The sequence below is a fragment of the Sphingomonas sp. NFR04 genome, from assembly GCF_900114095.1.
Classification (GTDB): Bacteria; Pseudomonadota; Alphaproteobacteria; order Sphingomonadales; family Sphingomonadaceae; genus Sphingomonas.
In genome coordinates, this window is sequence record NZ_FORV01000008.1 from 57,672 (window position 1) to 113,199 (window position 55,528).

The window sequence follows — 55,528 nt, forward strand, 5'->3', positions numbered from 1 at the left end:
GCTGCCGTCCGGGTCGGCGAGCAGCGCGGTGATGTTGCGCGAGGCGAATCGGCCCGAGCGCGGCACCACCCGCTCGAAGGTGATGCCGTCGAACCGGTAGAGCCCGGCACCGGTGCCGAGATACAGGAAGCCGTCGCGCGCCTGGGCGAGTGCCCAGATGTCGGGCGGGGCGCCGTCGACCAGGTGCCAGGCGCGGAGGTTGTACTGGTCGATGCTGCGCTGGAGCGGCGCCTGCGCGATGGCGGGCGCGGCGGCGAGGATCGCCGGCACCAGCAGCATCGTCCGGGTTCGTCCGCGTCGCATCGTTCGCCTATCGCCTCCTCGCGCCCCGTGCCCTGCGAAGGTCCGCGCGGCAAGGGCCTGCGCCCAAGCGTGCGGCAGGTACGATCCGGACCGCATGATCCGCATTGCACGGGGCGTGGAGAGCATATAGCCTCACTCGACCAGCACACGGGAAGACTCGCCATGACGCTCGTGACGACCCCCTTGGATCGATTTTCGGTGATCAGCACCGGCACCGGCCCGGCCCGCGCGCTTTCCGCACTGTTCGGCGCGCCGCTGCGGGCCGACGCGCATCTCGATTATTCGGAAGCAACGCCGCGGCAGCGCAGCCTGTGGGCTGCCAAGCTCGACTCGGCGATCCTCCATGCCGAGCGGCCGGTGCTGCTGGTGGCGAACGGCGCGAGCTGCTTCGCGGCGACCTGGTGGGCGCGCCTCTCGCCGCGCGACTATATCACCCGGGTTGCCGGCGCGCTGCTGATCGACCCGATCGCGGGGGAGGGCGATGCGGCGCATTTCGCCTCGCCCAAGATCCGGCTGCCCTTTCCCTCGCTCTTGCTCAGCGGCGACACGCCCGACGCAGCGATTGCCGAGCGGGTGCAGGCGCTCGCCACCGGCTGGGGCAGCGCCGTGGGCGGTATCCCGCAGTTGCCGCATGCCCGCCGCAGCGGCAGCCATTGGCAGGGCGCCCGCGATCTCGTCCTGCGGATGACCGCGGGCATCGTCGAGCGCCGCGCCCAGGCCGCCGATGCACTGGCGGCAGTGCTGGCCCCCGAGCAGGACTGAACTTAACGGTCAGTCCTTCTTGGAGAGGGGACGGCGTTGGTCGAGGTCGAACTCGTCGCCATGGCTGAGGACGTGCAGTCGCACATCGTGCATCGATAGCGTGCGCTCGGGGCTCGCCTCTGCGATGTTCGACCGGGTGACGCCCGAGCCGTCGACGATATAGACTGCGCCAGCACCCGCGACGCGGAAGCAGCAGCCTTCCAGAACGATCGCGGTATCCTCGTCGATGCCGATGCCGAGCACGCGCGGGTTCTGCGCCACCGCGCCGAGCAGCCGGCCGATTCGGCCGCGCTCGGCGAAATGCTGATCGATGATCACGTCGCGGACCAGCCCCAGGCCCGGCGCCATGTGGAGGTCGCCGATCCGGTGCGATTCGGCGCTGGAGCCCTTCACCAGCATCGTCTCGCTCATGACCGACGCCCCCGCCGAGGTGCCCGCGATGACCCCGCCGCGGGCGTGGATGTCGCGCACCATCCGCTCGACCGGCGTGTCGCCGATCTGGCTGGAGATGCGCAGCTGGTCGCCGCCGGTGAAGAAGATGCCGGCGGCATCGTCGAACACCGACTGGGTTTCCTGCTCCAGCGTCTCGCCGCGCTCATGAACGTAGAGCTCGACCAGATTGTCGACGCCGAGTGCGCCAAATGCCTTCTGATAGGCGGTAAAATAGCCGTCAGGCTGGTGGCTGGCGACGGTGGCGATGACGAGCTTGCCGCCGTTCACCCGCCGCGCGACTTCCTTGAGGATGGTCTTGTCGCCTTCCTTGTCTTCGTGGCCGCCGATGATGATGAGCGGTCCGCCGGAATCAGCCATGCAACAAGTCCTTCAATTCGTCGCGGTGGACGCCCGCGCGCGGGGCATCGAGCCCATGGGAGTGGAGTGCCAGCGCGAAATGATCGCTGTTATGGGCGATGCCGAAGGCGCCCGAGCGTTCGATGACGATCGCCCCGGCTTCGCCGCCGACCCGTCCGAGCCGGGCGATGGCGTGCTCGGCCGCCTCGTTCGCCGAGCCGCCGCGTTCGAGCGCATGCATCACCTGCGCCGCCAGCATCGTCCGCAGGATCGCCTCGCCGTCGCCCGAAAAGGCGCAGCCGCCCAGCGTGTCGTCGGCATAGAGGCCCGCGCCGGGCACGGGGGAATCGCCGATCCGGCCGGGGTGCTTGCCCGGTAGGCCGCCGGTGGAGGTCGCCGCGGCGATCGCGCCGGTGGTGTCGATCGCGACGCAGCCGACGGTGTCGTGCGCCTTGCTGTTCTCCGAAGCGAGCGCCTCCGGAGAGAGCATGGTCTCGGGCTCTACCAGTTCGATGCCGTTGTCCGCCGCGAACCGCTCCGCGCCTGCGCCGGCGAGCAGCACCGGGCGAGCGGGCAGCATCGCGCGGGCGACGCTGATCGGGTTGCGGACGCGTCGCACCCCCGCGACGCCGCCAAGGTTTAGCTCGGTGCCTTCCATCAGCGCCGCGTCCATCTCGACCGTGCCGTCGCTGGTCAGCACCGATCCGAAGCCGGCGTTGAACACCGGATCGTCCTCCAGCACCCGCACCGCCGCCTCGGCCGCGAGCACCGCGCTGCCGCCCGCGCGCAGCACCGCCGCACCGGCTTCGGCGGCCGCAGCGGTCCCGGCGCGGTTGCGATCGTGGAGCGCCGGGTCGATCGTCTTGGCGCCGCCATGGACGATGATCGCCCAGCGTGTGGCTTCAGGCATGCTGCTTCTCCCGAACCGCGGCTTCGGGCTCGAAGGCGAGGATGCGATCCCACACCGCCTGGATCGCGCTGGGCATGATCACCAGCAGGTCGCCGGGGCGGCCGAGCTGCAGCACCATGTCCACCGCCTCCATCTCATCGACGACGCGGTGGACCTGCTCTGGCCGCACGCCCGCCGCCATCGCGCCTTCGGACATCAGCCCATTGGTTTCGCCGCGCGGGCGGCCGCGGCCGTCGGGCGCCTCGCGGAACACGATCTCGTCGAAGATGCTGCCGGCGAGCTGGCCCATCTCGACGATGTCGCAGTCGCGCCGGTCGCCGGGGATGCTGACCATGCCGATCACCCGGTTGTAGCGCCCGCGCATCCGCTCGATCACCTGGCCCAGCGCGCGCAGCCCGGCGGGGTTGTGCGCATAGTCGAGGATGTGCCGGCGGCCATGGGCATCATGGATGTTGAGCCGACCCGGCGAATCCTCGAACGAGATGCTGAAGGCGCTGAGCCCGTCGCGGATCGTCTCGATCGACAGCCGTTGCGCCGCGCACATCGCGACCGCGGCGAGCGCATTGGCGATGTTGAAATCGGCGATGCCGCCCAAGGTCGCGGGAATGTCGGCGGCGGCCATCACCTCGATGCGTTCGCTGCCGCGGTGGAGGACGATGCAGCCGCCATAGCTGTCCGGCTCGCGTACGACGGCCATCCCGCCCGCGGCTATGTGGCGGCGAAGCTGGTCCGACATGTCACGGCCACCGGCCAGCGAGAACCACACGATCGTGCCGCGCGCATGGCGGGCGATGCGGTGGCACATCGGATCATCGGCATTGAGCACCGAATGTCCCCGCCGCGCGACGCTCTCCACCACCACGCCCTTCACCTTGGCGAGGTCTTCGACCGTGTCGATGCCCTTGAGCCCGAGATGATCGGCGGTGACGTTGAGCACCGCGCCGACATCGGCGCCGTCGAAGCCGAGCCCCTCGCGCAGGATGCCGCCGCGCGCGGTCTCCAGCACCGCGACGTCGACCGCCGGGTTGCGCAGCACGGTGCGCGCGCTCTTCGGGCCGCTGGCATCGGCCTCGACCATCAGATGGCCATTGAAATAGATGCCGCTGGTCGAGGTCATGCCGACATTCCTGCCGGCCTGTTGCAGGATGCGGGACACCATCCGCGCCGTCGTCGACTTGCCGTTGGTGCCGGTGATCGCGAAGATCGGGATCCGGCTGCGGCTGCCGCGGGGGTAAAGCATGTCGATCACCGGCGTGGCGACGTCGCGCGGCGTACCGCTGGAGGGCTCCAGATGCATGCGGAAGCCGGGTGCGGCGTTGACCTCGACGATGCCGCCGCCGGTCTCGCGCACCGGGCGGCGAATGTCGGGCGAGAGGAAGTCGATCCCGCACACGTCGAGCCCCACTACCGCCGCCGCCTGCTCGGCGATCGCGCGGTTGGCGGGGTGGATCACGTCGGTGCGATCGACTGCGGTGCCGCCGGTGGAGAGGTTGGCGGTGTCGCGCAGGATCACCTGCTCGCCGGCCATCGGGATGGTCGCGGGGGTGCGGTCGCTCTTCTCCAGCAGCGCCAGCATCGCCTCGTCGATGACGATGCGGGTGAGGACATTCTCGTGGCCGACGCCGCGACGCGGATCTTGGTTGAGGTCGTCGATCAGCTGGGCGATCGAGTGGAAGCCGTCGCCGATCACCTGCGCGGGCACCCGCTCCGCTACCGCGACCACCTTGCCGTTGACGACGAGGATGCGGTGATCGTTGCCCGGCACCTGCTGCTCCACGATCACGCGGCGGCCATGCTGGAGCGCGAGATCGAAGGCGGTGCGCAGCGCCTCCTCGTCGGCGATCCCGGTCGTGACCCCGCGGCCGTGATTGCCGTCGAGCGGCTTCACCACCACCGGCCAGCGCAGCCTTTTGGCCTCGGCCAGCGCTTCCTCCACCCGGCGGACGACAACGCCGCGCGGCACCGGCAGCCCGGCCTCGGCCAGCAGCTGCTTGGTCATCGCCTTGTTGCCGGCGATGTCGACGGCGATCTGCGCGGTGTCGCCGGTGATGCTCGCGCGGATGCGCTTCTGGCGGCTGCCCTGGCCGAACTGGATCAGGCTCTGCTCGTTGGGCCGGGTGACGGGAATGCCGCGCCGCTCCGCCGCCTCGACCAGCGCGCGCGTGGTTGGGCCGAGCGCATTCGCCTTCAGGATCGCCTGCAGCGACGCGATGATTGCCCGCACGTCCTGCGGCGCATCGAGCGGGGGTACGCCGAGCAGTTGCAGCCCCTCCACCTTGCGCAGTGGCTCGGGCAGCAGGTCGGCGACCAGCCGGATCGCGGCGAGGCCGGCGGCGAGCGCCAGCGTCTCGTCGCGATAGGTATAGAGGATGTTGTACACGCCCGGCCGATCCTTGACCGAGCGGGTCTTGCCCCGGGTGACGCGCGATCCGGCGAGCGTCTGCAGCTCCAGCGCGACATGCTCGATGATGTGGCCCATCCAGGTGCCTTCGCGCAGCCGCTCGACGAAGCCGCCGGGGCGCTGATAGCTGCAGCCATGCACGCCGAGGCCGGGGAGGAGGGCGAGCAGCGCATCGGTGAAGCCGGGCAACCGATCGCTCGGCCATTGCTCCAGGTCGCGGAGATCGACCTGGATGCGGATCATCGGGCGCGTGCTGAACAGATGCGGGCCGCGATAGACGCTCCGCTCGAGCACCCGCATCCCGTTTGCCGAAGCCGGGCGCGCGAAATCGGCCGGCTGCACCAACGCTGTCATAGTGGACCTCTAGAAGGGGCGCCGAGAACCAGCGCCTGAGCCCCTCCAACGGCCCAGATTTCCCCGCGTTCCCCGACTGATGCGGATCAACGCTTTGAAATAAAACTGTCTTGTCAGGCCTTCAGGATCAGCCCCTTGCGATCCATCCACCAGCCCACCGCCCAGCACAGCATCGTGTAGGCGAAGGCGCAGAGCAGCGCGCCGAACGGGCCCGGCGCGATCGTCTGGAACACGCCCACACCCGCCGCCTCGTACACGCCGTCGTGCCCGCCCAGGGGGATCATGCCGAGCACCGTCACGAACAGTTCCGAGAAGAGGTAGATCGCCAGCGGGTTGCGCCCGAGGATGGTGAAGAAGCGGGTGCCGCGCTTGAACCCGGCGATCTCGATCAGCCAGATCGCCCCGCCGAGCAGCAGCAGGTCGAGCCCGACGGTGAGCAGCACATAGGAGCCGGTCCACAGCTTCTTGGCGATCGGGAACCAGGGCGACCAGGCCAGCCCGGCCAGTACCAGCGCGACGCCGATCAGCGCCATTCGGCCGACGGTCCGGCGCAGGTCGCCGCCCTGCACGATGGCGAGGCCCGCCAGATAGCCGGCGATCACGTTGACGGTGGCGGGCAGGGTGCCGAGCAGCCCTTCGGGATCGAAGCCGGCGTCCTTCTTGTAGAGATGGCCGGGGCCTAGCAGCCACAGGTCGATCCGGGTGCCGATATTGGCATATTTGTCATAGGCCATGCCCGGCGGGCTGAAGGCGAGCAGGATCGCCCAATAGCCGAGCAGCAGTGCGATGGCGGCGAGCCGCAGCTGGCGCGGCTTGAGCCAGCGGATCAGCAGCGCGGCCAGCACATAGCAGAGCGCGAGGCGCTGCAGCACGCCCGGCACGCGGGTCAGCGCGAAGGGCTTGAGCTCCCAGCCGTTCGCGCCGTGCTCGACGAACGGGAACCAGTACATCAGATAGCCGAGCACGAAGATGATCGCGCCGCGCCTGAACAGCCGGGCGAGGAATGGCCCCGTCGCCACCGGCTTGCGGAAGGCGAAGCTCATCGCATTGCCCATCGCGAACAGGAAGGTGGGGAACACCAGGTCCGCGAGGGTGAAGCCGAACCATTTGGCATGGACCAGCTGCGGATAGGGGGCGGCACCCGGACCCGAGGTGTTGACCAGGATCATCAGGAAGATGGTTGCACCGCGAAACACGTCGAGCGCGAGGAAGCGCGGCTTGCCGGCCAGCGCGGCGACGGTGTTGGCCTGGGTCTCGGTCATCGGGCGTCGCTTTCTGCGAGGAGCGTGCGGGCTAGGGCTAGCGGGGCCGCGGGGCGCTGGCGAGCCCACATCCGGCCGTCCTTGAGCCAGCCGGCCTGCCAGTCGCGGATCGCGGCGGCGGTGGCCTTGGCGTCGAAGGGCGTGTGCGCGGCAGCGGCGGCGCGCTGGGCGGCGAGGAAGCGCTGCCAGCGCGGCCAGTAATAGCCGGCATAGAGCCCCTGCCAGGCGCGCGATGCATAGTCGGAGAGATGGCCGGTGCCACCCCAGACGGTCACCACCGCCTTGGCCTGTTCGACGAACGCCGCCTTTTCGGCGGGCGTGTCGCCATAGGCGGCGGCGTCGGCGAGCCAGCTGCCCAGCGTTTCCTGCTGGTTGCCGGCAATGGCGTCGATATCCTTGGCCAGCTTCTCGGCGGCAGCGGTGGCGCCGTCGCCGGTGGCGAGGTCGCCGGCCTGGTAGGCGGCCACGGCGGTCTTGAGCTGCCCGTCCAGCTTCACGCTGGCATAGTGGCGGACAAGGTCGACCACGTCATAGGTGTAGAGCGGCTCGCCGGCATGCTGCGGCGCCTGAGCGAGCAGCGCTTCGATTCCGGCGCGGAGGGCCACGGGATCGCCGGGGGCGGCGGGGTATTCGGCGCCGTCGAGGCTGGGGAATTTGAACAGCAGATAGGCGCCGGCCTGTTCGTGCCACCAGCGCGGCGTCCAGTAGCGGGTGGTGTAGGCGCCCTCGATTGCCTTGTCCCAGGCGGCGACCAAAGCGGGCGAGGTCTTGCCGTAGCGGGCCTTGGTATAGTCGCCGATCCACGCATCAAGCGGGCGAGCCTGTCCCTTGGCGTCGATCTCGCCCCAGGCGAGGTCATAGGCATAGGCATAGGCGATGGAGTTGCTGTGCAGCCCCTCCGGGAACAGCCCGAAGCCGCGCATCCGGCCATGGCCGGGGTTCGACAGCGCGGCGGTCATGTCGCTGCGATAGAAGCCCAGATCGCCGTAAACGGGATTGCTGCCTCCGTAATTGTGGACATAGCCGTACGCCCAGCCCTTGCCGTAAAAGGCCTTGGTCGCGTTCCAGATGCCGGGATAGCGATCATTGCCGATGTCGAGCACCAGCATGCGCTCGTCGGGGACCTTGGAGAGGAAGGCGGCGATCGCGTCGGGCGTCCAGAAGGCCTTGTCGGCGCCGAACAGCCAGCCCTGCATCACCCAGGTCGCGTTCGGCGCGGCGGCGGTGATCGAGCGATAGAGCCGCTCGCCATAGGCTGCGAGCCGGGCGTCGCGCACGTCCTTGGGAAGTGCTGCGGCGCGGGTGGCGGCGGTGTTGGCGATGGCGTCGCCGTAGGTCGCGGCGCGGGCGTCGCTGCCGTCCTCGGCGATCGGCGGCACCATCTCGTTGAAGGCATCGGCGAGGTAATATTCGCCCGGGCCGTAGGTGGCCGTGTAGAGCTGGAGGAAGCGCGCGGCGAGCTTGGCGAAGAGCGGGTCGGACGGATCCAGCCAATAGGTGCCGGGGAAGCCCTCCCATTGCCGCATCTGGTAGATCTTGGCCTCCGGGTGCGCCTTGGCGAACGCCTCGGGCACATAGCCGGAGAAAGCCGGCAGGATCGGCTTCATGCCCAGCGCGTGCATCCGGGCAAGGATCTGGCGCTGGAGGACGCGCTTCTTCTCGATCCAGCTGGCCGAGAGCGGCGCGCGATACCCCGCGATATTGCCCATCCGCTGCCAGGGCAGGAAGGGCGCGGCGGAGAGGCCCTCGGCGATCTGGGCGTCGTTCATGCCCTGCTCGCGCCATAGCGCCCGCCAGACATGCTCCTGCCCCTCCATCGCCAGCGGCGTGTCGACGCCGTGCGCGGCCATCCAGTCGATCTCGCGCTCCCAGCGGCCCCAGTTCCACCAGGGGGTGGTGTAGCCATAGGTGCAGGTGTTCAGATAGGTCCGCAGCGAGAAGGGCGAGGCGACCATGCCGCTGTCATAGCCGTCGCGGAACGCCAGCGGGCGGTTGCGGACGCCCTCCCAGGAAACGAACAGGCTGCCCTGCTGTCCGAGCGTGCGGGCGGCGCCGCGCACGAGTGCGACGGGCGAGGTGCCTTCGATCCGCAGCCGACCGCCAGCGGCGCGGGCGCGGAACTGCGGGGTGGTGCCGGGGACCAGGGAAAGGTCGATCCTGGTGGTATCGACGCCGAGCCGCGCCAGCACGGCGCGAGCGGCCGCGGTCTGGGATTGCGGTGCGGCGACGGGTGCCGGGCGGCCGGGAAGCGCCGCGGCGGGTGTGGCGAGGGCAAGGCAGGCTGCGACGGAGCCGAGAAACGGAAGACGGCGGGCAGCGGGTCGGGCCAAGGCAAACTCTCCAGCGGTCGGGACCGGAGACGGCGCTGCCTCGCAGCCGCACTGCCCCCAGACCCGACATTGGCCGGTACCGGTCCTATTCTGTCAAGGCCAATTCAATACAAAAACAAGTTTTGGTATTACCTGTTGGCCTGACGGCCGTGCCAGGAGTGTCTCTCTACGCGTTGTTTCGCGGCGTTGAAGCGCCGGTCTCAGGCGATGCGCGGCGCGAGGATGCGCATCAGTGCCTCGCAGCCCGCCGCATCGCCGGCGTCGAAGCGGGCGGGCAGGGGGCTGTCGAGATCGAGCACGCCGAGCAGTTCGCCCTGGTGGACGATCGGCACCACCAGCTCCGAGCGGCTGGCCGCGTCGCAGGCGATATGGCCGGGAAAGGCATGGACGTCCTCGACGAGCTGGGTCTCGCGCGTCGCCGCAGCAGCACCGCACACGCCCTTGCCGAACGGGATGCGGATGCACGCGGCTTTGCCCTGGAAGGGGCCCAGCACCAGCTCGTCGTTGAGGTTGCGGTAAAAGCCGGACCAGTTGAGGTCGGGCAGATACTGGCCGATCAGCGCGGAGACGTTCGCCATGTTCGCGATCGGATCGGGCTCGTCGGCGGTCAGCGAATCGAGGGCGGCGGCAAGGTCGCGATAGAGCTCGGCCTTGGTGTCGGCGGTGATGTTGAAGTCGTACATGGCGGCGATGTAGGGGATTGCGGCGACGGGTGCGAGGGGGGCTTTGCTATCAGCGTCTCCAGCGTTTCCTCCCCCGCCAGGGGGAGGTGGCGCCGAAGGCGACGGAGGGGGAGGGTGCCAGAACCTCTCGATCGGCGTGCTTCCTCCCCCTCCGACCCGCTGTGCGGGCCACCTCCCCCTGGCGGGGGAGGATACGCTTGAGACGCGGGGTGGGAGTGCCGCTCAGTCGAAGCTCACTTTCCCTCTGCCCGCCTTCACCGCGGACCTGCCCTTCTTCGCATCCACCCGGCGCGCCTTGGCGGCCTTGCTCGGCTTGGTCTTGATCCGCTTGGCCTGGCGCTCGTGCGCCTTGTCGATCAGGTCGGAGAGGCGCTGGCGGGCGTCGGTGCGGTTGGCGTCCTGGGTGCGATATTGCCGCGCGGTGATCAGCAATTCGCCCGCCGAGGTCATCCGCGTGCCGGCCAGTTCCTTCAGCCGTTCATAGGCATAGGGCGACAGGCCAAGGCGGAACACGTCGACGCGCAGCTGCACTGCGGTCGCCACCTTGTTGACGTTCTGCCCGCCGGGTCCCGTTGCGGCGAGGAACTTCTCCTCGATAATCGCCGCGTCCGGAATCTCAGCCATGGGTCAGGCGGCCGAAGCCGATATGGTGGAAGCGCGCCGGCAGCGGGGCGTCGCCATGGACGTCGGGCTTGCCGGAACGCGGCACGGTGATCGACTGGGCATGGAGCATCAGCGCCGGGCCGCCGCTGCCATAGACGGGGTCGCCGACGATGGGGATGCCGATGCCTTCCAGCGCGTGGACGCGGATCTGGTGGGTGCGGCCGGTCTCGGGGTAGAAGGCGACCAGCGCGCGGCCGTCATGCACTTCCATCCGCTTCCAGCGGGTGCGCGCGGACTTGCCCTTCGGGTCGTGCGTCATCCGCCAGCCCTCTTCGATCGTCGAGACCTTGCCCAGCGGCAGGTCGATCTCGCCGCTTTCCTGCTCGGGCACGCCTTCGAGGATCGCGACATAGCGCTTGGTGACCTGACCGGCCTCGAAGGCCTGGCCGAAGCGCTTCATTGCCTTGGGATTGCGCGCGAGCAGCAGGCAGCCGCTGGTATCGCGGTCGAGCCGGTGGACGGGGACGGGCAGGCGCTCAAAGCCGAAGGTGAGCTGGTCGAGCAGATCCTCCAGGCTCTCGCTGCGGTCGCGCGGGCGATCGACGGGGAGGCCCGCCGGCTTGTCGATGATCAGCGCTTCGCCGTCGATGAAGAGTACCCGGTCCTTGAACATGGAGCGGGATATAGCGCGCCCTGCGAAATGCGCGAGCCCGGATGCAGAACCAAATCCTCCCCTGCAAGGGGAGGTGGCAGCCCGCAGGGCTGACGGAGGGGTGTCCCCGGTTGCGGCTTGATACGCGCACCCCAGCGGGGACACCCCTCCACCACCGCCTTCGGCGGCGGTCCCCCCCCTGCGGGGGAGGATCGTAGAGGCTTACGCCTTCAGCTTGGCAGCGGTCTCGGCGATGCGGCGGCCCTGGTAGCGGGCACCTTCCAGCTCGACCGCGCTCGGCAGGCGGCTGCCGTCACCGTCGGCGATCGTGGTCGCGCCATAGGGCGAGCCGCCCTTCACTTCGTCCACGCCGCCCTGGCCCTGATAGCCATAGTCGAGGCCGACGATGGTCATGCCGAAGTGCAGCAGGTTGGTGATGATCGAGAACAGCGTGGTTTCCTGGCCGCCATGCTGCGACGCAGTCGAGGTGAAGGCGCCGCCGACCTTGCCGTTCAGCTGGCCCTGGAACCACACGCCGCCGGCCTTGTCCCAGAACGCCGCCATCTGGCTGGCCATGCGGCCGAAGCGGGTGGGGGTGCCGACGATGATGCCGTCATACTGGGCGAGCTGGTTGACGTCGTCGAGCACCGGGTGGCTCTCGTCCACGCGGAAGCCGGCGGCCTGGGCGACTTCGAACGGCGCCGTCTCGGCTACGCGGCGGACGTCGACCGTGGCACCGGCGCTGCGGGCGCCCTCGGCAACGGCGTCGGCCATCTGCGCGATGTGGCCGTAGGACGAATAGTAGAGAACAAGGATCTTGGTCATGGCACTGTTCCTGTCTTGGAAGGGGCGGGAGGCCTGCCGCCCCCCGGGGAAAAGCTTATTCGGCGTCGACGAGGACGATTTCCGCGTCTTCGATCGCGGTGATCGTCACGGTCTGGCCGCCGGCAAGGGCTGCACCATCGCGCGCGTCGACGCGATCACCATCAAGGTTGATCGAACCAACCGCGGGTACAAGGTACGCATGGCGACCCTCGCCTACGGTATAGGGCACGCTCTCGCCCGCCTTGAGCGTGGCACCCAGCACGCGCGCGTCGGCGCGGATCGGCAGCGCGTCCTTGTCGTCGCTGAAGCCGGACGCGAGCGTGACGAAACGGCCCGAGCGATCGCCCTTGGGGAAGGGCTTTGCGCCCCAGCTCGGCTGGCCGCCGGCTTCGCGCGGCAGGATCCAGATCTGGAAGATCCGGGTCGTCTCCGGCTCGAGATTATATTCCGCGTGGCGTACGCCGGTGCCGGCGCTCATCACCTGCACGTCGCCCGCCTCGGTACGGCCCTTGTTGCCCATCGAGTCCTGGTGGGTGATCGCACCCTGGCGGACATAGGTGATGATTTCCATGTTCTGGTGCGGATGCGGCGGAAAGCCCGAGTTCGGGGCGATCTCGTCGTCGTTCCACACCCGGATGGCGCCCCAGCCCATGCGGGACGGATCGTAATAGTCGGCGAAACTGAAGTGGTGCTTGGCCTTGAGCCAGCCGTGATCGGCGCCGCCCAGGCTTTCGAAACTGCGTTTGTCGATCATCGCTGATCTCCCATGTGTTGCCGCCAAGATAGGGATTGGCATCAGCGCGTAAACGGAAACGTTGGAAACTGATCGTTTCGTGATATGGCTTGGCCGAGCAGGAGAGGCGGGGATGAAGCTACCGGATTTCGAGGCCTGGGCAGTGTTCGCCAGCGTAGTCGAGCATCGCTCGTTCAGCGGCGCGGCGCTGGCGCTGGGCGTCTCCAAGGCAACCGTGTCCAAGGCGATCACCCGCCTGGAGGAGCGGCTGGGCACCGCATTGTTCCACCGCACCTCGCGGCGGCTGACGCTTACCGACAGCGGCCAGCAGCTCGCCGAACATGCCCAGCGCATCCTGGACGATGGCCAGTCGGCCGAGGAAGCCGCGTTCGAAAGCGCCAGCGCCCCCTCGGGCGTGGTGCGGCTGGCGGCGCCGCTGACCTTCGGCGCGCGGCATCTCTCCGGCCTGATCGCCGAGTTCATGACCGCGCATCCCCAGATCAAGGTGGAGCTGACGCTGTCCGACGCGTTCGTCGACATTGTCGGCGAGGGGATCGACGTGGCGATCCGCATCGCCGAGCTGCCCGACAGTTCGCTGCGCGCGCGACGGCTGGGGCCGGTGAACATCCATGTGGTCGCAGCCCCCGGCTATTTCGAGCGAGCCGGCCGCCCGCAACATCCCGCAGACCTCGCCCGGCATGCGTGCTTTGTCTATACCAACACCGCGACGCCGGGCGTCTGGCGGTTCAAGAAGGCGGGCGGCGAGGAGGCTGCGGTGCGCGTCGACGGGCCGCTGCGTACCGACAATGGCGAGGCGATGCTGCCGGCATTGCGCGCCGGGCTGGGCGTCGCGCGGCTGCCGGGCTTTCTGGTCGATGCCGAGATCGCCGCGGGACGGTTGGAGGCAGTGCTCACCGATTGGGTGGCGGGCGCGGTGGGGCTCCACCTCGTCACCCCACCGGGATCGCGGCGGCCGGTGCGGGTGGAAGCATTGATCGAATTTCTCACGGAGCGGTTGCGCAGCATCTGCGTTCGGGCTGCGTGAAGCGCCTCGTTCCCGATGATGCCGATGCGCGGTTCATCCGTCGCGTCCTTATCCTGCTCACCGTCGCCGCGGTGGTGGTGGCGCTGGTGCGCGCCGCCGATCTGCTGATCCTCACCTTCGGCGCGGTGCTCGGCGCGGTGGTGATTCGCGCCATTGCCGATCGCTACGCCCAGCTTGGCGTGCCGAAGCGCTGGTCGGTGGTGAGCGCGATGCTGACGGTGCTGGCCGCGATCGCCTTTCTCGTCTGGCTGTTCGCGGTGCAGTTCGGGCCGCAGGTCGAGGCGCTGGTCCGCTCGATCCCGCAGCTGGTCACGCGGCTCAAGGCATGGGCGCAGGAGAGCCCGGTAGCGGCGAAGCTCTATGATGCGGCAGAGGCGGCGTTCGCGGGTTCCCGAGTCGCGCGCGACGCCAGCGGCTTTGCGCTCGGCTCGTTCGAGCTGTTCCTCAACGCCCTGCTGCTGCTGGTCGGCGCGCTGTTCATGGCCGCCGATCCAGGGGTCTATATCCGCGGACTGCTGCTGCTCGCGCCCAAGGGCAACACGCGCGACGCCTTTGCGGACGCGCTGGCGGATGTGGGCACCACGCTGCGGCTGTGGCTGCGCACCCAGCTGATCCTGATGACCAGCATGGGCCTGCTGGTCGGGCTGGGGCTGTGGATCGCGGGGGTGCCGTCGCCCGCCGCGCTGGGGCTGCTCGCGGGGTTGAGCGAGTTCATCCCCTATGTCGGCCCCACCGCGGCGATGCTGCCCGCGCTGGGGCTTGCCGCCACCGGCGGATCGGGGGCGCTGATCGGCTGCCTGCTGGTCTTCGCCGGCGTGCGAATCGTGCAGACCAACTTCCTCACTCCCTTCGTGCAGAGCCGCGTGATTTCGATCCCGCCGGCGGTCACGTTGTTCGCGATCATCGGCATCGGCTTCGTCTTCGGGCTGTTCGGCCTGTTCTTCTCGGCTGCGCTGCTGGTGGTGATCTTCACGCTGGTACGTAGCCTGTATCTGCGTGAGGTTCTGGGCGAGGAGATCGATGTAAGACCCCAGGATTCCACGGGTACGGCCGAACCCGATGCGTAAATTCCCCAGGGCTTGCGGAACCGTCCGACTTACGAGAAATTAACCTTTCGGCTTCATTGACGCTTAGGTTAATGAAGCGTCCAGCGCGTCGGGCATCGGGGCTACGTCGTGTGGTGTGGACAGGGGAACCGGCAATGCGCGTGCTGCTGATCGAAGACGAGCCTAGCACAGCCAAGGCGATCGAGCTGATCCTTTCGGGCGAAGGGTTCAACGTCTATACGACCGACCTCGGTGAGGAAGGTTTGGACCTCGCCAAGCTGTATGACTACGACATCATCCTGCTGGACCTGAACCTGCCGGACATGCACGGCTATGACGTGCTGAAGAAGGTCCGCACCGCGCGGGTGCAGACCCCGGTGCTGATCCTTTCCGGCATCAGCGAGATGGATTCGAAGGTGCGCTCGTTCGGCTTCGGTGCCGACGATTACGTCACCAAGCCGTTCCACCGCGAAGAGCTGGTCGCCCGCATCCACGCCGTGGTGCGCCGCTCGAAGGGCCATTCGCAGTCGGTGATCCGCACCGGCAAGCTGGCGGTGAACCTGGATGCCAAGACCGTCGAGGTCGACGGCGCCCGCGTCCACCTGACCGGCAAGGAATATGCGATGCTGGAGCTGCTCTCGCTCCGCAAGGGTACCACGCTGACCAAGGAGATGTTCCTCAACCATCTCTATGGCGGCATGGACGAGCCCGAACTCAAGATCATCGACGTCTTCATCTGCAAGCTGCGCAAGAAGCTCAGCATGGCCTGCGAAGGTGACAATTATATCGAGACCGTCTGGGGCCGCGGCTATGTGCTGCGCGAGCCGGACGAGGGCATGCAGGCGGACACCCAGGTCGCCTGATTTTTCCCGAGATCACGCAGGGGCAGGGCCGTCGTCACCTCCGGGTGGCGGCGGCCTTTTTCGTTTCGGGGCTGGTGGGCCGCCATCGGATCGACCACGTTCTTCGGATGCGGAAATCCAGTGACCAACATGCCGCGCCGAAAGGCTTCAGCATCTCCGCCCGCCTGAAAAGCTTTCGCTACGCAATCCGCGGGATGCGCGTGCTGGTGCGGGAGGAGCATAATGCGCGGGTGCACCTGGCTGCCTCGCTTTGCGCGGTGGCGACCGGCGCCGTCTTGCAGCTTTCGGTCGGCGAGTGGCGCTGGCTCGTCCTCGCCATCGCGCTGGTGTGGCTGGCCGAGGCGTTCAACACCGCGATCGAGGATCTCTGCGACCGGATCTGTCCGAACTTCGATCCCGCGGTCGGGCGGATCAAGGATCTGGCGGCGGGCGGGGTGCTGGTTGCATCGCTTGCGGCTGCGGCGATCGGGCTGTTGACGCTGGGACCGCCGTTGTGGGAGCGGGTATCGGCGCTGCTAGGCTAAGCCCCTCCCCTTCAGGGGAGGGGCTTTGCCTGCTTCACCCGCGTCGCGCTGCTGCATGGTTTTCCGCGCGGGCGAGCAGCGCCAGCAGGTCTTCGCGGCTGACGTCGAAGGCCTCGCCGGCCTCCTCCAGCGCCGCATCGACATCCTCCGGCAGCAGGCCCGGGGCGGGCGGGGCGGGCTGCGCTCGGTGCGGATAGCTGTGGCCGGTGAAGCGATGGACGAGCAGCCCGCACAGCGTCAGCAGGACCGCGTTGATCCCGATCGGCAGCAGCACGAACCCCAGCCCCTGCGCCATCACGGCAGGCGCCAGCACCGGCAGCAGCACCGTCCCGCCGCCCGGCGGATGCAGGCTGCGGGTCAGCGACATGACGAGGATCGCCAGCCCAACCGCCACGCCAGCGGCAAGCGCGCCATGCCCGAGCCACCACGCCACGGCCAGCCCGACCAGCGCCGAAATCCCGTTCCCACCGATTACCCGCCAGGGCTGCGCCAGCGGGCTCGACGGCACCGCGAACACCAGCACCGCCGAGGCGCCGATCGGCGCCGCCAGCAGGATCGCCGTCGTGCCCTCGAACCCGGCGAGCGCCGAGACCCATGCCGTCACCCCGATCCCGATCGCGCCGCCCAGTGCCGCGCCGATCCGGTCGCGCCACTGCGCGCCGGCCATGACCAGCCGGAACATCAGCTCAGGGCTTCGCGCCCCAGGCGCGGCGGCCGCCGACCCAGGTTTCCACCACCTTGGTCGCGCGCAGCTCGGCGGGCGAGGCGGTCAGCGGGTCGCGGTCGAGGATCAGGAAGTCGGCCCACAGCCCCGGTGCCAGCCGCCCGATCTTGTCGTCGGCAAAGCCTGCATAGGCCGCGCCGATGGTGAAGCCGGCCCAGCCTTCCTCGCGGGTCAGCTTCTCCTCCGGCCGCCAGCCGCCCGGCGGGTTGCCGGCCGCGTCCTGCCGGGTGAAGCTCGCCGCCCAGCCGGCCCAGGGATCGGGGCTCTCGACTGGATAGTCCGAACCGAAGGCGAGGTGCGTGCCGTTGCGCAGCATCGTCTTCCAGGCATAGGCACCGGTGAGACGATCGGGCCCCAGCCGTGCCTCGGCCATGAGCCGGTCGCTGGTCTCATGGACCGGCTGCATCGACGCGATCGTGCCATATTTGGCGAAGCGCGGCAGGTCCTTGGGATCGATGATCTGGGCGTGCTCGATCCGCCAGCGACGATCGCCCTTGTAGGTTTCGGAGAGGATCTCGATCGCGTCGAGGACCTGCTGGTTGGCGCGGTCGCCGATCGCGTGGACGGCGATCTGGAAATTGTCCATCGCGCCGCGTGCCATCAGGTTGAGCAGCTGGTCGTCGGTGAGGAATCCCAGCCCCTTGTTGCCCGGCGCATCGCTGTAATCGGCCTTGAGCCACGCGCCGCGCGAGCCGAGCGCGCCGTCTGCGTAGAGCTTGATGCCGCCCATCCGCAGCCGGTCACCATATAGCCAGGGCGTCGGCCCGGCGCCCGCGACGCGCAGCGCGGTGTCGACGCCGTGGGCATAGCTCAGGATGCGCAGGTGGAGCTGGCCGATATCGGCCATGCCGCGCATCGTCTCCCAGTCGTCGACCGTGGTGCCCATATCGGCCGTCGCGGTGATGCCGAGCGAGAGCAGCTTCTGCTGGGCCGCCAGGAACGCCGCATTGCGCTCGCGCGGGGTGGGCTGGGGCACGACCTTGGCGACCCGCTCGGTCGCGGCGTCGACCAGTACGCCGGTGGGCTTGCCGCTCGCATCGCGTTCGATGCGGCCGCCGGCGGGGTCCTTGGTGGCGGCAGTGACGCCCGCCAGTTCGAGTGCCTTGCTGTTCGCCCAGCCGGCATGGCCGTCGACCCGCTCCAGCCACACCGGGCGGTCGCTCACCGCACGGTCGAGATCGGCGGCGGTCGGGAAGCGGCCTAGCTTCCAGGCTTCCTGGTTCCAGCCGCGGCCGAGCACCCATTTCGCCCGGCTCTTGTCCGCATAGTCGCCGATGCGGGCGAGCGCGTCGTCGAGGCTGGTGGTGGCGGACAGGTCGAGCTGGAGCTGCTGGAAGCCGAGCCCCATGAAATGGCCATGCGCGTCGATCATCCCCGGGACGATCGTCGCGCCCTTGAGGTCGAGCCGCCAGACGAGCTTCTTCGGCCGCTTCTGTCCCTTGGCGTAGACCGCGACGACCTTGCCATAAGGATCGATCTGCAGCGCCTCGAACCGCACCACCGCGCCCTTGGAGTCGAGCGTGATGCCGTTGACATTGTCAACGATTCCATCGGCCTGGGCGGCGGGCGCGAGCAGCAGGGCGGTGGCGGCGGCAAGCCGCTTGAGGCGCGTGAACATGGGTGCGGGCATAGGGCCTGTTCCCCTGCCGCGCCAGATGGTCTAGGCGGGAAGCCTATGGCTACCAAAGCAGCACCAGCGCCCGCATCGCTCCCCGTGTCCATCGCCGATGTTCGTGCGGCGGCCGAGCGAATTTCGGGCGCAGTGGTGCGCACGCCGACGCTGCACAGCCGCACGCTGTCGCAGCTGACCGGCGCGAACGTGTATCTGAAGTTCGAGAACCTCCAGTTCACCGCCGCCTACAAGGAACGCGGCGCGCTCAACACGCTGCTGCAGCTGGATGCGGAGGCGCGCGCCAAGGGCGTGATCGCCGCGTCGGCCGGCAACCATGCGCAGGGCCTGGCCTATCACGCGACGCGGCTGGGCATCCCCAGCACGATCGTGATGCCCAAGAACACGCCGATCGTGAAGGTCACGCAGACCGAAGGGCACGGTGCCAATGTCGTGCTGCACGGCGAGACCTTCGACGCGGCCTACCAGCATTCGCGCGAGCTGGAGGCCGAGCGCGGCTTCACCTTCATCCACCCGTTCGACGATCCCCGCGTGATCGCCGGCCAGGGCACCGCGACGCTGGAGCTGCTGGAGGACGTGCCGGGCATCGACACGCTGGTCGTGCCGATCGGCGGCGGCGGGCTGATCTCGGGCGCGTCGGTCGTCGCCAAGGCGCAGGACCGGCCGATCGAGGTGCTCGGCGTCCAGGCCGAGCTCTACCCGTCGATGTACAACCGGGTTCACCACACCGAGATGCCGTGCGCAGGCGACACGCTCGCCGAGGGTATCGCGGTGAAATATCCCGGCACCATCACCGCGAAGATCGTCGAGGCGCTGGTCGACGACATCGTGCTGGTCGGCGAGCGCCGGCTGGAAGAGGCGGTGAGCCTGCTGCTCCAGATCGAGAAGACGGTGGTGGAAGGGGCCGGGGCCGCTGGCCTTGCCGCGCTGCTGTCCGAGCCGGAGCGCTTCAAGGGCAAGACCGTCGGCACCATCCTGTGCGGCGGCAATATCGACACGCGGCTGCTGGCGAACGTGCTGCTCCGCGACCTCGCCCGGTCGGGTCGGCTCGCGCGTCTGCGCATCCGGCTGCAGGATCGCCCCGGCGCGCTGTTCCATGTCGCGCGGATCTTCCACGAGCAGGGCGTCAATATCATCGAGGTCTATCACCAGCGGGTGTTCACCTCGCTGCCCGCCAAGGGTCTGGTGACCGACATCGAGTGCGAGACGCGCGACCGCAACCATCTCGATCGGCTGATCACCGCGCTGCGCCGCGCGCAATATGAAGTGAGCATGGTCGAGTCCGCCTGATGCGCACGCTGTTTTCGACCCTGCTCTACCAGCAGCCGCTGGGTGACGAGGCGCTGGTCGCCGATCTCGAAGCCTCGTGCCTGCAACTGGCTGAGGACGACAGCGCCGGCCGCCGCTGGTGCCGCGAGAACCACTATCGTGGCTATACCAGCTATGCCTCGCTGAACGACCTGCCAATCCGCGACCCGGCCTTTGCGGACCTGAAGCGGCTGCTCGACAGGCATGTCGCCAAGTTCGCCGAGGCGTGCGCGTTCGATCTCGCCGGGCGCAAGCTCAAGCTCGACAGCCTGTGGGTCAATGTGCTCGACGGCAAGGGCGGGCATAGCGCGCACATCCACCCGCACAGCGTCGTCTCGGGCACCGTCTATGTGGCGCTGCCGCAGGGCGCGCGGGGGCTCAAGCTGGAAGATCCCCGGCTCGCGATGATGATGGCGGCGCCGACGCGGCGGCCGGATGCGCCGGAGTCGCTCCAGCCGTTCATCGAAGTGGTGCCGGAGGTCGGCACGGTGCTGCTCTGGGAAAGCTGGCTGCGCCACGAAGTCCCGCCGGGAAATGGTAAGGACAAGCGGATCAGCGTCAGCTTCAACTATCGCTGGTGACGCGCTCCAGCGCCGCGACCTGCATCACCGGCCGCGCGGGCTTGGCGGGATGGAACGCAGCGGCGTGCGAGACGAACGCCACGCAGGTGCCGAGCGCGGCACCGATCAACAGACAACGCGAAATAGCCATGGACGGACTCCTCAAACGACACAGGATCCACAGTCCATTATAGTGAAGGCGGCGCTTACCATGGTGCATCCCGCGCTTTTACGGAGCTCGCAGGTGACGTCCGGCCGGATCGCCCCTATGTTGGGGGCCAATGGCTAAGAACAGAACAAGCGCAGGGTTGCCGACGCGGCAGCAGATTCTCGATTTCATCGCATCCTCGGACACGCCCGCCGGCAAGCGCGAGATCGCCAAGGCGTTCGGGCTGAGCGCGCAGGACAAGATCCTGCTCAAGGCGCTCCTGAAGGACATGACCGACGAGGGGCTGATCGACGTCGCCCCCGGCCGCGCCTTCCACAAGATGGGCGGGCTGCCCAAGGTGACCGTGCTGCGGATCACCGACGCGGACGGCGACACCACCTGGGCAGTGCCCGAGCGCTGGGAAGCCGAGCATGTCCCCGCGCCTAGGCTGCGCGTCCGCGAGCTGCGCGGCAAGCGTTCGGCGCTGGGGGTGGGCGACCGCATCCTCGCCCGCACCGAAGAGGCCGGCAACGGCTGGATCGCGCACCCGATGAAGCAGCTTGCCCGCGGCGAGGAGCTGATGCTCGGCGTGCTGCACGAAGAGGGCGGCAAGCTCTGGCTGCAGGGCGTGGAGAAGAAGGAACGGCGCAGCTGGCCGGTCTCCGATGCCGGCGGCGCCGAGCCCGGCGACCTAGTGCTGGCCGAGAAGGCCGGGCGGCCGCCGCGGATCACCGCGCGCGTCGTCGAGCGGCTCGGCGATCCGTTCGCGCCGCGCAGCTTCTCGCTGATCGCGATCCACCGCCACGGCATCCCCAACGTCTTCTCCGAAGAGTTGCTGGAGGAGGCCGAGCGCGTCGCCAGGCAGCCGCTGGGCGACGGGCGCGAGGATCTGCGCCACCTGCCGATCGTCGCGATCGACCCCGCCGATGCGCGCGACCATGACGACGCCGTCTGGGCGACGCCGGACGACGATCCCGCCAATGAGGGCGGCTGGAAGGCGATCGTCGCGATTGCCGACGTCTCCTTCTACGTCCGCCCCGGCTCGGAGCTCGACCGCGAGGCGCGCAAGCGGGGCAATTCGGTGTACTTCCCCGATCGCGTCGTGCCGATGCTGCCGGAGGTGCTGTCGGCGGACGTGTGCTCGCTGAAGGAAGACGTCGATCGCGCCGCGCTCGCCTGCCATCTGCAGGTGACCAAGGGCGGGGCGCTCAAGAGCTGGCGCTTCACCCGTGCCGTCGTGCGGCTCGCGGCGAATATCGCCTATGAGGACGCGCAGGCGGCGATCGACGGCACCCTAGATAAGCCCCTCCCCTTTAGGGGAGGGGTTGGGGGTGGGGCCCGAGCTGGGAGCGAATCCGACGCTGGGGGCGCACTGCCCCACCCCAACCCCTCCCCTGAAGGGGAGGGGCTATTGGACGCCCTTCGCCCGCTGTGGGATTGCTGGCACGCGCTCAACGCCGCGCGCGACAAGCGCGAGCCGCTGGACCTCGACCTGCCCGAGCGCCGCATCGTGCTCGACGAGAAGGGCCGAATCCTCTCGGTCGCGCCGCGCGAGCGGCTCGATGCGCACAAGCTGATCGAGGACTACATGATCGCCGCCAATGTCGCCGCGGCCAAGGCGCTGGAGGCGAAGAAGACGCCGGTGATGTACCGCATCCACGAGCCGCCGGCGCGCGAGAAGCTCACCGCGCTCAAGGAATATCTGAAGACCTTCGACATCGAGTTTGCGCTGGGCCAGGTGATCCGCCCGGCCACCTTCAACCGCATCCTCGACCGTGTCGGCGAGGAGGACTTCCGCCCGCAGGTGATGGAGCAGGTGCTGCGCACCCAGACCCAGGCCTATTACGGCCCGGAGAATGTCGGCCATTTCGGCCTCGCGCTCGGCTCCTACGCGCATTTCACCTCGCCGATCCGCCGCTATGCCGATCTGGTCGTGCACCGTGCGCTGGTCGATGCCTATCGGCTCGGGCCAGGCGGGCTGACCGCCGAGGAAGCCGGCAGCATGGACCGCATCGGCCAGTCGATCAGCCAGCTCGAGCGCCGCGCGATGGAGGCCGAGCGCGAGACGATCGACCGCTATGTCGCGGCCTATCTCGCCGCGCATGTCGGAGAGATCATGGCGGCGCGGATCACCGGCGTGCAGAATTTCGGCTTCTTCGCCACCGTCGAGGGGATCGGCGGCGACGGCCTGGTCGCGGCGCGCGACCTGGGCGCCGAGTATTTCCATTATGACGAGGCCGGCAAGCGCCTGGTCGGCGAGCATAGCGGCGAGGAATTCACCCTCGGCCAGCGGATCGAACTGCGGCTGGTGGAGGCGAATCCCGTCTCGGGCGCGCTGCGCTTCGAGCTGCCCGATGGCAAGGGATCGGCGGGCGGTCCGCAGCGCACCGGCAGGCCCGGCAAGGGCGCGCCTAAGCGGGTGATCCACCGCCGCGGTCGCCCCGGCAACATCCGCCACAACGGGCGCAAGCGCTGAGGCGAGGCGCTGCCGGGCCCTCGGCCTGGCAGCGCTGTCCAAAATTCGTGCAAAGCCGGAACGGCCGCGCTACAAGCTGTCGCAAAGAGCATGTTGCAATGCCGAAATGACGCTTGTCGCGAAGGAGTGAGAATGGCCGGCCGTCCGACGATCAAGGAAGTCTCGAAGATCGCCGGCGTGTCGTTCAAGACCGTCTCCCGCGTGCTCAACAACGAAAAACATGTCAGCGAAGAGACGCGGCGGCGCGTCGAGGAAGTGGTGGCGCAGCTCAACTTCCGGCCGAGCCACGCCGCGCGGACGCTGGCCGGGCGGCGCTCGTTCCAGGTGGCGCTGCTCTACGACAATCCCAGCCCCTATTATGTCTTCCACATCCAGTCGGGCGCGATGGAGCGCTGCCATGAGCTGGGCTACCGCCTGCTGATGCAGCCGATCGACAGCACCGCGCCGGACATGGTGCCCGATGTGCTGGCGCTGGTCGACGAGGCGCATCTCGACGGGCTGATCCTCTCGCCGCCGCTGACCGAGATGCCGGAGCTGATCGAGGCGCTCGACAAGCGCAAGCTGCCCTATGTCCGGATCGCGCCGGGGCTGCGCAAGGATCATGGTCTGGCTACGACGATGAACGACGTCGCGGCGGCGCGGGAGATCACGCGGCACCTGATCGATCTGGGCCATCGCAGGATCGCCTTTGTCCGCGGGCCCGAAAGCCACGTCTCCTCGGCGGACCGTCTGGCCGGCTATCGCCAGGAGCTGGAGGCGCACGGGATTGCCTTCGATCCGGCGCTGGTGATCGCGGGCGACTATAGCTTCGCCTCGGGCGGGGCGGCGGCGCGGGCGCTGTTCGCGCGCGCTCCCCGGCCGACCGCGATCTTCGCTGGCAATGACGACATGGCCGCCGGCGCGCTGGCGGCGGCGCACGAGGCGGACATCGCGGTGCCCGACGCAATCTCGATCGCAGGGTTCGACGATTCGGACCTGGCGCGTGCCGTCTGGCCGCCGCTCACCACCATCCGCCAGCCGGTGCGCGAGCTCGCCTATGCCGCGGCGGACCTGATGCTGGCGGGCACCGCGGTGACGCCGCAGGTGATGCTGGAACACCAGCTGATGGTCCGCGCCACCACCGGGCCGGCGCCCAAGGGCTGATCAGCTTTCCAGGTTCTAGCGTATCCTCCCCCGCCAGGGGGAGGTGTCAGGCGCAGCCTGACGGAGGGGGAGGATGCCAGAACCTCTCGAACCGTCGCGCTTCCTCCCCCTCCGTCGCGCTCCGCGCGCCACCTCCCCCTGGCGGGGGAGGATACGGCTTTCGTCGGCGAGCGCGACAAGGGATCATCCCGCCCCGGGACGCCGTTAACCATGCTTGCCGCTGGTCGAAATCGTAAACGGCGCGTTAACCTTGCGCCATGCAGCAGCCGTTCGCCCTAGGCGGCACCCGCCGCCATCCGTTCCGCCGCCATGTGCGGCAGGTGATCGCGCGCCAGCGCAAGGCGAGCGAGGACGGCGACGTGAAGCTCTTCGCGCTGAGCTTCACCGCCTTCTTCGTCTGCTTCTACACCTTCCTGCTATAGCCCGGGCTCAGGCGTCGGGCGCGTCGCCGCGGCGGGGCACGTCGCCTTCCTTGTGCAGCTTGCGCGCGCACCAGGCCGAGGCCAGCGCCAGCACCGCCACCACCCACAGCGCATCCTCGACATCGACGCCGGGAATGCGGGTGAAGCCGAAGATGCCGACCGAGCCCAGCACCATCGCCCCCGAATTGACGACGTTGTTCGCCGCCACCGTCCGCGCGGTCTGCGACTTCTCCACGGTGGTGGTCAGGAAGGCATAGAGCGGCACGACGAACATGCCGCCGGTGGTGGCAATCATGATCAGGTCGCCAAGCGCATGCCACGCCGCCGGCATCTGGACGAAGTCCATCGTCTTGAGCAGCGGTCCTTCGTGGACCGGCCAGTAGCGGGCGGTGAAGTGGAAATCGATGACGAACACGGTCATCGCCAGCACTGAGGGCACGCAGTAGCGCGCGGAGACATTGCCCTTGAGCAGCTTGTTGATGATCACCGATCCGATCGCGATGCCGATCGAGAAGATGCCGAGGAACACGCTCGCCACGTCCTTCTGGGCGTGGAACACGTTCTTGACGAGCGGCGGGAACAGTACGCCCAGCACCGCGGCGATCGACCAGAACACGCTGATCGAGAGGATCGCAAGGAACAGCCGGCGGATGTGCATCGTCGCCGAGATCAGCCGGTGCGAGGCGCGGAAGATGTTGAGGTCGATCTCCAGATGCGTCAGCGGCGGCGCGGGCGGGATCTGCAGCGAGGCGAGCCAGCCGACCAGGGCCACGCCGATCACGGCGAACGCGGCGGCATGCGCGCTGATCAGCCCGCCGGCGATGGTGCCGCACAGGATCGCGACATAGGTGCCGGCCTCGATCATGCCGGTGCCGCCGAGCACGTCGTCCTCGGCCAGGTGCTGCGGGAGCACCGCGTACTTGATCGGCCCGAAAAAGGTGGAGTGCACCCCCATGCCGACCAGCGCGACCAGCATCAGCGGCAGGCTCTTGAGGAAGATGCCCGCGGCGCCGACCAGCATGATGCCGACCTCGGCCATCTTGATGATCCGCATGATCTTGGCCTTGTCATGCGTATCGGCGAGTTGTCCGGCCAGCGCGGAGAAGAGGAAGAAGGGCAGGATGAAGATGCCGGTGGCGATCGCGCTGAACCGCGTCTCTTCCTCCACCGAGTTGAAAATCTGGTAGGTCGCGAAAAAGATCATCGCGTTCTTGAAGAGGTTGTCGTTGAACGCTCCCAGGAACTGCGTGATGAATAGGGGCAGGAAGCGGCGCTCCTTCATAAGCCCGAGCGCACCGATCATTCGATAATAGCTCCCCTCGCTGCGGTGTTCCGCACGGTGAGGGGGCGGCATACCGGGGGGCGCGCGCGGCTTCAATCGATTAATCGGTATGGTGCGGAACGAGGGGGGGACATGGACAGGGAAGTGGCGATCGAACCGGCGGCGGTGCCGGCAGGTCTGGCCGTGCTGGTAGCGGGGCGGAGCTGGTTCCGCGATCAGGTCGGTCAGTCCGGTTGCGCGGTCCATCGGCTGGTCCGTGGGGGCGCGGGCGACCTCTATCTGAAGATGGCAGGGGCCGACACGCTGTCGGATCTGGTGGACGAAATGGCGCGGCTGCGCTGGCTCGGCGGGTACCTGCCGGTGCCGCCGCTGCACGGCTTCGGGCTGGAGGCGGACGGCGGCTGGCTGCTTACCGCCCGGCTGCCAGGGCGCACCGCCTATCAGCTGCTGGAGGAGGATCCTGCCGGTGCCCCGGCGCTGGCCGCATCGCTTGCGCGGTTCCTGCGGCGACTGCACGCAATCCCCGTCGAGCGCTGCCCGTTCAATGCCGATAGCGCGTTGCGGCTCGCCGCGGCGAAGGATCGGATGGAGGCCGGGCTGGTCGAGGAGGACGAATTCGACGCCGTGCGGCTGGGCAAGTCGGCGCGGGCGGTGTGGGACGAGATGCTCGCGGCCATGCCTGCCGCGTTCGAACGGGTGGTGACGCATGGCGACTTCTCGCTCGACAATCTGCTGGTGGTGGACGGCGAGGTCACCGGCTGCATCGATCTGGGACGGGTAGGCGTCGCCGACCCATGGCAGGACCTTGCGATCCTCTGGCACAGTCTGGCCGAATTCGGCGAGGAAGCAGCTGCGGCGATGCTGCAAGCCTATGGAATTGCGCTTGATCCGGTCAGGCTCGACTTCCATCTGCGGCTCGACGAATTCTTCTGACGGCAGGGGCCTTGGGCCTTCCCGCTGGGCGGATGCCGGTGCTAGGGCTTGGCCGATGTTGACGTTGCCGAACATTCTCACCCTGTCGCGCATCTTCATGGTGCCGTTGCTGGTGGGATTCCTGTGGTGGCCGCACTGGGCGCTCGGGTACGCGATCGCCTTTGCGCTCTACTGCCTCATGGGAATCACCGATTATTTCGACGGCTATCTGGCGCGCGCGCAAGGCACGGTGTCGAAGCTCGGCGTGTTCCTTGATCCCATTGCCGACAAGATCATGGTCGCCGCGGTGATCCTGATCCTGGCGGGCAAGGGCGTGATCGCCGACTGGCACGTCATCGCGGCGCTGGTGATCCTGCTGCGCGAGATCGCGGTTTCGGGGCTGCGCGAGTTTCTCGGGGGGATCCAGGTTTCGGTGCCGGTATCGCGTCTCGCCAAGTGGAAGACGACGCTGCAACTAGTGTCGCTGGGGACGCTGATCCTGTCCGGCGCGGTGCCCGAATGGGGCTGGGTGCTGACAGTGGGGCTCGCCACCCTGTGGGGCGCGGCGGTGCTGACCGCGATCACCGGCTGGGACTATCTCCGCGTCGGCCTGAGCCATATGGACAGCTGATGCCGATCACCATGCTCTACTTCGCCTGGGTGCGCGAGCGGATCGGGACCGGCGAGGAACGGGTCGACCCGCCCGAGGCGGTGCGCAACGTCGCCGACCTGATCGAGTGGCTGGCGCAGCAAAGCGACGGCCATGCCGCGGCCTTCGCCGAGCCGGCGAAGCTGCGCGCTGCGATCGACCAGACCTTCGTGCCGCTCGATGCGCTGCTGGGCAATGCCCGCGAGATTGCGATCTTCCCGCCGGTGACGGGCGGATGATCCGCGTCTCGGTCGATCCCGCGCCGATCGAGCTGGGCGTCGAGGTCGCGGCGCTGGAGGAGCGCGGTGCCGGCGGCGTCGCCACCTTCACCGGCGTGGTGCGCACCGACGATGGCGTCGAGGCGCTGGAGCTGGAGCATTATCCCGGCATGACCGAGGCGGCGCTGTGCACGCTGGCCGAGGCGGCGATCGATCGCTGGAACCTGCTGGGTGTCACCATCGTCCACCGCGTCGGCCGCATGACGGCGGGCGAGCGGATCGTGTTCGTCGGCACGGCCGCGGCGCACCGGCGCGAGGCGCTGGAGGCCTGCGCCTATCTGATCGACCGGCTCAAGACCGACGCGCCCTTCTGGAAGCGCGAATGGCTGGCGGGCGGCACCCGCTGGGTGGAGCCGCGCGCCATTGATGCCGAGGCGGCTGCCGGCTGGGAATAGCCGTACAGGATATTCCATGATATCTGTACGCGCATGACCAAGCCGATGAACCTCAACGTCCGAGTCTCCGGCCCCCTGAGCGAGTTCGTCGCCCGCAATGTCGGCGAGGACGGGCTGTACGAGAATGTCAGCGAATATGTCCGCGACCTGATCCGCCGCGACAAGGAACGCGTCGAGCGCGAGATGTTCGAGACGCTGAAGGCTGAGCTGCAGCGCGCCTTCGCGACGCCGGACGAGGAGTATGTCTACGTCACCGCCGACGAGGTTTTAGAACGCAACCGCGCACGGCGCGCCGCACGATGAGCGGCTTCTTCATCGAGCCTGCCGCCGACCGTCGGCTCGATGAGATTTACGAATACACGGCCGATCAGTGGGGCGAGGACCAAGCGGACGCCTACATTCGCACGTTGTTCGAGCGACTTGGAGCGATTGCGGCCAAACGGGTTCCATGGCGGCCGCTACCGGCGGAATTCGGCGTTCCGCTATATTTCGCGCGAGCGGAGCACCACATCGTCTACTGGCGGGAGCGCGCAGACGGCGTGATCGGGATCGTCACCATCCTCCACGAGCGGATGCACCAGCTCGAACAGCTCCGCGCCGTGTGGGAACCCTAGGTCCGCGCGGCCGTCAGCACGTCCGCCAGCAACCGGAAATCGCGCTCGCGGGGGGAAGCCTTGCGCCAGACCAGCGCAATGTTGCGCGAGGCATTCGCGGAATCGAGCGGCCGCGCCTGCACCGAGGTGTGCTCCAGGATGCCCGCGTCCACCGCCATCTCCGGCAGCATGGTCACGCCCAACCCATTGTCGACCATCTGCACCATGGTGTGCAGCGAGGTGCCGAGCATCGTCGCCTCGGCGCGCATCTCGGGACGGTTGCAGGCGGCCAGCGCATGGTCCTTCAGGCAGTGGCCGTCCTCGAGCATCAGCAGCCGGGTTTCGTCGATGGCGTTGGGATGGACCGCGCCGGTGGGATCCATCTCACCCTCGCGGAAGGCGACGAACAGCCGGTCGTCGAACAGCGGGGCGCTCTCCACGTCACCGCAGGAGAAGGGGAGGGCGAGCAGCACGCAATCGGTGCGGCCATGGCTCAGCGCCTCGCAGGCCTGGCCGCTGGTTTCCTCGCGCAGATAGAGCTTGAGGTCGGGATATTGCTGGCGGAGCCGCGGCAGGATGCGCGGCAGCAGGAACGGCGCGATCGTTGGGATCACGCTCATGCGCATCTCGCCGGAAAGCGGTCGACCAGCGGCGCGGGCGAGATCGCCCAACTCGTCCGCCTCGCGCAGCACCCGTCGGGCCTTCTCGACGATCCGCTCGCCCAGCGGCGTGAAGCGCACCACCCGGCGGGTGCGCTCGACCAGCACGACGCCGATCAGCGTCTCCAGCTCGCGGATGCCGGCGGAGAGGGTGGACTGGGTGACGAAGCACGCCTCCGCCGCGCGGCCGAAATGGCCGGCGTCGTTCAGCGCCACCAGATATTGCAGCTGCTTCAGGGTAGGGAGGTAGGTTTGCGCCACTGATCGCCTCTCTCGATTGTCGAGCGGGTATATAGTGGCTGTATCGAACATGGGAAGCGAATAGCCGCTCCCCCGGACGCGCGAGGCGACCGGGGGAGCGCAGGGGCTCAGGCGGCAACAGCCTGAAGTTCTTCTTCCGGCAGGCGGATCATGTAATCGAAGGCCGAGAGCGCCGCGGTCGAACCCGCGCCCATCGCGATCACGATCTGCTTGTAGGGCACGGTGGTGCAGTCGCCCGCCGCGAAGATGCCGGGCTGGCTGGTCTCGCCGCGTGCGTCGATCTCGATCTCGCCGCGATTGGTGAGCGCCACCGCGTCCTTCAGCCACTCTGTGTTGGGCACGAGGCCGATCTGGACGAAGATGCCTTCCAGTTCGATGTCATGCTCGGTGCCGCTGTTGCGGTCCTTGTAGCTGAGGCCCGAGACCTTCTCGCCGTCGCCATTGACCTTGGTGGTCATCGCCGAGGTGAGGATCTTGACGTTGGGCAGGCTGGCGAGCTTGCGCTGCAGCACCGCGTCGGCGCGGAGCTGGCTGTCATACTCGATCAGCGTGACGTGCGCGACGATGCCGGCCAGGTCGATCGCCGCCTCGACACCCGAGTTGCCGCCGCCGATCACCGCGACGCGCTTGCCCTTGAACAGCGGGCCGTCGCAGTGCGGGCAATAGGCCACGCCCTTGTTCTTATAGTCGTCCTCGCCCGGCACGTTCATCTGCCGCCACCGCGCGCCGGTGGAGAGGATGATCGCCTTGGCCTTCAGGCTCGCACCATTGGCCAGCACCACTTCGTGCAGGCCGCCTTCGCGCTTCGCCGGGATCAGCTTCTCGGCGCGCTGCAGGTTCATGACGTCGACGTCATAGTCCTTCACATGCTGCTCGAGCTGCGCGGCGAGCTTCGGGCCCTCCGTGTGCGACACCGAGATGAAGTTCTCGATGCCCATGGTGTCGAGCACCTGGCCGCCGAAACGCTCGGCTGCGACGCCGACACGGATGCCCTTGCGCGCGGTGTAGATCGCCGCCGCGGCCCCTGCCGGACCACCGCCGACGACGAGCACGTCGAACGGGTCCTTGCTCTTGATCTTCTCGGCCGCGCGGGCTTCGGCGCCGGTGTCGATCTTGGCGACGATCTGCTCCAGGTCCATCCGGCCCGAGGCGAAGGGTTCGCCGTTCAGGTACACGGTCGGCACGGCCATGATCTTGCGGCCTTCGACCTCTTCCTTGAACAGCGCGCCGTCGATCGCGACGTGGCGGATATTGGGGTTGAGCACCGCCATCAGGTTCAGCGCCTGCACCACGTCCGGGCAGTTCTGGCACGACAGCGAGAAATAGGTCTCGAAGGTGAAATCGCCCTCGATGTTGCGGACCTGCTCGATCAGCTCCTGCGCCGCCTTGCTCGGGTGGCCGCCGACCTGGAGCAGCGCCAGCACCAGGCTGGTGAACTCATGGCCCATCGGGATGCCGGCGAAGCGCACGCCGATATCGGTGCCCTTGCGGCGGATCATGAAGCTGGGCTTGCGCTTGTCGTCGGCGTGGACGAGGTCGATCTTGTCGGAAAGCGCGGCGATGGCCGCCAGCAGCTCGCCCAGCTCGCGCGACTTGGCGTCTTCGCCAAGGCTGGCGACGAGCTCGATCGGCTCGCGGATGTTCACGAGATAGCCCTTGAGCTGCTGCGTCAGATTGGCGTCGAGCATGGGAAAACTCCTGTATCTTCTACTAAAACGACCCGGAGCGGAGGGGGGATCCGCTCCGGGTCGCAACCGGCGCCCGCAAGGGGGGCAGGGGCGGGCGCCGTAACCTTTAGTCCTCCCCTTACAGGGGAGGATGGTCTGCCTTAGATCTTGCCGACCAGGTCGAGCGACGGCGCGAGGGTCTCGGCGCCTTCTTCCCACTTGGCGGGGCAGACTTCGCCCGGGTGGGCGGCGACATACTGTGCGGCCTTGATCTTGCGGAGCAGTTCCTGGGCGTTACGGCCAACGCCTTCCGAAGTGATCTCCATGATCTGGATCACGCCGTCCGGGTCCACCACGAAGGTGCCGCGGTCGGCCAGGCCCTGGCCCGCACGCAGAACGTCGAAGTTGTTCGAGATGGTGTGGTTCTGGTCGCCGAGCATGTAATAGTTGATCTTGCCGATCGCGGGCGAGGTGTCGTGCCACGCCTTGTGGCTGAAGTGCGTGTCGGTCGAGACCGAGTAGACTTCAACGCCCATGCCCTGCAGGGTCGGGTAGATATCGGCCAGGTCTTCCAGTTCGGTCGGGCACACGAAGGTGAAGTCGGCCGGGTAGAAGAAGAAGACCGCCCACTTGCCCTTCACGTCGGCGTCGGTGACTTCGACGAACTTGCCTTCCTTGTAGGCCTGTGCGGTGAACGGCTTGATGGTGCTGCCGATAAGAGCCATGAGTCTTGTTCCTCCAGAACGGGGGTTGCTGTTGCGAACCCGGATATAGGGGGCGGAGTCGCCGATGGGAAATTGGAAGACCCGCTTGGGGTGATCGAGTGCGTCACTCAATCGCGCGATTTTAATCGAATCGGGCGGAGTAGATGGTTGCGCTGGGCCGGGAGGCCGGAACAGGTGCAGCCTGCCGCTGCCTTCGCTGCAGAGATAGCTGCAGGCTCGGAAGCGCGCGCTCGCAGAACTGCGTCCCGAACCCGGCGGCGAGCATGATCCTTGCCAGGATCGACATCGAAGCGGGTTTCGCGGGTGCGCCAACATGGCTGGCCGGCTGCCCATCCGGGCCGTCTATCGGGAAGGAAGCAGCACTTCCTTGCGCGAGGGCATGTTTCGGTCGGCAACACGCTACAGCCCGTTGCCTGAAACGCGGCGTCAGGCGGCGACGGTTGGCGCCACCGAATCACGATCGGTGTTGGGCACTGCCTCGACTATGGCCGGTTGAACGCCCCCTCCCTGGCGCGAAAGCCATCGGCGCGAGGCGTCCCGCGCGGGAGTCTCGATCCAGCGATAGCTAAGCGCGGACACAAGGACGACGATACCGAGCACGGCGAACGCCATCAGATCGGGCGCGAACGTAAGGATCTTCAACGTGCCGCTGCCGCTGAAGCGCGTCTCCACCAGCGGGTGGTGCAGCATTTTGCCGGCCAGCGAAAGCACGTCCAGCGTCCGCGCGACCACCAGCGTGTGGACCATGTAGATCGAATAGGAGAGGGTGCCGAGCAGCACGAAAAAACGAAGCTTGAGCAAGCGGCTGACAAGGCCCTGTTCGGCCGAGAACAGGATTACGGTCGCGGCAAACAGCAGAGGGGCGAGGATCGGGACGGCGCCCGCCGCGACCATCGCGACGCACCCCGCCGCCGCGACGAGTTCCAGCGCGGTGGCCAGCGCCAGCCCCAGCGACGGCGCGCGTACCGCCGCGACCAGCATCCACGCGAGTACGCCCAGCGAGAAGCCGAGGATGCAGCGCGCAAGGGCATAGGCGGTCGCCGGGTCCCAGGCCGATGGGCCGCCAAGCGCCAGCACCAGCCCTGCCGCGGTGGCCAATCCCACTGCCATCGGCGCGGTCCGGCGGGGAAAGGCGCGGAAGAGCAGGGCGACCAGCAGGTAGGTCCATACTTCCGCGGCGATGCTCCAGCTCGGCCCGTTCCAGACGATCGAGGGGAATCCGCAGAAAATCTGTACGAGCGCGAGCGAGCCCACGAGTTCGCTCAGGGTGCGCGGATCGGAGAAGGGGGTGCGGCTGCTCAGGCCTGCGGTTCCCAGCACCGAGCCGGCCAGCTCGAGCGCGACGAACAGCGCAAGGATCGCCAGATGGAGCGGATAGACCCTGCCGAGGCGCAGCAGCATGAATTTGCGGATCGGATAGCCGGCACGCAGCCGATCAAGATAACCGCAAGAAATCACGAAGCCGCTGAGAACAAAGAAAAAATCCACGAACATCCAGCTATTGCGCACGAGGCCGGAGTTGGTGATGCCGCCGGTGGAGTGAAGGTGGAACAGGACGATCATGCAGGCGCAGATGCCACGCAGGCTGTCGAGCGCCAGGAAGCGTGCTCGAACCGCATGCGCGGCTGTGCGGCTGGAGAGTCCCTCCACCATCGAATTTCGCCCCCTGATGTCCGTGTTTTGCCCGGGCGGCTTAACATTTTAATCTTTTGAGTGGAATAGATACTGCGACCGCAAGGACCGTGCATTTCGGGACGGCGGTCGCGTATGGCGCGGCGCTGTCAGGGCGCGGTTGCCGGAGCGGGCGACCCGGCGGGGCGCAGCCGCTCGCCGAGCCGCTTGCCGAATCGCCAGGCCGGGCGTTCGATCAGCAGATAGGTCGCCGCCGTGACCAGCACGATCATCGCCGCCAGCACCGGGATCAGCAGCGGCAGCGCCGCCAGTGGCAGGCTCCGCACGATCGAGCTTGCATCGACGAACAGCAGGTTCAGCAGGATGCCGTGCAGCAGATAGATGCCGAAGGAGATTTCACCCACCACCGCCGCGCCGGGCAGCGAGAAGATGCCGCCGAAGCGGTTTCCGGCCGCGACACAGCAGAAGAAGAAGGCGAAGGCGAAGAAGGCGGGGCTGAGCGCATGGTGGGTCAGGGTGACCGCGGGGATCATCGCCAGCGTGGCAAGGATCGCGGCGGGGCGGGAGGCGAGCCAGCGCCGGATGGCCTCGCGGGCGCAGAGCTCATAGGTCAGCATCCCCGCGGCGAAGAGCGGCCAGAAGGTCGGCATGTTCCCGCCGACGTGCGCGACGTTGGCGACAGCGCCCACCGCCAGCACCAGCAGCGGCACGATCCAGCTCGGCAGCTTGGCCAGCTTGGCGACCTGCAGCCCCAGCGCCACCGCGGGCAGCAGGAACAGGTAGAACAGCCATTCCTGCCACAGCGACCACAGGACCAGTGCATTGACGCGCCCGCTGTCGGCATAGCCCAGGATCGGCACCTCGCGGTGCGCGCTGATCCATTCGAGCGCGGCGCGGGCGTAGCTGGCGCCCGGGCGGGCGCCGGTCCGCAGCGCGATCACCAGCGAAATCAGCAGGAACGACACCGCGACGAGCGGCACGATGCGGAAGAAGCGGCCGATATAGACTTTCGGCCAGAAGACATGGCCGATCCCCTTGAGCGCGGTGGGATAGAAGACCAGCCCGGTGATCATGAAGAACAGCGCCACCGCGCCGGCGCCGAGCTGGTTGACAAAGGGCAGGTCGGCCGCGGACCAGGGCTGGCCGTACACGACGACATGCGTCCAGATCCAGAAATGGTGGCTGAGCACTGAGAGCGCGAGGAAGCCGCGCAGTCCGTCGATATTGCCGAAGCGCGGTCCCTTGGGCACCGGGAAGCCGCTCCGCCGCAGTGCGCCGCCCACCACCACCGCGACGACAAGGGAAGCGACGTAGAAGAAGAGGAAGCTCAGGGTGAAGGCGTCGACCGGCAGACTCACGTAGGTTAACCTCTTTCACGGCGTAGCGGCCGTCGCTACCACGCAGCGACCGGCTTTGCACGCCTTGCGCTGCAGCAATGCGTTCAGGCGAGCGCGCGATAGAGGCTGAACGCGCTGGTCGCGGTCAGCACGATGCCGACCAGGCTGAGCAGCAGCCGCACCGGCATGCGCTTGGCGAACATCGCCCCGAACGGTGCCGCCACCACCCCGCCGATCAGCAGCCCCAGCACGGGATGCCAGAAGTCTGGGGTGAAGCCCCGCGCGCCGATATGGAACAGGAAGGTCGCCGAGATGGTGAGCGTCAGGAAGAATTCGGTGGTGTTCACCGTGCCGATCGTCGTGCGCGGCTGCGCGCCCTGGACCAGCAGGTTGCTCGTCACCACCGGCCCCCAGCCGCCGCCGCCCGCCGCGTCGAGGAACCCGCCGGCAAGGCCCAGCGGCTCGACGATCCTCGGCTCGCGCTGGTGCGGGGCAAAGCGGATCGCGCGGAACAGCAGATACAGCCCGATCGCCGACAGATAGGCCATCACGAACGGCCGGGTCACCGAGGCGTCGAGCGTGGTCAGCACATAGGCGCCGAGCACACCGCCAAGGATGCCGGGGATCAGCAGCCGTGCGAACAGCCGCCAGTCCACGTTGCGGTGCAGGACATGGCTGAGCCCGGAGACTCCGGTGGTCATCGTCTCGACCAGGTGGACGCCGGCCGAGGCGGTGGCAGGGGCGATGCCCAGCACGCTTACCAGCAAGGTGCTCGAAATCACCCCGAAGGCCATGCCGAGCGCGCCGTCCACTAGCTGGGCGGCGAAACCGACGGCGACATAGGGCAGCATTTCGGCGAGCGTGATTCCGGCGAACATCCATGCCCCTGTTGCGGCGGTAGGCCCCTCGAAATGGCGGGTTCCGGGAAATCCTACAAGCCCGATAGTGTATGATCGGGACGGGGGTTGGGTGGAGCCATGCTGGAAATTCCGGGCATGCTCCCCTATTTTGCCTGCTGCAAAGGGGTCCGGCCATGTACCAGCGTCTCAAGCGCTATCTCGATTCGATCCATGCGCGCGATCCCGCGCCACGCAGCCGGCTGGAAATCCTGCTCTATCCGGGCGTCTGGGCGCTCGGCTATCACCGCATCGCGCATGCGCTGTTCCGCCGCCGCTTCTTCTTCCTCGCCCGGCTGGTCAACCACTGGTCGCGCTGGATGACGGCGATCGACATCCATCCGGGTGCGACGATCGGGCATAATTTCTTCATCGACCATGGCTTCGTCGTGATCGGCGAGACCGCGACCATCGGCGACAACGTCACCATCTACCAGTGCGTGACGCTGGGCGGCACCAGCCCGGACAATGGCGTGGGCGGCAAGCGCCACCCGACGCTGCTCGACGGCGTGATCATCGGCTCCGGCGCGCAGGTGCTGGGCCCGATCACGGTGGGCGAGCGGGCGCGGATCGGCGCCAATGCGGTAGTCACCAAGGATGTCGCGCCCGGCGCGGTGATGGTGGGCATACCCGCCAAGCCGACATTGGTCGAGGCGGTGACCTGGCAGAAGGATTTCGTGCCCTATGGCACGCCGTGCAGCGACGTGTTCGACCCCTCCAGTCAGAAGCTCGAGCTGATGCGCTGCGAGCTGGACACGCTGCGCAAGCGGCTCGACGCGATGATCGCCGAGCGCGAGGCCGAGGCCGAACGGCGCGACCGGGCCTGATGGGAACCGTCACCCCGCTTCCCCTCGCGCGTCCCGAGCAGGTCGGCTTCGATCGCCTCGAACTCAACCGGATCCTCGATCTCTACGGCCGCATGGTCGCCGCCGGGCATTGGCGCGACTATGCGATGCAGTTCGAGAAGGACTTCGCCGCCTTCGCCGCCTTCCGCCGCGCCGCCGAGCGGCCCGAATATCGCATCGAGAAGCGACCGTCCCTGCGCAATCGCCAAGGGATGTGGGCGCTGGTCAACGAGAGCGGGGCGGTGCTCAAGCGCGGGCATGAACTCGGCCCGGTGCTGGCCCCGGTCGAGCGCCGGCTGATGAAGCTGGTCGAAGAATAGGCTAGCCGCACCCTTTCGCCGATTTCCCGCATCCGTCCCCGTCCGGGATTGCTGCGATGCGGTACGTCAAACGCCCCATGGCGGCGCATGCCGTTTCCCCAAACTCTGCGGGCACAAGCCAGCCGCACCTAGTGGCGGCCAGGGACCAAAGCAGAAAAAGGGGGCTAGGGTGGCACGATCGATTTCCCGCGCGGCGCTGTTGGGTGCAACCGTTCTCGCAAGCTTCGGCGCGACCCGCGCGGCGGCGCAGACCGAAGGCGCCGGCACCGCGACCGTCCAGCAGAGCGAGGACCAGGGCGGCACCAGCGGCAACGAGATCGTCGTCACTGGCAGCCGCCGCAGCGTCACGCTGCAGGACGCGCCGATCAATATCAGCGCGGTGTCGCAGGAAACGCTGCAGCGCCAGCGTGTCGACGATATCCGCGGCCTCGCCGCCTTCACCCCCGGCGTCACTATTGTCGATACCGGCCCGGCCAGCTCGGGCAACGTCATCCTGCGCGGGCTCTCCTCGGGCGACACCAGCGCGACCGGGGCGAACGCGAATGATTCGGTCGGCATCTATCTCGGCGAAGTGCCGCTCTATCTCGACTTCAAGCTGATCGACATTGAGCGGGTCGAGACGCTGCTCGGGCCGCAGGGCACGCTGTACGGCCTCGGCACGCTGGCGGGCGCGGTGCGCTACATTCCCAACCGCCCGAACACGAGCCGCTTCTCGGTCGACCTGCACGGCCGCGGCTATGCCCAGTCGCACAGCGGCGACTTCGGCCGGATCGGCGACGTGACCGTCAACCTGCCGCTGATCGCCGACCATGTCGCGCTGCGCTCGGTGGTCGGCTATTACGACAATCCGGGCTTTATCGATTACGACTATCTGCTGCAGAAGCCGGGCGTTTCCGATCCGCAGCCGGTGCGCGGCGACACCGCGGCCGATGCCTCGCTCGGTACCCGCGCCGACTATGCGCAGAACTACAAGCGCGCCGCCGACGTCAATTTCGAGCACACCTTCACCACGCGCAACACGCTGCTGCTCGAATACAACCCGAACGTGAAGGCGTTCCTCACCTACGCGCACCAGGATACCAAGACCAATGGCCGCCAGGCGAACGGCGCCGGCGTGCTCGGCACCGGCGATTATGTCGGCCCGTGGCGCTACCTCGAGCCGTTCCACCGCGCGGCGGACCTGTTCTCGGCCGAGCTCAACATCAACCTGTTCAACGTGGTGAACCTGGTCAGCACCACCGCCTATACCGAACAGAAGATCACCAATGTCGACGACAATACCGATCTGCTGCTCGATCTGAACTATGGCTATGAGGCGTTCCCGGCCTTCTCGTCCTTCGCCAACAACCACCGCAAGTACAAGCAGCTGAACCAGGAGGTTCGCCTCGTCTCCTCGCATGGCGGGCCGGTCAACTGGGTGATCGGCGGCTTCTACAACCGGCTGAAATACTCGAGCGACCGCCAGGAATATACGCCGGGCTTCGCCGCCTTCGCGGGCATCAACCGCCCCGACGACCTGGAGTACATCTCCTTCGTCGACACCAAGACGGTAGAGAAGGCGGTCTATGGCGAGGCGACGCTGCACGCGACCTCGGCCTGGCAGGTCACCGGCGGCCTGCGCTATTTCAAGTATGACGCGACCGCGACGGGCGGCACCGACACCCCGCTGTTTGGCGGGGGCCTTACCCGCACGCCCTATCCGCTGATCCAGTTCGCGCCCAGTCGCGTCCGCTCGGGCAGCACCGGCGACGACGGCTTCGTGTGGAAGGCCAACACCTCGTACAAGTTCAGCCCGGACCTGCTCGCCTATGCCACCTACAGCACCGGCTACCGGATCGGCGGCGTCAATCGGGTCGCGCCGTGCGTGATACCGCTGCCGGCGGGGCAGAATGTCTGCGCGCTGCCCAACGAGCTCGCCTACAAGCCGGACAAAACGCGCAACATCGAAGTCGGCGTGCGCGCCTCGCTGTTCGACAAGCGCCTCCAGTTCACCCTCGACGCGTTCCGGGTGAAGTGGAACGACGTCCAGGTGCCGAGCCAGACGGTGAACGGCGCGGTGGGCATCACCACCAATGCCGGCGCGGCGGTCTCGAAGGGCATCGAATTCTCGGGTTCGTTCCGGATCGTGCCGCGGCTCACCCTGCAGGGCACCTATTCCTATGTCGACGCGCATCTGAGCGAGGACTTCCCCGACCTGGTCGTGAGCCAGGGCGTCCGATACGACGCCAAGGCCGGGGACCGGCTGCCGGGCTCGGCCAAGCATTCGGGCAGCGCCCAGCTGATCTACACCCAGCCGCTGCCGCATGGCGGCGAGATCGAGGCGACCTGGGCGGCGACCTATACCGGCGACATCTATTCGCGCGTCGGCCTGCGCGGCTTTGGCGAGGCGATCCCCGATTACATGACGCACCGCGCCTCGGTCACCTATCGCGACAAGAGCTACGAGGTGAGCCTGTTCGCCGACAACATCTTCGACAAATATGCCTATACGTCGATCAGCAACGACATCAGCTCGTTCAACCAGACGCGCACCGGCGTGGTCGAGCGCTATTATGCCCGATCGGTGCTGACCCCGCGGCGCGTCGGCATCGACTTCCGCATCCACTATTGACCCCTGCCGCCCCCCAAGGGGCGGCGTACCAAGTTGCTCCCACGGGAGGCGCACTCGCGCCTCCCGTCCCCTTTGCTCAAGGTGAAGACATGCTGAAATTGCTGGTTACCCCGCCCGCCGGCGCCCAGACGGTCGTCGAGGCGCAGGAAGGGCTGAGCGTGATGGAGATTATCCGCGATGCCGGCTTCGAAGCGCTGCCGGCCTTTTGCGGCGGCGGACTTTCGTGCGCGACCTGCCATGTCTATGTCGATCCCGCCTTTGCTGAGCTTCTTCCGCCGATGAGCGACGACGAGGACGCGCTGCTCGACGGCGCCGAGCAGCGGCGCCCGGCCTCGCGGCTTTCCTGCCAGATCCCGTTCGGCCCGGCGCTCGACGGCCTTGCGGTGGAGATCGCGCCCGACCTGGGCTGACCCGGCGCCCGTCAGTGCAGCGCGCCGTCCAGATGGCCGAGCTTGTCGGGATTGCGCATCACATAGACGGCGCGGATCTTGCCGTCGTCGATCAGCAAGGCGGTGGTCTGCAGCAATCCGTCGGCCTCGCGAGTGACGAAGCCTGGCAGGCCGTTGACATAGGCCATGTGGAGCAAGGTCCCCGGCCGTCCGTGCAGCAGCCGCGCGATGGCGGCGAAGCTGCGGGTGACTTCGCTCAGGCCGCGCATCACCCGCCCGGCGGCGGGCCGCTTGCCGCCGCCATCCGAGTGCAGCGTGACGTCCTCCGCCAGCATCGCGCCCAGCGCGGCAATATCGCCCCCGCGCGAGGCGGCGAAGAAGGCCTGCGCGATCGCCATCCCATGGCCGCGCTCCACCGGGAAGCGCGGCCGTTCGCCACGGACATGCTCGCGGGCGCGCGTGGCGAGCTGGCGGCAGGCGGCAGGATCGCGGCCCAGGCTCTCGGCGATCGTCTCGAAGCTTTCGTCGAACACGTCGTGGAGGAGGAATGCCGCCCGCTCGAGCGGGGAGAGCCGCTCGAGCGCCAGCAGCAGCGGCAGGGTCACGTCGTCGGCGGGTTCGGGCTCGACCACCGGGTCGGGCAGCCAGGGGCCGACATAGGTCTCGCGCCGCGCGCGTGCCGACTTCAGCTGGTCGAGGCAGAGGCGGGTGACCACGCGGCGCAGGAACGCCTCGGGCACCCGCACTGCCTCGCGATCCGTGGCGGTCCAGCGCAGCCACGCCTCCTGCACCACATCCTCGGCATCGGCGACCGAGCCGAGCATGCGGTAGGCGACGCGGAGCAGCGTGGGGCGCAGCGCATCGAAGGCGGCGGCGGTGTCGCTCATGCCTTCCAGCCGAGTTCCGCCATGAACAGGTCGAAGCCGATGGCGATGCGGTTCCAGCCGTTGATCACGGTGATGGCGAGGGTCAGCTGCACCTGCTCCTCCTTGCTGAACTGCGCGGCGAGCGCATCATAGACCGGCTGCGGCGCGCGCTTGTCCGCAATCAGCGTCAGGTGGTCCACCCAGGCGAGTGCGGCACGCTCGCGGGCGGTGTAGCAGGGCGCTTCCTCCCAGGCGGGCAGCAGGGCGATGCGCTGCTCGGTCTCGCCGGCCTGGCGCGCGTCGAAGCTGTGCATGTTGAGGCAATTGGCGCAGGCGTTGATCTGCGAGGCGCGCAGCTTCACCAGTTCGAGCAGCGAGGCTTCCAGCCCGCTCTGGGCGACGCGCGTCGAGAACTCCAGAAATGCCTTCATCAGCGCGGGGGCGGCAGCATGGGGGTTGGTGCGGCTGGTCATGGGGCAGGTCCTTTTCGGTTGGTTCTGCGGACCTGACGAGACGGCGGCGCGGCGTGTGACATGCCGCGCCGAAAAAAATGATCCGGAGGGGCGCGCGTCGGCCGCGCGGCCACGCTCAGGCCGCCACCGGCCCCAGATCGGCCTCGGCGATCAGCGCGAGGCGATAGGCCTGCACCTTGGCCGCGAGCTGCACGCGGATGCCGTCCAGCGACTCCGCCGGGATCGAGAGCCGGCCGAGACTGCGGCGCACCGAGGTGCGGTTCCTGTGGATCTTGAAGAACAATATCTGGGTGATGACTTCGTCCGCCGCCAGCCCGAATGCCGCCATTTCGGCAAGCAACCCCCGGTCGGGGCCCTGGCGGACATAAGTGAACTGGAAGCGGCCGATCTTCTGGCGCGTGCTGCGCTTGTTGAACAGCGTGATGAAGGGCGCCTTGCCGTTCATCTGGTAGAGCCCGTCGAGCACCGCCAGCACCGCCTGCGCCGCGCCGGCGATCGGCGCAAGGAAGGCGGTGATCACGCCGGTGATGGCCTGGTGGACGTCGAGCCCGTCCCCCTTGACGTCGAGCTCGGACGTATCGCGCTGCTGGATCAGCCAGCCGAGGCGCATCATCCAGCGGAAATAGGCGTCGAAGAACAGCATCGGATCGGCGTCCTGGCCGACCTCCTGGAGCGCCATCAGCTGGGCGAACAGCGCGCTGTCCGAAATCGCCTGCCGGAATTCCGCCTCGACGCCGGTCCCGAACGAGACGACATCGGCACCGATTACCAGCGACTGCTCCTTGCCAGGATCGAAATCGGGCAGTCCGCCGCCGGCCGGGGCATCGGCCGCGAAGGCTTCGGCAGGCGGCAGGTGGGCGACGGCAATGGCATCCCGCGCTTCGTGGATCGTCGGCATCGAATCTCCCCTTCCGTTCGTCAGAGCACGCGATATTCGAGGTACAGATCGGTTTCCGTGAGCCGCGCCAGGAAATCGGCATCGACGTCCTTCAGCTCCGGATCGGCTGCACGGGTATCGGCATCGTAATGGCGGTCGTTGCGCAGGATGCGGTCCCTGGTGCGCGCCCGCAGCGCCGCCTTCACCCGGGGATTGGGCATCTGCCAGCCGCTGCTGCCCTGTTTCTTTCCGAACTCCTCGTCGGTCGGGACCGCGGCCACCAGGTCGTCGCGCGTCATCATGGCAAGCCCCTTTTCGTCGAGCGTGGCGTTGTGGCTGCCATGATGCCCCACCTTGTAGAAGCGGGTGCGGTTGAGGATCTGTTCGGCGCTGTGCTCGGCACCGGTCTCGTCGCGATAGGATTGTTCGTGCCACGACAGCCAGTTGCCGACCTGGGCATCGCCGGCGAACACCATCGAGGTGCCGTCGGGGAGGTCGAAGGCAAGCGCCAGGCTGGTATTGTTGGTGTCGCTGTCGAGCTTGAGGGCGAGCGGATCGGCGATGCCCAGCCAGTCGGCATCGATCCTGCGCCGCGCGTTGATCTTGAACAGCGCCCGTTCATGGGGGCTTTGCTCCGCCACCCTGTCGCCGAAATACCGCGCCGCGAGCCAGGCCGCGTCGTCGGACTGCGCCTTTCCCTGCTCGACATCGGCGACCGCGAGCGTGCGATATTGCGGCGCGAACGGCGTCTCTGCGCCGGTGCCGAGGTCGCCTCCTTCGGCGAAGCGCAAAATCTCGTCGCTCAGCTGGAGATCCGCGAGATAGGTTTCCTGCGCCTTGCCGGACGAAGGCTTGTCCTTGAACAGGAACTCCTCGTTGCGCGGCGGCCCCAGCACATAGGCGCGCAGCGCCGGCGCGCCGGGTTTCGCCGTCGGGGTAGGCAGCACCGTGCCGGGTTCGAGGAACTGCGGCGGTGCCTTCGACTTGCTCTTGAGCGCGGCCATGATCTCGCGGCCCTGCAGGCGCTTGGCGCCGTTGCTCGTCGCGCCGCGAAAGCCCTGCAGTTCCACGGTCTGCGACGCGGCAACCGCGGCCGGCGAGGTGCGGTCGCCGCTGATCCGCTCGACCAGCGCGCTCAGCGCGGCCCCGGTCTTGTCGAAGCGTTCCCGCAACCGCTGGACCTGCGGGTCGCCGTCCTTCTCGGTCCAGCCCATCCACAGATTGGCGATCTCCAGCGTCTCCGCACCGGTCGCCGGATCGGCGCCGCCGAGAAACACGTCGCGCGCCTGCGAGAAGCCGGAGATATGGTCCCAATGCTCGTGCGTCACCACCAGCAGGTCCAGCACGCCGCCGGTGGTCTTCACGATATCGGCGGCGATCGTCCGCATCCGCGCATCCGCATCGGTGCTGCCGAGCAGCAGCCCGCAATCGAACAGGATGTGCGAGGCCCGGTCGCCCTCGACGAGCCGAATCAGGAAACAGTCGCCGAGCATGCCCTTATAGGCGGCGTTCTGTGACAGCGCCCGGTACATGCGCACATGGACTTGGAGCGGCGCGGCTGCCGAACTTGCGGTGCTGGTCATCACGACCCCCGATGGATGAAGGCGAAGGGTTCGCGCGGGTTGCCGGTCACGGCGGCGGTGGCGGCCGTCATGTCCCCGCTGCGGAAGGCGCGCTCGCGCGCGAGCCGGTTGTCGTCGTCGATACGCTTGCGCAGGACGCGCAGCAGCCGCCCGTCGCGCAAATCGATGTGCAGCGTCGCGCCGCCGCGAAACCAGAAGTCGGGCGTTTTCCAGCGCAGGGCGCCGATCACGTCCTTCTTGCCCGCATCGGCCGCCTTCTGCTCTTCGGGATCGAAATAGGCGCGGCGGCGCTGGACGATCTGGGCGATGAGCATGTGCATCTCGAACCCGTCGGGCCCCGTACGCCGCGAGATGCGGGCCGAATGGACTTCGAAGCTGGGCTCCGCATCGGGATCCCAGCCGTCCGAAATCGAGCGTAGCGCCGCGGGATCGTTGACGTCGTCCACCCGGGCGGAGGCGGGGGTCAGCTTCAGCCCCAGCAGGCGCTCCCAGTCGGCGCGATCAGTGGTGCATCGCGCGAGCCATTGGTGGATCTCGCGCTGGTTGTGGGTGACCACCCGCATCGCGAGATCGCGCAGATTGCGCCCGCCGGCATGGCCGGAGCGATAGTCCCGCCGCGTATAGGTGACCTTGCCGGTCTGGCCTCCATCCTCGTCGTCGGCCTGTTCGAAGGCGACACCGAACTGCAGAGGCTTGAGCATGTCCGCGAAAAACCAGGCCAGTGCGTCGTCCGGATCCATCTCGGCTTGCGGGGAAGCGCTCGGCGCCTCCGGGGGGTGGTTCGCGCGCGCAACCAGCGCCGGATATTCCTCGGGCCTGGGGGCGTCCCACAACAGGCTGTCCGGCGTCATCGAAATGCAGCCGGGGACGGTGATGCCCCAGCGCTTGAATGCTTCGACGAAAGCGACGCGATAGTGGAGCGGATCGTCGCGGACCAGGTCGGTGTCGGCGGTGATGATCGCCCGCAGATATTCGCCGAAGGTCATGCCGATCGGCGGCAGATAGTCGAGCGCGCGCACGCACATCCGCAGCACCTGGTCGGCTGCCGTCGCCGCCTCCTGCGTCAGGCGCCCGACCAGATCGGGGCTGAGGCCGTTGCCCGGCACCAGGCCGGGGCGCGCGAGCCGCAGCAGGTCCTCGCTGCGCCGCTCGTAGATGGTGACGAACGCATCGAACACCGCCGCCACCAGGAAGCCGCCGCGGGCATGCGGCTCGGTCGTCTCGCGCAGCTTGGCGATGGCGGCGGCGATGCTCGCAGCCGAACCCTCGTTCGTCCTTGCACGATCGCCCAGCGCCTCCAGCGCGTAGCGGAGCGACTTGCTGCGGCCGATCGCGCGGCCGAACTGCTCGCCCAGCCCGGTCAGCAGTCCCGGCTCCCGCAGCGAGCCGTGGCTCGCCGCGAGCAGCTGGCGTACCACCGGCGCCATCGAGAAATGCTGGAGCAGCGCGACGATGTCGGCAAAGCCCTCGTGGAAGGCGCGGGCATCGACATGGCTCGGGTCGATCGAGCGCTGGCGCATGCCGTGGAGGATCGCGTGCGCGGTCTCGTGCGCGATGACGTCCTGCGAGAGACAGGTGAACACCCAGCTGGCCTGCACGTCGGCGGCGCTTTCCTGCGGCTTGAAATAGCCGAACAGCAGTGCTCGCTTGTCCGGGCTGTAATAGGCATTGGCTTCGCGAAGGGCGTGCGGATAGATCCGCAGCCGTCGGGTGAAGTTGCGCTCGATCGCGTCGCGCGGAAGGTCGGTGGACGAGACCCTGTCGTCGCGGGCCCACAGCACCACGCGGCCGAGCGCGCGCTCGAAGGAACGGATCGTCCGCATCACCACCGCGAACACCATCTGCTGGTGAAATTGCGGGCGGCCTTCGGAGGGTTCCAGCCCGCCGTCGCGCAGCCACGGGTCGTTGAGGTCGACCGGCGCGTAGAACAGTCCCGCCGCCGGATCGATGTCGATCACCTCGACATAGTCGTTGACCGGGCCCTTCTCGAGCGGCGCTTCCCAGCGCTCCTCCCAGGGCAGCTCGATGACATAATCATTGGCCATCGCCGTAGACAGCGTGACCGAGGCCTGCGGATCGAAGGCATAGACCTTCAACCGCCGCACGGCCGGCTTCGGATATTTCGTACTCACACGCCTCCCCCCTTCGAGAGCAGTGTTTTGCGATCCAGCGATGAAGTTTTTATGATGCGACCGGCAGGCTCGCCTCAGTCGCGCAAACCTCCCGGGGGAGGGCGCCACCATCCGGACGAAATCCGACTCCGTATCGATCTAGTAGCAGGTCAGCGTGACGATGATAAGCGCACAATCGCGCCCCGATCGTCAGCCGCGCGCGTCTTCCTGCACCATGTCGAATTCGCGCACGCCGCGCAGGCGGCGGGCGTTGCTTACCAGCTCGCGCAGCTTTTCGCGGCGTTCGCGGGCATATTCGACGTCGCGGATCACCAGCGGGCCGCCACGCGTCGTCTCATCCGACGAGGTGATGGTCAGCGTGCCGATGCCGGAGATCTGGTTGACGATCGAATAGTCGAGCCGCACGTCCTTCACCCGGTACAGCTCGATCTCGTCGATCGATTTGCGGACGATGCCGCGATACAGGACGAGGCGATCCTCGGTGACTTCGTACAGCGTCGCCTTGTTGCCGATCCAGCGCAGGCCAAGGATGACGAAGCCGATGCCGACCAGGCACAAGGCCACGGTCGCCCAGCCGGCGAACGAGCCCTTGAGCCACCCGGCGGTGGAGGATTGGAAGCGATCGATCAGCTGCGCCATGCCGCCATCATAGCCGGGCCGGCGGCCGCCGCAACGGGGATCAGCCGGCGATGGGGGTGAGGAAGCGCACCAGTTCGTCGCGGCTGATCCGGTCGTCGCGGTTCGCGTCGGCGCCGATGAAGCTGCGGTCGATCCAGGCCTTGGCCTCGGGCGTCTCGGGCTTGAAGTCGGCGTCCTTGGCGTTGCGCAGGGCAACGAGCCAGCTGCCATATTCCGCCTTGTCGAGCGCGCCGTCGCCATTGGCGTCGTAGCGGGCGAACTGCGCCTCTACCGACAGCTTGGCGGGGTCGGGGCGCGGCGTGGGCTGGGCGGCCTGGGCGGCGGGGGGCGGCGTGCCCGTGGTGTCGGTGCCTTGCAGGGGCTTGTCGGCGGGGGTGGGCTGGGTACCCGGCATCGCCTGGTTGGCGGCAGGGGCGGGTGACTGGCCGTGCTGCGCCGGCTGCGCAGGTGCCTGCGGCGCGGGGGCGCTGACCTGCAGGGCGGTGGCGAGCAACAACGGCGACAGCATCGGGCGATCTCCTCGTGCGGGACAACGGCCGGGGCGCGGGTTCGGTTGCCGCTGTGGCCGGTTCTTGCTAGGCGCGGCGGCGACCCGCCCGGGGCTGCCGGGCACTCCCATTCCGCACAGAAGGAACGCCATGGTCCCCCGTTATGCCCGCGCCGCGATGACCGACATCTGGTCGCCCGAGACGCGCCTCGCCATCTGGTTCGAGATCGAGGCGCACGCCACCCAGGCGCTCGCCGATCTGGGCGTGGTGCCGCAGAGCGCGGCCAAGGCGCTGTGGGACTGGTGGGCGACCAAGCCAGCGATCGACGTCGCCGCGATCGACGCGATCGAGGCGGTGACCAAGCATGACGTGATCGCCTTCCTCACCTGGGTGGCCGAGCAGGTGGGCGAGGAAGCCCGCTTCATGCACCAGGGCATGACCAGCTCCGACGTGCTCGACACCTGCTTGGCGGTCCAGCTCGCCCGTGCCAGCGATCTGCTGCTGGCCGATATCGATGCGCTGCTCGAGGTGCTCGAGCGCCGCGCCCGCGAGCACAAGATGACGCCGACGATCGGCCGCAGCCACGGCATCCATGCCGAGCCGGTAACCTTCGGCCTCAAGCTGGCCGAGGCGCATGCCGAGTTCCAGCGCAACAAGGCGCGCCTGCTCGCCGCCCGCGCCGACATCGCCACCTGCGCGATCTCGGGCGCGGTCGGCACCTTCGCGAACATCGATCCGCGGGTGGAAGAGCATGTCGCCGCCAAGCTCGGCCTGTCGGTCGAGCCGGTCTCGACCCAGGTGATCCCGCGCGATCGCCATGCGATGTTCTTCGCCACGCTGGGCGTGATCGCCTCTTCGATCGAGCGCCTCGCGGTGGAAATCCGCCACCTGCAGCGCACCGAGGTGCTGGAAGCCGAGGAATATTTCTCGCCGGGCCAGAAGGGCAGCTCGGCGATGCCGCACAAGCGCAACCCGGTGCTGACCGAGAACCTGACCGGCCTCGCCCGCATGGTGCGCGGCTATGTCACCCCGGCGCTGGAGAATGTGGCGCTGTGGCACGAGCGCGACATCAGCCACTCCTCGGTCGAGCGCTATATCGGCCCCGACGCGACGATCACCTTGGACTTCGCACTCGCCCGCCTTACCGGCGTGGTCGACAAGCTGCTGGTATATCCGGTGCGGATGCAGAAGAATCTCGATCGCATGGGCGGGCTGGTCCACTCGCAGCGCGTGCTGCTGGCGCTGACCCAGGCGGGGGTGAGCCGCGAGGACGCCTATCGCCTCGTCCAGCGCAACGCGATGAAGGTGTGGGAATCCGACGGCGAACTGTCGCTGATGGAATTGCTCAAGGCCGATCCGGAAGTCACCGCGGCGCTCAGCCCCGAGGTGATCGAGGAGAAGTTCGACCTCGGCTATCACTATCGCCATGTTGACACGATCTTCGCGCGGGTCTTCGGCGCGGCGTGAGTTGAGGCCGCTTCGGCCGTAATGGAACGGATCCGCGGCAGGCGATTTTTCTCTGCCGTGGATCTATCCCTCATGAACATTCTGCCCGCATGAACGCCGCGCATCGCCGATTGCGGGAGGCCACCGGCGCCGCCCATGCACGAGTCGACGCGCTGTTCAGCCGCTTCGATCTCGCCCGCCGCGACGATTATGCCGGGCTGCTCGCCGCCCATGCCGAGGCGCTGTTGCCGGTGGAGGCGCTGCTCGACCAGGGTGGAGCGGAAACGATCACCGCAGACTGGCCGCAGCGCCGCCGCGCGGGCGTGATCCAGGTCGATCTCGACGCGCTCGGCATCGCGGTCGAGACCGGCTACAGCGCGGATTCCGTGACGTCCGATGCCGCGATGGCGGGCATGCTCTACGTGCTCGAAGGCTCGCGTCTCGGCGGCCGCTTTCTCGCCCGCAGCGTGCCGGAGAGCTGGCCCCGCGCCTATCTGGGCAGCCATCAGCCGCCACATATGTGGCCGGAATTGCTGGAAAAACTTGACGCGCTGCTGTACGAGCCGGGCGCATTAGAGACTGCCGTCACCGCCGCCAACCAGACCTTCGGGCGGTTCGAGGCCGCCGGCACGAAGTGGCTGGCGAAGGTTGCATAAGTGGACGATGGCGTTTTCCAGGTCGATCTGACCAACTGTGATCGCGAACCGATCCACCAGCTCGGCGCGATCCAGCCGTTCGGCTTCCTGATCGCCTTTTCGAGCGACTGGCTGGTCAAGCGCGCCTCGGCCAATGTCGCCCAGCATTTCGACCTGTCTGCCGAGGAGATGCTCGGCACCCATGCCCGCGACTATCTCGAAGACGACGCGATCCATGCGCTGCGCAATCGGCTGACGCTGCTGCGCGGCGACGATGCGCTGGAGCGGATCTTCGGCATCAAGGCGCTGCGCACTCGCGGCCGCACCTATGATCTCGCGCTCCACATGACCGGCGACACGATCGTCGTCGAAGGCGAGCCCTGCACCTCGGACGCGGCCGGCGACACCGCCAGTACGCTGCGCGCGATGATGGGGCGGCTGGACGAGAAGGAAAAACTGGCCGACTTCTTCCGCGAAGGTGCGCGCCAGGTGCGCGCGCTGACCGGTTTCGACCGGGTAATGGTCTATCGCTTCGAGCGCGACGGATCGGGCGTGGTGGTAGCGGAAGCCGCGCGCAGCGGCATCGGCAGCTTCATGGACCTGCGCTATCCGGCCAGCGACATCCCGCAACAGGCGCGCAAGCTCTATCTGCGCACGCCCTTCCGGATCATCGCCGACGTGGCGGCCGATCCGGTCCCGATCGTGCCGCAGCGCGACGAGTTCGGCGCGCCGCTGGACCTCTCCCTCTCGGTCCTGCGCTCGGTCTCGCCGATCCATATCGAATATCTGAAGAACATGGGCGTGCGCGCCTCGATGTCGATCTCAATCATCGTCGAGGGCAAATTATGGGGCCTGTTTGCCTGCCATCATTATGGCGGTCCGCGCTGCCCGGGCTTCGAGCGGCGTTCGATGGCCGAGCTGTTCGGGCAGATGTTCGCGCTTAAGCTGGAGAGCCGCGAGCGCAAGGAACTCTCCGCCTATGAGGCGGCGGCGCGCGCGACCAGCGACCGGCTGCTCGCCGCGGTGGCGAGCGACGGCGGGCTGCTCGACGATCCCGAATGGCTGGGCAGCCGCTTGCGCGAAGTGGTGCCGTGTGACGGCATCGCGATCTGGATCGGCGGCAAGGTGGCGTTCAGCGGCATCACCCCGCCGCCTTCCTCCTTCGCCGCGATCACCCGCCGGCTCAACGCGATGGCGGCAGGGCGCGTGTTCGCGACCGATCATCTGGCCGAAGTGCTTCCCCAAGCGGCCGACTATGCCGATGTCGGCGCGGGGCTGCTGGCGATCCCGATCAGCCGTTCTCCCCGCGATTACGTGCTGCTGTTCCGCCAGGAACTGGTGCGCACCGTTAACTGGGGCGGCGATCCGCACAAGCCGGTCGAACTGGGGCCCAATGGCGCGCGCCTCACGCCCCGGCAGAGCTTCGAGCTGTGGAGCCAGGAAGTCCGCGGCCGCTCGCTGCCCTTCACCGAGGTCGAGCTCCGCATTGCCGAGGTGCTGCGCGCCTCGCTCATCGAGGTGGTGCTGCGCCTCTCCGACGACGCACAGGAAGAGCGCCAGCGCGCCTCCGAGCGGCAGGAACTGCTGATCGCCGAGCTCAATCACCGGGTGCGCAACATCCTGGGGCTGATTCGCGGGCTGGTGCGCCAGTCGCGCGCGCCCGGCATGGATACCGCCGCATATATCCGGATGCTCGAGGGCCGGATCGAGGCGCTCGCCCGCGCGCACGACCAGATCACCGAAGATAATTGGAGCCCGGCACCGCTCGGCCGGCTGCTGCGCACCGAGGCGGCGGCCTATCTCGGCGGCCGTGCGGGGCGTCTGGACCAGGACGGGCCGATGGTGCTGCTGCGCCCGGCCGCCTTCTCGACGCTGGCGCTGGTGTTCCACGAGTTGATGACCAACTCGGCCAAATATGGCGCGCTGTCGGACAGCGGCACGGTTTCGGTCCGGTGGTGGCTCGATCCCGAAGGCGATTGCCGGATCGAGTGGCGCGAGCGCGGCGGGCCCGTCGTGCAGCCGCCGACGCGGCAGGGCTTTGGCACCACGATCATCCAGCGCTCGGTGCCTTATGATCTCGGCGGCAAGGCGACGGTGCGCTACCCGCTGACCGGCCTGGAGGCGGAGTTCTGCATCCCGGCGCGGCATGTCGTCCTCGACGGTGACGCAGCCGAGAAGCACGCCCGCGACGTGGAAGAGCCGATCCCGATTCCGGTGGGCGGCGAAATGCGCCCGATCCTGCGCGGTCCGGTGCTGCTGGTGGAAGATAGCCTGATCATCGCGATGGACGCCGAGGACATCCTGCTGCGTCTGGGTGCCGAGCGGGTGGTGACCGCAGCTTCGATTGGAAACGCGATCGAGGAAATCGATGCGGAGCAGTTCGACGTGGCGATCCTCGACGTCAATCTCGGCGCCGAGACCAGTCTGCCGATCGCCGATCGCCTTCGGGCCGATGGCGTACCCTATGCCTTTGCGACGGGCTATGGCGAGCAGCTCCAGCTCGACGCGGATCATGCCGGCGTGCCGGTGCTGCAAAAGCCCTACACCGCGGTGAACATGGCGCGGATGCTGGAAGGGCTGCTGGGCCGGTAAGGCCGGGGGCCGATACCCCCCACCCGAAGGTGGGGGGAACCGTCGGATGCTCAGGCCAGCGCACCCTGCTGGGTGGGCGGCAGGCGTCGGGCAACGTCGCCGAGCATCCCCACCGCAGCCCGGCGCATCGGGTGCCAGAAGGCGGAGAGCGACAGCAGTGCCGAACCGATCACCAGCCCGGTGAAGGCGGCGCTCAGCTCCACCGAACCGCTCTGGTGGAACAGCGAGTACATCGCCCACAGCACATAAGCGAGGCTGGAGACGAGCAGCGCGCGGCGATCCACCGCCAGCGCCACGAAGGCGAAGAACAGATAGAGCGCAAAGACGAGCGCTGCCATCGGTGCGCCGATCTCGCCGTCGAACACGCCGAGCATGTGGAACACCGGATGCGCGATCAGCGGCGCGGCGGCGAGGTGCAGCCAGAAGGCCACGTCGGCACGGCGGGTGCGGCGTTCGAGATCGGTCATGTCCCACCGCATCGCCGCGATGAATGTCGCGATGCCGCCGACCAGCAGGATCGCGTTGATCCAGTCCTTGGCGGCAGGGATCAGCGAGGTGACCAGGCCCACCGAGACACCCACAACGGCGAGCGCGCCGGCAGCGACGGTGATCGGCACCATGAAGCGGCGCCAATGGACCCAGGCGGCGACGGCGGTCAGCGTGCCGGCAATGGCGGCGATCACGCCGGCGATCCGCTCGCGCTGGGGCTCGGTGGTGACGTGCAGCGCGGTTTCGATCCACGGGATGTTGATCACGATCAGCCCGGCGATCGTGGCGCCCGCGCCGGCGACGAAGCCGAGCAGCAGCAGGATCGAGGGAAGGGCGAGTCGACGGCGCGCCGTGAAATATTCGGCCAGCATCCAGCTGGTCGCCGCCACGGCCGCACCGCCGCCGATCAGGTTGGCGCCGACGATGCGCGGCTCGGGGCCGCTGCCGACGAGTGCCTGCACCAGGCTGCCGCCCAGCTTGCCGATCGCCAGCAGGATCAGCGCCGCCGCAATGGTGACGAAGATGTCGTTGAAGCCGCTCAGCAGCCGGAAATGCTCTTCGTCGACTGCGGGCGTCGCCCGGCTCGCGGCGACATAGTTGCGGAACGCCGTCGCGGCATCGGGGGTGAGTGCCCCCGCCTCCACGGCGCCTGCCAGTTCGCTTTCGCTATACATCGGCAATCCTCCTTCGTACCGGGAGAATGCCATGAGTGTATTGCTGATGCAATACGGTGATGCGCGTAGGCTAACGCTGCAGCTTGCTGAGGATCGCCATGGTCTGCTCCGCGCCCGATCCGGGGACAATCTCGCCCGTGCGATCGATGATCTGCGACCATTGCGCGGCGACGGCCTCGGGTGTCTGCTCGGCCAGCACCGCGCCTGGCGTGAGGGTGATGTAGGCCGCCTGCACCACGCCCGCGCCGGCGCCGACGATCATGTTGCTGGGGGCGTCCTCGGAGACGAGGAACAGCGCGGCGGGGGCGACATTCTCCGGCGCGAAGGCAGCAAAGGCGGCTTCGGGAAAGATGTCCTCGGTCATCCGCGTGCCCGCCACCGGCGCGATGGTGTTGACGCGGATGCCGTGCTTGGCGCCTTCGAGGTGCAGCGTCTTGGCCAGCCCGGCGAGGCCAAGCTTGGCCGCGCCGTAATTCGCCTGCCCGAAATTGCCGAACAGGCCCGTCGAGGAAGCGGTCATCAGGATGCGCCCATAGCCTTGCTCGCGCATCGTTTCCCACACCGCCTTGGTGGCGTTGGCCGAGCCGATCAGATGCACGTCGACGACGAAGGCGAAGTCCTCGGGGGTCATCTTGGCGAAGCTCCTGTCGCGCAGCACGCCGGCATTGTTGATCAGGATATCTATCCGGCCCCAGCGCGCCTTGGCGGCCTCGGCCATCGTGACCATCGCGGCGGCATCGGTGACGCTGCCGCCATCGGCGATCGCCTCGCCGCCGAGCGCCTCGATCTCCGCGACCACCGCGCGCGCGGCATCGGAATGGCCCGATCCGTCACGGCTGGCGCCCAGGTCGTTGACCACCACGCGGGCGCCGCGCCGGGCGAGTTCCAGCGCATAGGCGCGGCCGATCCCGCCGCCGGCACCGGTGACGATGGCGACGCGGTCGTCGAAGCGGATGGTCATGGGCAATGCTCTCCAACAAGGTTTTGCGGAGAGCCTAGGGGAGGTTGGCCGGTACGCCAACCTTGGGGATTATCACCCCTCCCGCCTTCGGGAGGGGATGGGGGAGGGTGTGTCGTGGAGGCTCTTGCCGCGACGGCGTCGCCTGCGACCCTCACACACCCTCCCCTGGCCCCTCCCGCAAGCGGGAGGGGGACGAAAGCGTTACTTGCCGCCGGGCTGGCGGCAATGGTCCTTCACGGTGCGCGAGCAGCGCGGATAGCTTGCCGGATCCGACGGCGGGGGCGGCGGGGCGGCGGCAGCAGCCGGGGCAGGCGCGGCTGCCGGGGGCGGCGGTGCCGCAGTGTCAGCCGGTGCCGGCGGCGCGGGCGGCGCAGGCGGGGCACCCTGCGCGGTCGTGCCCGGGGGCGGGGGCGGCGAGGGGGCCACGCCCGAACCCGGCGGCGGCGGAGGCGGCGGCGGGGGCGAGGCGTCGCCAGCGCCGGTCGTGCCGTTCATCGGCGCGGGGGGCGCTGCGGGATCGGTCTGCGGGGCCGTCTGGCCCTGCATCGGCGCTGCCGGCGGGGCGGGCTGTGCCTGGGTCTGGTCCGGCGTCGTCTGCTGCGCCGGCATATCCTGCGCAATGGCGGTGCCGCTAAGGACCATCGCCGAGGCGAGAAGCATCCACTTCATCTTGTGTCTCCTTCTTCATGAAAGACGAGGTGCGAACGTCCGCCGCGGCGGATTGTTGCAACCACGTTTCCGGGAAGCGGGAGCCGGGGCGCGGCGACAGATCGCCGTCGCGCCCCTGTTTCGGCTCAATTCCCCGCGTCGAGCGCGTAGCCGGCAGAGCGCACCGTGCGGATGATGTCCGGACGATTGCCCTTGTTGATCGCCTTGCGCAGGCGGCGGATGTGCACGTCGACGGTGCGCGATTCGATATCGCTGTCATGTCCCCACACCGCATCCAGCAGCCGCTCGCGCGAGAACACCCAGCCCGGATGCTCGAGGAAATGCTTGAGCAGCCGGAACTCGGTCGGCCCGAGCTGGATCACCTCGCCGCTGCGGCGGACCTTGTGGCCCACCGTGTCCATCTCGATGTCCGAATAGGTGAGCGCCTCGCCGGCCAGCGCCGGACGCACGCGGCGCAGCACCGCGCCGACGCGGGCGACCAGCTCGCGCGGCGAGAAGGGCTTGGTGACATAGTCGTCGGCGCCGGTCTCCAGCCCGCGGACGCGGTCTTCCTCTTCGCCGCGCGCGGTCAGCATGATGATCGGCACGTTCGCCGTTTCCGGCATGCGGCGCAGGCGGCGGCACACCTCGATGCCCGACAGTCCCTCGACCATCCAGTCGAGCAGCACGATGTCGGGCGTCGCCTCCTTGGCGAGCAGCAGCGCTTCCTCGCCGTCGGGGGTGTGCTTCACTTCATAGTCTTCGCGCTTGAAATGCCAGGTGACGAGCTCCGCAATCGCGGCATCGTCTTCCACCAGCAGCATCTTGACCCGTGCCATATGTTCCCCTCAGCTCCCGCTGCTTTCGCCGGCTTCCGCCTCGGCGAGATAGTGCCCGGTCGCGGCAAAATAGACCATTTCGGCGACGTTGGTTGCGTGGTCGCCGATCCTCTCCAGATTCTTGGCGACGAACAGCAGGTGCGCCACCTGGCTGATCGTGCGCGGATTCTCGACCATGAAGGTCACCAGCGTGCGGAAGATCGAATCGTAGAAATCGTCGAGCGCGGTGTCGCTGGCAT

At 68.0% G+C, this 55,528-nt stretch carries 56 protein-coding genes (2 of these 56 only partly in view); 23 read left to right on the top strand and 33 right to left on the bottom strand.

The window, feature by feature from the left end; genetic code table 11:
- On the bottom strand, positions 1–303 hold the beginning of the coding sequence (locus tag BM009_RS19170) for a sensor histidine kinase (protein WP_175488128.1). The gene continues 2,610 nt to the left of window position 1, outside the view; 303 of the gene's 2,913 nt are visible here — the first part of the coding sequence; its start codon is at positions 301–303; its stop codon lies beyond the left edge, outside the window.
- 162 nt (positions 304–465) lie between these two features.
- Here BM009_RS19170 and BM009_RS19175 point away from each other — a divergent pair, with 162 nt between their 5' ends.
- Positions 466–1,065 carry an alpha/beta hydrolase gene (locus BM009_RS19175; RefSeq protein ID WP_093298645.1) on the top strand — a complete coding sequence of 200 codons (600 nt, stop codon included), beginning with the start codon at positions 466–468 and terminating at the stop codon, positions 1,063–1,065.
- A 9-nt stretch (positions 1,066–1,074) separates the two neighbouring features.
- Here the strand turns inward: BM009_RS19175 and BM009_RS19180 are convergent, their stop codons facing one another.
- The 10 genes from BM009_RS19180 to BM009_RS19225 form a co-directional block, all read right to left on the bottom strand.
- Positions 1,075–1,875 carry a cyanophycinase gene (locus BM009_RS19180; RefSeq protein WP_093298646.1) on the bottom strand — a complete coding sequence of 267 codons (801 nt, stop codon included), beginning with the start codon at positions 1,873–1,875 and terminating at the stop codon, positions 1,075–1,077.
- Complete coding sequence (locus tag BM009_RS19185) at positions 1,868–2,764, bottom strand: isoaspartyl peptidase/L-asparaginase family protein (protein WP_093298648.1); 897 nt, start codon at positions 2,762–2,764, stop codon at positions 1,868–1,870. Before BM009_RS19185 ends, BM009_RS19180 begins: the two co-directional genes overlap by 8 nt.
- The gene (cphA, locus tag BM009_RS19190) at positions 2,757–5,519 is read right to left on the bottom strand and encodes a cyanophycin synthetase (protein ID WP_093298649.1); all 2,763 of its coding nucleotides are present in this window, start codon (positions 5,517–5,519) and stop codon (positions 2,757–2,759) included. Before cphA ends, BM009_RS19185 begins: the two co-directional genes overlap by 8 nt.
- A gap of 113 nt (positions 5,520–5,632) precedes the next feature.
- Entirely contained in the window at positions 5,633–6,781 is a 1,149-nt protein-coding gene (locus BM009_RS19195; protein ID WP_093298651.1) for an acyltransferase family protein, read from the bottom strand.
- A complete protein-coding gene (locus BM009_RS19200; RefSeq protein WP_093298652.1) occupies positions 6,778–9,111 on the bottom strand; it encodes an alpha-N-acetylglucosaminidase in 2,334 nt (777 codons plus the stop codon). Before BM009_RS19200 ends, BM009_RS19195 begins: the two co-directional genes overlap by 4 nt.
- 200 nt (positions 9,112–9,311) lie before the next feature.
- The gene (locus tag BM009_RS19205; RefSeq protein WP_093298654.1) at positions 9,312–9,794 is read right to left on the bottom strand and encodes a GAF domain-containing protein; all 483 of its coding nucleotides are present in this window, start codon (positions 9,792–9,794) and stop codon (positions 9,312–9,314) included.
- A gap of 222 nt (positions 9,795–10,016) precedes the next feature.
- Positions 10,017–10,418, bottom strand: coding sequence for an alternative ribosome rescue aminoacyl-tRNA hydrolase ArfB (gene arfB, locus BM009_RS19210; RefSeq protein ID WP_093298655.1), 402 nt, complete (start codon positions 10,416–10,418; stop codon positions 10,017–10,019).
- On the bottom strand, positions 10,411–11,070 hold the full coding sequence (locus tag BM009_RS19215) for an RluA family pseudouridine synthase (RefSeq protein WP_093298657.1): 660 nt from the start codon (positions 11,068–11,070) through the stop codon (positions 10,411–10,413). Before BM009_RS19215 ends, arfB begins: the two co-directional genes overlap by 8 nt.
- Positions 11,071–11,271: 201 nt before the next feature.
- Entirely contained in the window at positions 11,272–11,874 is a 603-nt protein-coding gene (wrbA, locus tag BM009_RS19220) for an NAD(P)H:quinone oxidoreductase (RefSeq protein ID WP_093298658.1), read from the bottom strand.
- Positions 11,875–11,929: 55 nt separating this feature from the next.
- On the bottom strand, positions 11,930–12,628 hold the full coding sequence (locus tag BM009_RS19225) for a pirin family protein (protein ID WP_093298660.1): 699 nt from the start codon (positions 12,626–12,628) through the stop codon (positions 11,930–11,932).
- Positions 12,629–12,740: 112 nt separating this feature from the next.
- Here BM009_RS19225 and BM009_RS19230 point away from each other — a divergent pair, with 112 nt between their 5' ends.
- From BM009_RS19230 to BM009_RS19245, 4 genes are all read left to right on the top strand, one after another.
- Positions 12,741–13,652, top strand: a complete 912-nt coding sequence (locus tag BM009_RS19230) for a LysR family transcriptional regulator (protein ID WP_093298661.1) — start codon at positions 12,741–12,743, stop codon at positions 13,650–13,652.
- Positions 13,649–14,719 carry an AI-2E family transporter gene (locus tag BM009_RS19235; RefSeq protein ID WP_093298663.1) on the top strand — a complete coding sequence of 357 codons (1,071 nt, stop codon included), beginning with the start codon at positions 13,649–13,651 and terminating at the stop codon, positions 14,717–14,719. The genes BM009_RS19230 and BM009_RS19235 overlap by 4 nt, the downstream gene beginning before the upstream one ends.
- 134 nt (positions 14,720–14,853) lie before the next feature.
- Entirely contained in the window at positions 14,854–15,561 is a 708-nt protein-coding gene (gene ctrA / locus BM009_RS19240; RefSeq protein WP_093298664.1) for a response regulator transcription factor CtrA, read from the top strand.
- A gap of 44 nt (positions 15,562–15,605) precedes the next feature.
- Positions 15,606–16,085 carry a diacylglycerol kinase family protein gene (locus BM009_RS19245; RefSeq protein ID WP_254772366.1) on the top strand — a complete coding sequence of 160 codons (480 nt, stop codon included), beginning with the start codon at positions 15,606–15,608 and terminating at the stop codon, positions 16,083–16,085.
- A gap of 34 nt (positions 16,086–16,119) precedes the next feature.
- Here the strand turns inward: BM009_RS19245 and BM009_RS19250 are convergent, their stop codons facing one another.
- Complete coding sequence (locus tag BM009_RS19250) at positions 16,120–16,767, bottom strand: HPP family protein (protein ID WP_254772367.1); 648 nt, start codon at positions 16,765–16,767, stop codon at positions 16,120–16,122.
- Between the two features lie 4 nt (positions 16,768–16,771).
- The gene (locus BM009_RS19255; protein ID WP_093298885.1) at positions 16,772–18,427 is read right to left on the bottom strand and encodes an amidohydrolase; all 1,656 of its coding nucleotides are present in this window, start codon (positions 18,425–18,427) and stop codon (positions 16,772–16,774) included.
- Positions 18,428–18,484: 57 nt separating this feature from the next.
- Between BM009_RS19255 and BM009_RS19260 the strand changes: the two genes are divergently transcribed.
- Together BM009_RS19260 and BM009_RS19265 are read left to right on the top strand one after the other, a co-directional pair.
- Entirely contained in the window at positions 18,485–19,729 is a 1,245-nt protein-coding gene (locus BM009_RS19260; protein WP_093298665.1) for a threonine ammonia-lyase, read from the top strand.
- Positions 19,729–20,328, top strand: a complete 600-nt coding sequence (locus BM009_RS19265; RefSeq protein WP_093298667.1) for a TIGR02466 family protein — start codon at positions 19,729–19,731, stop codon at positions 20,326–20,328. The genes BM009_RS19260 and BM009_RS19265 overlap by 1 nt, the downstream gene beginning before the upstream one ends.
- Here the strand turns inward: BM009_RS19265 and BM009_RS22715 are convergent.
- A complete protein-coding gene (locus BM009_RS22715) occupies positions 20,312–20,458 on the bottom strand; it encodes a hypothetical protein (RefSeq protein ID WP_175488129.1) in 147 nt (48 codons plus the stop codon). The genes BM009_RS19265 and BM009_RS22715 overlap by 17 nt on opposite strands.
- Before the next feature lie 130 nt (positions 20,459–20,588).
- Here BM009_RS22715 and BM009_RS19270 point away from each other — a divergent pair, with 130 nt between their 5' ends.
- From BM009_RS19270 to BM009_RS22720, 3 genes are all read left to right on the top strand, one after another.
- Positions 20,589–22,931, top strand: coding sequence for a ribonuclease R family protein (locus BM009_RS19270; protein WP_093298668.1), 2,343 nt, complete (start codon positions 20,589–20,591; stop codon positions 22,929–22,931).
- Positions 22,932–23,063: 132 nt separating this feature from the next.
- Positions 23,064–24,074: a LacI family DNA-binding transcriptional regulator gene (locus BM009_RS19275; RefSeq protein WP_093298670.1), complete on the top strand. Its 1,011-nt coding sequence runs from the start codon at positions 23,064–23,066 to the stop codon at positions 24,072–24,074.
- Positions 24,075–24,331: 257 nt separating this feature from the next.
- Positions 24,332–24,496, top strand: a complete 165-nt coding sequence (locus BM009_RS22720) for a hypothetical protein (RefSeq protein ID WP_175488130.1) — start codon at positions 24,332–24,334, stop codon at positions 24,494–24,496.
- A gap of 7 nt (positions 24,497–24,503) precedes the next feature.
- Here BM009_RS22720 and BM009_RS19280 read toward each other — a convergent pair whose 3' ends face one another.
- Positions 24,504–25,799 (bottom strand): MFS transporter, encoded by a 1,296-nt coding sequence (locus tag BM009_RS19280; RefSeq protein ID WP_093298671.1) that lies wholly within the window; start codon positions 25,797–25,799, stop codon positions 24,504–24,506.
- A gap of 111 nt (positions 25,800–25,910) precedes the next feature.
- Here BM009_RS19280 and BM009_RS19285 point away from each other — a divergent pair, with 111 nt between their 5' ends.
- Genes BM009_RS19285 through BM009_RS19310 form a run of 6 tightly spaced genes read left to right on the top strand, consistent with a single transcriptional unit; the run spans position 25,911 to position 28,626 of the window.
- Positions 25,911–26,711 carry an APH(3') family aminoglycoside O-phosphotransferase gene (locus BM009_RS19285; protein ID WP_093298673.1) on the top strand — a complete coding sequence of 267 codons (801 nt, stop codon included), beginning with the start codon at positions 25,911–25,913 and terminating at the stop codon, positions 26,709–26,711.
- Positions 26,712–26,766: 55 nt separating this feature from the next.
- The gene (gene pgsA / locus BM009_RS19290) at positions 26,767–27,321 is read left to right on the top strand and encodes a CDP-diacylglycerol--glycerol-3-phosphate 3-phosphatidyltransferase (protein ID WP_093298674.1); all 555 of its coding nucleotides are present in this window, start codon (positions 26,767–26,769) and stop codon (positions 27,319–27,321) included.
- Positions 27,321–27,578, top strand: coding sequence for a molybdopterin converting factor subunit 1 (gene moaD / locus BM009_RS19295; protein ID WP_093298676.1), 258 nt, complete (start codon positions 27,321–27,323; stop codon positions 27,576–27,578). The genes pgsA and moaD overlap by 1 nt, the downstream gene beginning before the upstream one ends.
- Positions 27,575–28,012 (top strand): molybdenum cofactor biosynthesis protein MoaE, encoded by a 438-nt coding sequence (locus tag BM009_RS19300; RefSeq protein WP_093298678.1) that lies wholly within the window; start codon positions 27,575–27,577, stop codon positions 28,010–28,012. Before moaD ends, BM009_RS19300 begins: the two co-directional genes overlap by 4 nt.
- Positions 28,013–28,045: 33 nt before the next feature.
- Positions 28,046–28,315: a ribbon-helix-helix domain-containing protein gene (locus tag BM009_RS19305; protein WP_093298679.1), complete on the top strand. Its 270-nt coding sequence runs from the start codon at positions 28,046–28,048 to the stop codon at positions 28,313–28,315.
- Positions 28,312–28,626, top strand: coding sequence for a type II toxin-antitoxin system RelE/ParE family toxin (locus tag BM009_RS19310; protein WP_093298681.1), 315 nt, complete (start codon positions 28,312–28,314; stop codon positions 28,624–28,626). Before BM009_RS19305 ends, BM009_RS19310 begins: the two co-directional genes overlap by 4 nt.
- On the opposite strand, the gene BM009_RS19315 is transcribed toward BM009_RS19310, so the two are convergent.
- The 6 genes from BM009_RS19315 to BM009_RS19340 form a co-directional block, all read right to left on the bottom strand.
- Positions 28,623–29,525 (bottom strand): hydrogen peroxide-inducible genes activator, encoded by a 903-nt coding sequence (locus tag BM009_RS19315; RefSeq protein WP_254772368.1) that lies wholly within the window; start codon positions 29,523–29,525, stop codon positions 28,623–28,625. The genes BM009_RS19310 and BM009_RS19315 overlap by 4 nt on opposite strands.
- Positions 29,526–29,632: 107 nt before the next feature.
- Positions 29,633–31,213: an alkyl hydroperoxide reductase subunit F gene (gene ahpF / locus BM009_RS19320; RefSeq protein WP_093298684.1), complete on the bottom strand. Its 1,581-nt coding sequence runs from the start codon at positions 31,211–31,213 to the stop codon at positions 29,633–29,635.
- A gap of 140 nt (positions 31,214–31,353) precedes the next feature.
- On the bottom strand, positions 31,354–31,917 hold the full coding sequence (gene ahpC / locus BM009_RS19325) for an alkyl hydroperoxide reductase subunit C (RefSeq protein WP_093298686.1): 564 nt from the start codon (positions 31,915–31,917) through the stop codon (positions 31,354–31,356).
- A 426-nt stretch (positions 31,918–32,343) separates the two neighbouring features.
- Complete coding sequence (locus BM009_RS19330) at positions 32,344–33,570, bottom strand: acyltransferase family protein (protein ID WP_093298687.1); 1,227 nt, start codon at positions 33,568–33,570, stop codon at positions 32,344–32,346.
- Positions 33,571–33,698: 128 nt separating this feature from the next.
- A complete protein-coding gene (locus BM009_RS19335) occupies positions 33,699–34,907 on the bottom strand; it encodes an acyltransferase family protein (protein WP_093298689.1) in 1,209 nt (402 codons plus the stop codon).
- An 83-nt stretch (positions 34,908–34,990) separates the two neighbouring features.
- On the bottom strand, positions 34,991–35,764 hold the full coding sequence (locus tag BM009_RS19340) for a sulfite exporter TauE/SafE family protein (RefSeq protein WP_093298690.1): 774 nt from the start codon (positions 35,762–35,764) through the stop codon (positions 34,991–34,993).
- A gap of 155 nt (positions 35,765–35,919) precedes the next feature.
- Between BM009_RS19340 and epsC the strand changes: the two genes are divergently transcribed.
- From epsC to BM009_RS19360, 4 genes are all read left to right on the top strand, one after another.
- A complete protein-coding gene (gene epsC, locus BM009_RS19345; protein ID WP_093298692.1) occupies positions 35,920–36,609 on the top strand; it encodes a serine O-acetyltransferase EpsC in 690 nt (229 codons plus the stop codon).
- Positions 36,609–36,947, top strand: a complete 339-nt coding sequence (locus tag BM009_RS19350; RefSeq protein ID WP_064313234.1) for a DUF2794 domain-containing protein — start codon at positions 36,609–36,611, stop codon at positions 36,945–36,947. The genes epsC and BM009_RS19350 overlap by 1 nt, the downstream gene beginning before the upstream one ends.
- Before the next feature lie 169 nt (positions 36,948–37,116).
- Positions 37,117–39,558, top strand: coding sequence for a TonB-dependent receptor (locus BM009_RS19355; protein ID WP_093298693.1), 2,442 nt, complete (start codon positions 37,117–37,119; stop codon positions 39,556–39,558).
- An 89-nt stretch (positions 39,559–39,647) separates the two neighbouring features.
- Positions 39,648–39,968, top strand: coding sequence for a 2Fe-2S iron-sulfur cluster-binding protein (locus BM009_RS19360; protein ID WP_093298695.1), 321 nt, complete (start codon positions 39,648–39,650; stop codon positions 39,966–39,968).
- Positions 39,969–39,979: 11 nt separating this feature from the next.
- Here the strand turns inward: BM009_RS19360 and BM009_RS19365 are convergent, their stop codons facing one another.
- From BM009_RS19365 to BM009_RS19395, 7 genes are all read right to left on the bottom strand, one after another.
- A complete protein-coding gene (locus BM009_RS19365) occupies positions 39,980–40,834 on the bottom strand; it encodes a sigma-70 family RNA polymerase sigma factor (protein ID WP_093298696.1) in 855 nt (284 codons plus the stop codon).
- Positions 40,831–41,286 carry a carboxymuconolactone decarboxylase family protein gene (locus BM009_RS19370; RefSeq protein ID WP_093298698.1) on the bottom strand — a complete coding sequence of 152 codons (456 nt, stop codon included), beginning with the start codon at positions 41,284–41,286 and terminating at the stop codon, positions 40,831–40,833. The genes BM009_RS19365 and BM009_RS19370 overlap by 4 nt, the downstream gene beginning before the upstream one ends.
- Before the next feature lie 115 nt (positions 41,287–41,401).
- Positions 41,402–42,184 (bottom strand): hypothetical protein, encoded by a 783-nt coding sequence (locus tag BM009_RS19375; RefSeq protein ID WP_093298699.1) that lies wholly within the window; start codon positions 42,182–42,184, stop codon positions 41,402–41,404.
- 20 nt (positions 42,185–42,204) lie between these two features.
- On the bottom strand, positions 42,205–43,746 hold the full coding sequence (locus tag BM009_RS19380; protein ID WP_093298701.1) for a ComEC/Rec2 family competence protein: 1,542 nt from the start codon (positions 43,744–43,746) through the stop codon (positions 42,205–42,207).
- Entirely contained in the window at positions 43,746–45,878 is a 2,133-nt protein-coding gene (locus BM009_RS19385; protein WP_093298702.1) for a gluzincin family metallopeptidase, read from the bottom strand. The genes BM009_RS19380 and BM009_RS19385 overlap by 1 nt, the downstream gene beginning before the upstream one ends.
- A gap of 189 nt (positions 45,879–46,067) precedes the next feature.
- Positions 46,068–46,517, bottom strand: a complete 450-nt coding sequence (locus BM009_RS19390; protein ID WP_093298704.1) for a PH domain-containing protein — start codon at positions 46,515–46,517, stop codon at positions 46,068–46,070.
- A gap of 40 nt (positions 46,518–46,557) precedes the next feature.
- Positions 46,558–47,025, bottom strand: a complete 468-nt coding sequence (locus BM009_RS19395; RefSeq protein WP_175488131.1) for an EF-hand domain-containing protein — start codon at positions 47,023–47,025, stop codon at positions 46,558–46,560.
- Between the two features lie 130 nt (positions 47,026–47,155).
- Between BM009_RS19395 and purB the strand changes: the two genes are divergently transcribed.
- The 3 genes from purB to BM009_RS19410 all read left to right on the top strand — a co-directional run bounded on the left by purB (position 47,156) and on the right by BM009_RS19410 (position 51,678).
- Complete coding sequence (purB, locus tag BM009_RS19400) at positions 47,156–48,472, top strand: adenylosuccinate lyase (protein ID WP_093298707.1); 1,317 nt, start codon at positions 47,156–47,158, stop codon at positions 48,470–48,472.
- 89 nt (positions 48,473–48,561) lie between these two features.
- Positions 48,562–49,107: a biliverdin-producing heme oxygenase gene (locus BM009_RS19405; RefSeq protein WP_093298708.1), complete on the top strand. Its 546-nt coding sequence runs from the start codon at positions 48,562–48,564 to the stop codon at positions 49,105–49,107.
- The gene (locus tag BM009_RS19410) at positions 49,108–51,678 is read left to right on the top strand and encodes an HWE histidine kinase domain-containing protein (RefSeq protein WP_093298710.1); all 2,571 of its coding nucleotides are present in this window, start codon (positions 49,108–49,110) and stop codon (positions 51,676–51,678) included.
- Between the two features lie 50 nt (positions 51,679–51,728).
- Here the strand turns inward: BM009_RS19410 and BM009_RS19415 are convergent, their stop codons facing one another.
- The 5 genes from BM009_RS19415 to phoU form a co-directional block, all read right to left on the bottom strand.
- Positions 51,729–52,841: a hypothetical protein gene (locus BM009_RS19415; protein WP_093298711.1), complete on the bottom strand. Its 1,113-nt coding sequence runs from the start codon at positions 52,839–52,841 to the stop codon at positions 51,729–51,731.
- 70 nt (positions 52,842–52,911) lie between these two features.
- On the bottom strand, positions 52,912–53,802 hold the full coding sequence (locus tag BM009_RS19420) for an SDR family NAD(P)-dependent oxidoreductase (RefSeq protein ID WP_093298713.1): 891 nt from the start codon (positions 53,800–53,802) through the stop codon (positions 52,912–52,914).
- A gap of 201 nt (positions 53,803–54,003) precedes the next feature.
- Positions 54,004–54,471: a hypothetical protein gene (locus tag BM009_RS22370; protein WP_139216680.1), complete on the bottom strand. Its 468-nt coding sequence runs from the start codon at positions 54,469–54,471 to the stop codon at positions 54,004–54,006.
- 125 nt (positions 54,472–54,596) lie between these two features.
- Complete coding sequence (gene phoB, locus BM009_RS19430) at positions 54,597–55,289, bottom strand: phosphate regulon transcriptional regulator PhoB (RefSeq protein WP_093298714.1); 693 nt, start codon at positions 55,287–55,289, stop codon at positions 54,597–54,599.
- 9 nt (positions 55,290–55,298) lie between these two features.
- Positions 55,299–55,528: the end of a phosphate signaling complex protein PhoU gene (gene phoU, locus BM009_RS19435; protein ID WP_093298716.1), read on the bottom strand. It continues 472 nt past the right edge of the window; only the last 230 of its 702 coding nucleotides appear in the window; the start codon falls outside the window, past its right edge — the gene reads right to left on this strand; it ends in the stop codon at positions 55,299–55,301.

Bases quoted from the DNA above. Each gene is read 5' to 3' on its own strand.
- BM009_RS19365 (WP_093298696.1), bottom strand. From the start codon at position 40,834: ATGAGCGACACCGCCGCCGCCTTCGATGCGCTGCGCCCCACGCTGCTC.
- BM009_RS19340 (WP_093298690.1), bottom strand. From the start codon at position 35,764: ATGTTCGCCGGAATCACGCTCGCCGAAATGCTGCCCTATGTCGCCGTC.
- BM009_RS19265 (WP_093298667.1), top strand. From the start codon at position 19,729: ATGCGCACGCTGTTTTCGACCCTGCTCTACCAGCAGCCGCTGGGTGAC.
- BM009_RS19375 (WP_093298699.1), bottom strand. From the start codon at position 42,184: ATGCCGACGATCCACGAAGCGCGGGATGCCATTGCCGTCGCCCACCTG.
- BM009_RS19370 (WP_093298698.1), bottom strand. From the start codon at position 41,286: ATGACCAGCCGCACCAACCCCCATGCTGCCGCCCCCGCGCTGATGAAG.
- BM009_RS19285 (WP_093298673.1), top strand. From the start codon at position 25,911: ATGGACAGGGAAGTGGCGATCGAACCGGCGGCGGTGCCGGCAGGTCTG.
- BM009_RS19330 (WP_093298687.1), bottom strand. From the start codon at position 33,570: ATGGTGGAGGGACTCTCCAGCCGCACAGCCGCGCATGCGGTTCGAGCA.
- moaD (WP_093298676.1), top strand. From the start codon at position 27,321: ATGCCGATCACCATGCTCTACTTCGCCTGGGTGCGCGAGCGGATCGGG.
- BM009_RS19300 (WP_093298678.1), top strand. From the start codon at position 27,575: ATGATCCGCGTCTCGGTCGATCCCGCGCCGATCGAGCTGGGCGTCGAG.
- epsC (WP_093298692.1), top strand. From the start codon at position 35,920: ATGTACCAGCGTCTCAAGCGCTATCTCGATTCGATCCATGCGCGCGAT.
- BM009_RS19305 (WP_093298679.1), top strand. From the start codon at position 28,046: ATGACCAAGCCGATGAACCTCAACGTCCGAGTCTCCGGCCCCCTGAGC.
- BM009_RS19255 (WP_093298885.1), bottom strand. From the start codon at position 18,427: ATGTTCACGCGCCTCAAGCGGCTTGCCGCCGCCACCGCCCTGCTGCTC.
- BM009_RS19380 (WP_093298701.1), bottom strand. From the start codon at position 43,746: ATGACCAGCACCGCAAGTTCGGCAGCCGCGCCGCTCCAAGTCCATGTG.
- BM009_RS22715 (WP_175488129.1), bottom strand. From the start codon at position 20,458: ATGGCTATTTCGCGTTGTCTGTTGATCGGTGCCGCGCTCGGCACCTGC.
- BM009_RS19205 (WP_093298654.1), bottom strand. From the start codon at position 9,794: ATGTACGACTTCAACATCACCGCCGACACCAAGGCCGAGCTCTATCGC.
- purB (WP_093298707.1), top strand. From the start codon at position 47,156: ATGGTCCCCCGTTATGCCCGCGCCGCGATGACCGACATCTGGTCGCCC.
- BM009_RS19395 (WP_175488131.1), bottom strand. From the start codon at position 47,025: ATGCTGTCGCCGTTGTTGCTCGCCACCGCCCTGCAGGTCAGCGCCCCC.
- cphA (WP_093298649.1), bottom strand. From the start codon at position 5,519: ATGACAGCGTTGGTGCAGCCGGCCGATTTCGCGCGCCCGGCTTCGGCA.
- BM009_RS19390 (WP_093298704.1), bottom strand. From the start codon at position 46,517: ATGGCGCAGCTGATCGATCGCTTCCAATCCTCCACCGCCGGGTGGCTC.
- ahpC (WP_093298686.1), bottom strand. From the start codon at position 31,917: ATGGCTCTTATCGGCAGCACCATCAAGCCGTTCACCGCACAGGCCTAC.
- BM009_RS22720 (WP_175488130.1), top strand. From the start codon at position 24,332: ATGCAGCAGCCGTTCGCCCTAGGCGGCACCCGCCGCCATCCGTTCCGC.
- BM009_RS19225 (WP_093298660.1), bottom strand. From the start codon at position 12,628: ATGATCGACAAACGCAGTTTCGAAAGCCTGGGCGGCGCCGATCACGGC.
- ctrA (WP_093298664.1), top strand. From the start codon at position 14,854: ATGCGCGTGCTGCTGATCGAAGACGAGCCTAGCACAGCCAAGGCGATC.
- BM009_RS19180 (WP_093298646.1), bottom strand. From the start codon at position 1,875: ATGGCTGATTCCGGCGGACCGCTCATCATCATCGGCGGCCACGAAGAC.
- BM009_RS19405 (WP_093298708.1), top strand. From the start codon at position 48,562: ATGAACGCCGCGCATCGCCGATTGCGGGAGGCCACCGGCGCCGCCCAT.
- BM009_RS19310 (WP_093298681.1), top strand. From the start codon at position 28,312: ATGAGCGGCTTCTTCATCGAGCCTGCCGCCGACCGTCGGCTCGATGAG.
- pgsA (WP_093298674.1), top strand. From the start codon at position 26,767: ATGTTGACGTTGCCGAACATTCTCACCCTGTCGCGCATCTTCATGGTG.
- BM009_RS19280 (WP_093298671.1), bottom strand. From the start codon at position 25,799: ATGATCGGTGCGCTCGGGCTTATGAAGGAGCGCCGCTTCCTGCCCCTA.
- BM009_RS19415 (WP_093298711.1), bottom strand. From the start codon at position 52,841: ATGTATAGCGAAAGCGAACTGGCAGGCGCCGTGGAGGCGGGGGCACTC.
- wrbA (WP_093298658.1), bottom strand. From the start codon at position 11,874: ATGACCAAGATCCTTGTTCTCTACTATTCGTCCTACGGCCACATCGCG.
- BM009_RS19360 (WP_093298695.1), top strand. From the start codon at position 39,648: ATGCTGAAATTGCTGGTTACCCCGCCCGCCGGCGCCCAGACGGTCGTC.
- BM009_RS19185 (WP_093298648.1), bottom strand. From the start codon at position 2,764: ATGCCTGAAGCCACACGCTGGGCGATCATCGTCCATGGCGGCGCCAAG.
- ahpF (WP_093298684.1), bottom strand. From the start codon at position 31,213: ATGCTCGACGCCAATCTGACGCAGCAGCTCAAGGGCTATCTCGTGAAC.
- BM009_RS19175 (WP_093298645.1), top strand. From the start codon at position 466: ATGACGCTCGTGACGACCCCCTTGGATCGATTTTCGGTGATCAGCACC.
- BM009_RS19260 (WP_093298665.1), top strand. From the start codon at position 18,485: ATGGCTACCAAAGCAGCACCAGCGCCCGCATCGCTCCCCGTGTCCATC.
- phoB (WP_093298714.1), bottom strand. From the start codon at position 55,289: ATGGCACGGGTCAAGATGCTGCTGGTGGAAGACGATGCCGCGATTGCG.
- BM009_RS19420 (WP_093298713.1), bottom strand. From the start codon at position 53,802: ATGACCATCCGCTTCGACGACCGCGTCGCCATCGTCACCGGTGCCGGC.
- BM009_RS19270 (WP_093298668.1), top strand. From the start codon at position 20,589: ATGGCTAAGAACAGAACAAGCGCAGGGTTGCCGACGCGGCAGCAGATT.
- arfB (WP_093298655.1), bottom strand. From the start codon at position 10,418: ATGGCTGAGATTCCGGACGCGGCGATTATCGAGGAGAAGTTCCTCGCC.
- BM009_RS19230 (WP_093298661.1), top strand. From the start codon at position 12,741: ATGAAGCTACCGGATTTCGAGGCCTGGGCAGTGTTCGCCAGCGTAGTC.
- BM009_RS19215 (WP_093298657.1), bottom strand. From the start codon at position 11,070: ATGTTCAAGGACCGGGTACTCTTCATCGACGGCGAAGCGCTGATCATC.
- BM009_RS19195 (WP_093298651.1), bottom strand. From the start codon at position 6,781: ATGACCGAGACCCAGGCCAACACCGTCGCCGCGCTGGCCGGCAAGCCG.
- BM009_RS22370 (WP_139216680.1), bottom strand. From the start codon at position 54,471: ATGAAGTGGATGCTTCTCGCCTCGGCGATGGTCCTTAGCGGCACCGCC.
- BM009_RS19250 (WP_254772367.1), bottom strand. From the start codon at position 16,767: ATGTTCCGGCTGGTCATGGCCGGCGCGCAGTGGCGCGACCGGATCGGC.
- BM009_RS19350 (WP_064313234.1), top strand. From the start codon at position 36,609: ATGGGAACCGTCACCCCGCTTCCCCTCGCGCGTCCCGAGCAGGTCGGC.
- BM009_RS19275 (WP_093298670.1), top strand. From the start codon at position 23,064: ATGGCCGGCCGTCCGACGATCAAGGAAGTCTCGAAGATCGCCGGCGTG.